We start from the raw sequence: 51,554 nt of genomic DNA, 5'->3' as shown, positions 1-51,554 counted from the left end.
CTGCCGTTCTTCTTGAGGTTTGCTGTAGCGCTTTATCCACGCATAGAGGCTATGCGTCGACACACCAAGACGGGCCGCTACGTCAGCGACGGGAAGCTTCTTTTCGGTCACTTGATTGACCGCTTGGATTTTGAATTCTTCGGGATAACGAGGGTTGCTCATGGCACCTCCTGATTGGCCTCAGTTTAAGGCATGGAGGTGTCTACGAAACCCGGGGCGATTCAGGGATCACTGCGCAGAGCTAAAGAGATAAAACTCCGATTGAGAAGTCATCGACGGTCTTCACCGCGAAGAAGCACCTACCTCATCTCGAATGCACTCATTGCACGATTCCAACTCACCACTACCAGATCGTGGGCGCTGTAGGTGTCGGTCATCAAGAACGCCATCACATCGGACAAAGGTTGAGTGCGCAGCCATGGCCTGCAAAACCAGAGATAGCCTCAACGGCCCAAAACGCGACCTGGCATTTTCAGTGGCGCATTTGATTGGCATGGCCAAGGCTGAGCTGGAGCGCTCGTTGGCCTGGGTGGAGGTGCGTCAGGGGCCTTTTCGCGAATGAGCGGAGCGCCGCCCGATTCGCTCCCACACAGTACGCGCAGGGGCGAATTCATTCGCGAAGCCCTCTGAAGGCCAGAAACGAAAAAGCCCTGAATAATCAGGGCTTTGACGTATCGAATATGGCGGAAGCATAGAGATTCGAACTCTAGGACCTGTTACAGTCGGCAGTTTTCAAGACTGCTGCCTTAAACCACTCGGCCATACTTCCACTTGCGTTGCGGGCGCCATAATACCGGAATGAAACAAGCTGTCAAACTCTCTGGGTGGCCAGTGGCAGCGCCTCTGTTATGATCTTTGCAACTCAACATTTCAACAGGAAGGAGTTTCGCAATGCGCGAACAGGATTACGCCCTTAAAACCGGCATGCAGGCCGACCAGCTAGAGGTTAGTCGTGTCCTGCGCAACACTTACGGTCTTCTCGCCCTGACCCTGGCGTTCAGCGGCGTCATGGCCTTTGTAGCCCAGCAGATGCGCGTCGGCTACCCGAACATTTTCGTGGTGCTGATCGGCTTCTATGGCCTGTTCTTCCTCACCAACAAGCTGCGTGATTCGGTGTGGGGCCTGGTTTCCACGTTCGCCCTGACCGGCTTCATGGGTTTCCTGCTGGGCCCGATCCTCAACCGCTACCTGGGCATGTCCGGTGGTGCTGAAGTCGTCAGCTCCGCATTCGCCATGACCGCGCTGGTATTCGGTGGCCTTTCGGCCTACGTGCTGATGACCCGTAAGGACATGAGTTTCCTGGGTGGTTTCATCACCGCCGGTTTCTTTGTCCTGCTGGGTGCGGTGCTGGCCAGCCTGTTCTTCGAGATCAGCGGGCTGCAACTGGCGATCAGCGCAGGTTTCGTGCTGTTCTCCTCGGTCTGCATCCTGTTCCAGACCAGTGCCATCATCCACGGTGGCGAGCGTAACTACATCATGGCGACGGTCAGCCTGTATGTATCGATCTACAACCTGTTCGTCAGCCTGTTGCAGATCTTCGGCATCATGAGCCGCGACGACTGATAGCTGTCCGGTTTCAACAAAAAGCCCGCCTTCGCGGGCTTTTTGCTGTCCAGCCTTCTTGAATTCTTTATTATTGCGCATGTTCCGCCGACAGAGCCGACAATGAAATTCGCCATATCCCTTTTTTCCGCGGCCCATGCGCCCTCTTCCCGACGCGCCCTGCTGTTTGCAGAGGCTGTATTGGCAGGCGGCCATGAGATTGTGCGTCTGTTCTTTTATCAGGAGGGCGTCCACAGTGCTTCGGCCAATGTCGTGTCACCACAGGATGAGCAGGACCTGTCACAGCAATGGCGCGACTTCATCGTAAAGCATCAGCTTGATGGCGTGGTCTGCATCGCAGCCGCCTTGCGTCGTGGTGTGCTGAATGCAGAAGAAGCCGAGCGCTATCAGCGCCCATCCGCCAATCTCCTTGAGCCTTGGGAATTGTCCGGGCTGGGCCAGTTGCACGACGCCGTGCAATCGGCGGATCGATTGATCTGTTTCGGAGGGCCTTGAAATGGCCAAGTCACTGTTGATCATCAGCCGCCAGCCCCCCTGGTCAGGCACGAGTGCCCGTGAAGCGCTGGATATCGTGCTGGCAGGCGGCGCCTATGACCTGCCGGTGGGGCTGCTGTTCATGGATGATGGCGTGTTTCAGTTGCTGCCACAGCAGAACGCCTCGGCGCTGCAACAAAAAGACCTCACCGCCAATCTGAAAGCGCTGGCGATGTTTGGCGTGGAAGAGGTCTATGCCTGCGGCCAAAGCCTGGCAGCACGCGGCATGCCGCATGCCGAACTGGATGCCGAAATCCATCATCTGCCCGCAAGAGCCGAGTTATCGGCCCTTATTGACCGCTACGACCAAGTGATAACGATCTGATGGCTACCTTGCACGTTCTTTCTCACTCGCCCTTCGCCGATACACGGCTGGATAGCTGCCTGAGCCTGCTGGGGCCAAATGACGGCCTGCTGCTGTGCGGCGATGCAACTTACGCCTTGATACCCTCCAGCGCCCCCTTGCAGGCACTGGAAAGACAGCTGCCCGCGCTCAAACTGTTCGCGCTGGATGAAGATATAAAAGCCCGTAACCTTAAGTTGCCTGAAGGTGCAAATGGCATCGATTATCCAGGCTTCGTCGAACTGACGATCCGCTTCGACAAGGTCAATACCTGGTTATGAAACAGTTGATCGTTGCCGAACGCAGCATTGCCCTGGATAAGGAGGGTTTCCTTCGGGACCTGAACGACTGGTCGCTGGAAGTGGCCCATGCGCTGGCGGCCGAGGAAGGTATTGCCCTGAGCACTGAGCATGTGGAAATCCTGGAGCTGCTACGCGATTTCCATGCAGAATTTCAGCTCTCGCCTGCCACTCGCCCATTGATCAAGTACACCGCACTCAAACTGGGGCCGGAAAAAGGCAACAGCATGCATCTCAACCGCCTGTTCAATGGCACTCCCGCCAAACTGGCCGCCAAGCTGGCGGGCCTGCCGAAGCCGACCAATTGCATATGAACGATTACGCTCCCCTCGTCACCGAAACACCTGCCGAGCATCCTTTTGCCCAGTTCGTCCGAGCCTTGGGCAAAGGCAAACGCGGCGCCCGCAACCTGACCCGCGAAGAGGCCAGGGAAGCCATGGGCATGCTGCTCGATGAAAAGGTCGAAGACACGCAACTCGGTGCCTTCCTGATGCTGTTGCGCCACAAGGAAGAAAGCCCGGAAGAGCTGGCCGGTTTCACCGAAGCGGTTCGCGAACGCCTCACGGCCCCGCCTATACAGGTCGATATCGACTGGCCGACTTACGCCGGCAAGAAGCGCCACCTGCCCTGGTATCTGCTGGCCGCCAAGTGCCTGGCGCAAAACGGCATCAAGGTGCTGCTGCATGGCGGCGGCGCGCATACCGCCGGGCGGCTTTATACGGAACAATTGCTCGGCCTGCTGGATATCCCGCTATGCCGCAATTGGCAAACGGTGGAAACCGCGCTGGAGCAACACAATCTGGCATTTATTCCGCTGGGCGACTGGGCGCCGCAGTTGCAACGCATGATTGATCTGCGCAACACACTGGGCCTGCGCTCACCGATTCACTCCCTGGCCAGGGTTCTCAACCCGCTGAATGCCCGTTGCGGCCTGCAGAGCATCTTTCACCCTGGCTATCAAAGCGTGCATCGCGAGGCCAGCACCTTGCTGGGCGACAATGCCATTGTCGTGAAGGGCGATGGCGGCGAAATCGAGATCAACCCCGACACCATCAGCCACCTGTACGGCACCAGCAACGGGCAAGCCTGGGATGAGGAATGGCCTGCGCTCTCGCCAAGACGCCACGTCAAACCCGCAACGTTGGAACCACAGCAACTGGTGGCCTTGTGGCGCGGCGAGATAGAAGACAGCTATCCGCAACTCGCCCTGATGTCCACCATTGCCTTGGCTTTGCGCGGGCTCGGTATCCCGCGCGAGGAAGCCTTTGAGCAAGCCCAAAGCTTCTGGGATCGCCGAGACAAGGCCCTGTAACCTATCGATTTACTCGATCATGGAAGGCCACTCTTTGCGCTTTTCTGTCGAACCAACTCGATTAGACTGACTCACAACCTATATTCATTTACAGATTGGAGTCAGACATGGGCCTTCTCATCGAAGGACGCTGGCATGACCAGTGGTACGAAAGCAGCAAGGATGGGGCATTCCAACGGGAAAACGCCCAGCGTCGTCACTGGGTCACGGCCAGCGGCAAACCCGGCCCTACTGGTGAAGGCGGCTTTGCAGCCCAAACGGGTCGCTACCATCTGTACGTATCGCTGGCCTGCCCATGGGCTCACCGCACCCTCATCCTGCGCAAACTCAAAGGCCTGGAAGATCTGATCGACGTTTCGGTAGTCAGCTGGCTGATGCTGGAAAACGGCTGGACCTTCGACCCACAGACAGGCTCGACGGGCGATAAGCTCGACAACCTGCAGTTTCTCCATCAACGCTACACCGCAGATGATGCGCGCTATACCGGCCGCGTCACCGTGCCGGTGCTGTGGGACAAACAGCAGCAGCGTATCGTCAGCAACGAATCGGCGGAAATCATCCGCATGTTCAACTCGGCATTCAATGGCCTGACAGGCAATCATCTGGACCTCTACCCGAGCGCCCTGCAATCAAGGATCGATCTGCTAAACGAGCAGATTTACCCCACCGTCAATAACGGTGTGTACCGGGCAGGTTTTGCCACCTCGCAAGGCGCGTACGAAGAAGCATTCGATGCATTGTTCACCGAGCTGGATGTGCTGGAAAAGCTGCTGGGAGAAAATCGCTATCTGGCGGGTGAATACCTGACCGAAGCCGATGTTCGGCTCTTCACCACCATCGTGCGTTTCGATGCGGTTTATTACAGCCACTTCAAGTGCAACCTGCGGCGCATCGCCGACTACCCCAACCTGAGCAACTGGCTGCGGGAGCTGTATCAGTGGCCAGGGATTGCAGAAACAGTAGACCTTGAGCATATCAAAGGCCATTACTACGCCAGCCATCGCACCATCAACCCGACAGGCATCGTCCCGAAAGGTCCGGCGTTGAATCTGGAAGCCAGCCATGATCGCGAGCGTTTGCCGGGCAAGGGAATCTGGAGCTGAAGCAAGGACGGATAGCCCGCAAGCGGGCTATCCCAAGGATCAGACGCTGGATTGCGCGCCTTCAAACCAGGCCAGTTTTTCGCGTAACACAACGACCTCCCCCACGATCACCAGTGTTGGAGCATGAACTTCATGCTCTGCCACCAGCTGAGGCAGCTTGGCCAGAGTGCCCGTAAAGACTCGCTGGCTGGAAGTCGTGCCCTGCTGAATCAATGCAGCTGGCGTGTCCGCCGATCGACCATGCTTGATCAGTTGCTCACAGATGATTGGCAGCCCGATCAAGCCCATGTAGAACACCAGGGTCTGTGCGGGCGAAACCAGATCATCCCAGGGCAGATTGCTGGTGCCATCTTTCAGGTGCCCGGTGATGAAACGCACCGATTGCGCATAATCGCGATGGGTCAGCGGAATCCCGGCATAAGCCGCGCAACCACTGGCCGCCGTGATGCCCGGTACGACCTGAAACGGGATGCCATGGGAAGCCAGCTCTTCGATCTCTTCGCCACCACGACCAAAGATGAACGGATCACCGCCCTTCAGACGTACAACACGCTTGCCTTCTTTGGCCAGGGCAACCAGTTGCTGGTTGATCTGGTCCTGAGGCAGTGCGTGCTCGGCGCGACGCTTGCCCACATAGACGCGCTCGGCGTCACGACGGCAGAGGTCGAGAATGGCTGGAGCCACCAGACGGTCATACAGCACGACATCGGCTTGCTGCATAAGGCGCAAGGCGCGGAAGGTCAGCAGGTCAGGATCACCGGGACCGGCACCCACCAGATAAACCTCACCCTGCGCCTTGGGCGCATCGCCTGCAATCTTGGCGATCAGCAACCGCTCGGCTTCGCTGCCCTGCCCGGCCAGTTGCCTGTCGGCGATAGGCCCCTGGAAAACATCTTCCCAGAACGCCCGACGCTGCTGGACATCCGGAAACAGCCCTTTGACCTGATTGCGAAAACGCGCCGCAAGCCCGGCCAACTGACCGTAGGTAGAAGGTATCCAGGTTTCCAGCTTGGCGCGGATCAAACGTGCCAGCACAGGTGCATCGCCGCCACTGGAGACCGCAATTACCAGGGGTGAACGGTCGACAATGGCCGGGAAAATGACCGTGCACAAGGCAGGCGCATCCACCACATTGACGGGAACACAACGCTGCCTGGAGTCCTGCGACACCTGGGCATTGAGCGGCTCATCGTCGGTGGCGGCAATGACCAATACACAGCCGTCCAGATCGCCTTCGCTGTAACCGCGAAGGATCAATTCGCCACCGCTGCGCTCGACCAGCTCGCGCAGTTGCTCTTCGATGTCGGGCGCGACCACCCGCAACAGCGCACCGGCTTCGGCCAGCAGGCGAGACTTGCGCAAGGCAATCTCGCCGCCACCGACGACCAGCACCCAACTGCCACGCAGATTGTGGAACAGCGGCAGGAATTCCATTTAACCGATGACCTCGATGCCGCCCATGTAAGGCTTGAGCACTTCAGGCACACGGATCGAACCGTCAGCCTGCTGGTAGTTTTCCAGCACCGCGACCAGGGTACGGCCAACAGCCAGACCCGAACCGTTCAGGGTATGAACCAGTTCCGGCTTGCCGGTTTCCGGGTTGCGCCAGCGGGCCTGCATGCGACGCGCCTGGAAGTCGCCGCAGTTGGAGCACGACGAGATTTCACGGAACTTGGCCTGGCTCGGAATCCAGACTTCAAGGTCGTAGGTCTTGACGGCGCTGAAGCCCATGTCGCCAGTACACAGAGCCAGTACGCGATAAGGCAGCTCCAGCAATTGCAGGACGCGCTCGGCGTTGGCGGTCAGGCCCTCCAGCGCTTCCATGGACTGGTCCGGAGCGACGATCTGTACCATCTCGACCTTGTCGAACTGGTGCTGGCGAATCATGCCGCGGGTATCGCGCCCCGAAGCACCGGCTTCGCTGCGGAAGCATGGCGTGTGGGCAACGAATTTCAGAGGCAGTTGTTTCGGGTCGAGGATTTCGCCGGAAACGATGTTGGTCAACGACACTTCTGCCGTCGGGATCAGGTACAGATCCGCTTCACCGTCGCGGGAGATCTTGAACAAGTCTTCCTCGAACTTCGGCAACTGACCGGTGCCCTGCAAGGCAGGCGCCTGGACCAGATAAGGCGTGTACGCCTCTTCGTAGCCGTGTTCGTTGATATGCAGGTTGATCATGAACTGCGCCAGGGCGCGGTGCAGACGGGCGATTGGCCCGCGCAGCAGAGCAAAGCGTGCGCCGGACAGCTTGGCGGCGGTTTCGAAGTCCAGCCAGCCGTACTTCTCACCCAGTGCAACGTGGTCCTGAACGGTGAAATCGAAGGAAGCAGGCGTGCCCCAGGTACGCACTTCGACGTTCTCGTCTTCGTCAGCGCCCACCGGCACGGACTCGTGAGGCAGGTTCGGCATGCTCAGCAGCATGGCGTCCAGCTCGGACTGAATGCTGTCCAGCTCTTTCTTGCCGCTGTTGAGCTCTTCGGCCATGCGATCGATATCTGCCATCAAAGGCGCGATGTCTTCGCCGCGCTGCTTGGCCTGACCAATGGATTTGGAACGGGCATTACGCTCGGCCTGCAACTGTTCGGTGCGGGTCTGTACCGTCTTGCGCTGGTTTTCCAGCGATTCGATGCGCGCTACGTCCAGCGTGAAACCACGGGAAGCCAGGCGATCCGCTACGTCCTGAAGTTGGGTACGTAACAGTTTGGAATCGAGCATATCGTTCTCTCGTCTATCAAAGTCTGGTCAGGGACAGGCCAACCCAGGTTGCGAGCAGCCCGCCGAACACGCTGATACCCGCATAGCCCAGCGCCATCGGTACTTGCCCGCTTTCCAGCAGGCGCAGCGTATCCAGTGAAAAGGATGAAAAGGTCGTCAGACCGCCTACAAAGCCGACAATCAAGCCGGCACGAACCTCGATGGGCACTTCCGGGCGAATCAGAAACAAGCCGTAAAGCACGCCGATTATCAGGCAACCGACGATATTCACCGCCAGAGTTGCCGTATAGAAATGCCGCGGCCAGTTGGCGCTTACCCAGGTTCCTGCAGCAAAGCGCAATAATGTACCAGCGATACCGGCTACGGACACCGCAAGAATCGTCTGAATCACTACTTTCTCCGCTGACGAGGGCTGACGGCGTCCAATGAAGCCAGATGTTTGAGCTTTTCGCCGATTTTAAGCTCCAGGCCACGGGGCACCGGCTTGTAATACTCGCGTGGTTCCAGCTCTTCGGGGAAGTAGTCTTCACCGGCCGCGTAGGCATCGGGCTCATCGTGGGCATAGCGGTATTCTTCGCCATAACCCAGTTGCTTCATGAGTTTGGTCGGCGCATTGCGCAAATGCAGCGGGACTTCAAGCGAACCGTGCTCGGTCGCCTCTCGCATCGCCGCCTTGAAGCCCATGTAAACCGCATTGCTTTTGGGCGCGCAGGCCAGATAAACGATGGCCTGGGCCACTGCCAGCTCGCCTTCCGGGCTGCCGAGACGCTCCTGCACATCCCAGGCGGACATGCACAGAGGCAAGGCACGCGGATCGGCATTGCCGATATCTTCGCTGGCCATGCGAACCACACGACGCGCCAGATACAGCGGATCGCAGCCACCATCGATCATCCGTGCAAACCAGTACAAGGCCGCATCGGGATTGGAGCCACGAATGGATTTGTGCAGAGCGGATATCTGGTCGTAGAACGCTTCACCACCCTTGTCGAAACGGCGACGACTGTCGCCAAGCAGGCTTTGCAGCAGATCGACACTGATCTGCGAACCATCTTCGGCAAGATCGGAGGCGTTTTCCAGCAGGTTGAGCATGCGTCGACCGTCACCATCAGCCGCCGACATCAGCATCTCGAAACCTTCATCACTCAGGCTCAGGTGATGCTTGCCCAAGCCACGCTCTTCGTTCAGCGCCCGATGCACCAGCTTGCGCAAGGCAGCTTCGTCCAGGCTCTTGAGGACATAGACCCGCGCTCGCGAAAGCAAGGCGTTGTTCAATTCGAACGAAGGGTTTTCAGTGGTCGCGCCAATGAAGATCAGGGTGCCGTCTTCAACGTACGGTAGAAAGGCGTCCTGCTGCGACTTGTTGAAGCGGTGGACTTCATCGACAAACAGGATGGTGCGACGCCCGTATTGGCCGGCCTGCTGCCTGGCCACTTCGACGGCCTGCCGGATTTCCTTGACCCCGGCGAGCACTGCCGAAACGGTTTCAAAATGCGCATCGGAAACCTTGGCCAGCAGCTTAGCCAGTGTGGTTTTACCCACACCCGGTGGCCCCCAGAAGATCATGGAATGCAGAGCACCCTGCTCCAGCGCCTCACGCAGAGGCTTGCCGTGAGCCAGCAGGTGTTCCTGACCGACATACTCGTCCAGATTGGTCGCACGCAAGCGTGCAGCCAGTGGCTGAGCTATCGGTTCACTACGAAACAGGTCCATGATCTGAGGTTAAGCCCCTTTATTCCTGGATGACATCGGCACCTTTGGGAATGTCGAACTTGAACTTGCTGGCCGCAATCGGCTCGTTGGCCTTGACGCCGGTGAACAGGATATTCGTGCGCTGGCCGACGCTGTCGATCAACTGCATGTCGTTGATGATGCCGTTACGGAAAGACAGACGCAGGTTGTCGAACAGGGTGTCCTTGGTCTTGGGCTTGAGCACGAAGTCGATCACGCCACCGGCTTCCTTGGCAGTGATATCGAAGCTTTCGCTGATCTTCGACACATCACCGGACAGCAGCAAGGCTGGCGTCTGGGTCAGGCGCTGATCCAGAGTCTTGATGGTGACCTGTTGCAGGTCAGGGTCCCAGAGGGAAACCTTCTTGCCATCGGAAACCATCAACTGCTCTTGCGGCGCATCGGTGTGCCAGTTGAACAGACCCGGGCGCTGCAAAGCCATTTCACCCGAGGTTTCCTGCAATTGCGTACCGCTGCCATCCAGCGTCAGCTGGGAAAAGCGCGCCGTGAGGGTCTGGGATTTTTCCAGCAACTGGGTCAGTCGCGCCACGTCCTTGCTGTCGGCATGGGCCGGGATCGCGGAGAAAGTCAGTGCAGTTGCCAATAGCATGCGGATAAGACGCATGGGATTCCTCATTGGATTCATGAAGCGCAGGTAGCGTACCGGGCACGCTACCTGCGCTATGGGATTAAATCAGTCGCGCATCGGGCCTGGCGCAATGACTTCACGCGAGCCATTGGTGTTCATGGACGTCACGACACCCGCCATTTCCATCGCCTCGATCATCCGCGCAGCACGGTTGTAACCAATCTTGAGTTTACGCTGCACAGCCGAGATCGATGCACGGCGGCTTTCGAGAACGAACTTCACTGCCTCGTCATACAAGGCATCGCTTTCGCTGTCTTCACCACCTTCGCCGCTACCGCCCTCGAAGCCGCTACCAGCCTCTTCGACGCCAGCCAGAATATCGTCGTTGTAGTTTGGCGTGCCACGCATTTTCCAGGCTTCCACGACACGGTGGACTTCCTCGTCGGAAACGAAGGCGCCATGCACACGAATCGGCAGACTTGTACCGGGCGGCATGTACAGCATGTCACCATGACCCAGCAGTTGCTCGGCGCCACCCTGATCGATGATGGTCCGCGAGTCGATCTTGCTCGACACCTGGAAGGCCATGCGCGTCGGGATGTTGGCCTTGATAAGACCGGTGATGACGTCCACGGACGGGCGCTGGGTTGCCAGGATCAGGTGAATACCGGCTGCCCGCGCCTTTTGCGCGATACGGGCAATGAGTTCTTCAACCTTCTTGCCGACAATCATCATCATGTCGGCGAACTCGTCGACCACCACCACGATGGTCGGCAAGGTGGTGAGCAACGGCGCTTCGTCATGAATGCTTTCACGACGATACATCGGGTCGGAAATCGGGTTGCCCTCTTCCTCGGCGTCCTTGATCTTGCGGTTGAAGCCGGCAAGGTTACGCACTCCCATGGCCGCCATCAGCTTGTAACGACGCTCCATCTCGGCAACGCTCCAACGCAAGGCGTTGGCCGCATCCTTCATGTCGGTCACGACCGGACACAGCAGGTGCGGAATGCCTTCGTAGATCGACAATTCAAGCATTTTCGGGTCGATCATGATCAGCTTGGCGTCTTCCGGGCCGGACTTGAACAGGATCGACAGGATCATGGCGTTCACACCCACGGACTTACCGGAACCGGTCGTACCGGCCACCAGAAGGTGAGGCATCTTGGCCAGATCGGTGATGACCGGACGGCCACCGATGTCATGACCCAGCGCCAGGGTAACCGGCGACTTGGCATTGTCATACTCGGGCGAGGACAGCACCTCGGAAAACCGCACGATCTGGCGGTCTTCATTGGGGATTTCGATACCGACGGTGGTCTTGCCGGGAATCACCTCGACCACACGGACGCTGGTCACGGCCAGTGAGCGTGCAAGGTCCTTGGCAAGGTTGGCAATACGGCTGACCTTGACCCCGGCGGCAGGCTGGATTTCGTAGCGCGTAATGACCGGCCCCGGATGGATGGAATCCACCGTGACCTCGACGCCGAACTCCTTGAGCTTGATTTCCAGCAGATGGCCTACGGCCGCCAATGACTCCGGCGAATAGTTGAGCTGTTTCTTTTCGGCCGGATCAAGAATCGAGATAGGCGGCAAGGTGCCTTCGATGGCGCTGTCGACAAACAACGGCACCTGCTTCTCTTTCTGGACACGCTTGCTCGGCTCGGGCGCCTTGGCAGGTGCCGGAGCAATGACTGCTGGCACGTGTTTCTCGCGCTCGGTCATGTGTTTGCTCAGGGACTCTTCACGCTCGATCAGACGCTCGCGGGCCTTGACCTGCTCACGACGATCGGGGACGACCGGCGCCACCACTTCGTCGACACGCATGTCGACTTCACGCAATTGCGCGACCATCTGCTTACGCTCGGTACGAGCGACCCACCAGCGGTTGGCGGCACTCTGGATGAGCTCGAAGAGGTCGAGGGTGATCTTGCCGGTCACATCCATGACCTTGAACCAGGACAGGTCGGTGAATACCGTCAGGCCGAACAGGAACAAGGCGATGAACAACAACGTGCTGCCCTGGATGTTGAGGGCTTTCTTGGCCAGATCGCCAAGCACTTCACCCAGCACACCGCCTGCCGAGCCCGGAAAGCCCGCTGCGAAATGAAAGTGGATGTGCGCCAGCGCTGCACCGGCCAGAATCAGGAATACCAGACCGATCAGGCGCCAGGAGAACAGCCAGCCGCTCCACTGCCACGGCTCGTGACGCTGACTGAAGACCTGCCAGGCCTTGATGGCCAGCAACAACGGGAAAATGTAGGCGAAATAGCCAACGACCATGAACAGGATATCGGCGCAGAAGGCACCCGCACGGCCTGCGGCGTTCTGGACTTGCGCGGAGCTGCTGGTATGGCTCCAGCCCGGATCGCTCTGATCGTAGGTCAACAGAGCCATCATCAGGTACAGGCACAAGGCACCAAAGGCAATCAGTGCACCTTCCTTGAGCCGATAATGCAGTTGCTGCCGCCAGAGCGGAACAGAGCTGGGTGCTGTGGTGGATTTTTTCAAAACGCTTTATTTCCTGCGCTCAAGCGCGAACATCTCGTTGATTGACTATGAACGGCTGCTGAACGGTATCGACCGGTTCCAGCCGAAAACGGGATCGCGAACCTCTGAAACACCCGCAGAACAGATGACCTGAATGATAACGCGCAAAGTCGGCATTGTACGGCTTTGTAGGTCCCGAGGTCTGTAGGAAAGCTCTTCACAGCGGCTTTTAACGCCCAATGATCGTCGTTTTCATACAGGGACTGACCGCAACGGGCCATAGCCTTCCTCATGACGTTCAATTTGAGCATGCATTCTCTTTTGTGACAAAGGCTTATGAGGTGATTCTATCAGTGAGACAGAAGATCGACGGCTATCGGGCTATCATCTTTTGCCTGCACTACCGAAACCTTGCGACACACACCATAATGGCGACCGGTTGTGACCGCATTTATTGTACAGAGTTGCAAATGACCACCCGTGCGCCCTCCCCTACCGCGAAGTCCTGATGCCATGCTGACCTGGTTGCAACGCAACAGCCTTGTTTTCCCACCCCTGGAAAAAGCCCTGCGCGAACCCAACGGCCTGCTGGCTGCGGGCGGCGACCTGTCCGCAGACCGGCTGATACAGGCTTACCGGCATGGCTGCTTTCCGTGGTTTCAGGACGGGCAGCCCATTCTCTGGTGGTCACCCGACCCACGCACCGTTCTGCCACCAGCCGAGATACATGTGTCACGCAGCCTGGGCAAACTCATTCGCCAGGAGCGCTATCGGGTGACGTTCGACCAGGACTTCCCAGCCGTCATACAGGCCTGCGCCGAACCTCGCAGCTACGCCAACGAAACCTGGATCACCCGCTCGATGCAGGAGGCCTATATGGAGCTGCATCGACGCGGACACGCACACAGCGTCGAGGTCTGGGACCAGGACACACTGGTGGGCGGGCTGTATGGCCTGGCCATGGGGCAGCTGTTTTTCGGCGAATCCATGTTCAGCCGCGCCGACAACGCCTCGAAAGTCGGCTTCGCCACATTGGTGGAACGCCTGAATGCCTGGGGGTTCGTATTGATCGATTGCCAGATGCCTACCCAGCACCTGCACAGCTTCGGTGCCCGCTCGATCCCGCGCCAGACATTTGCCGACTACCTGCACCGGCATCTGGATCAGCCCAATAACGCCGACTGGTTGCCTAGGCGAGTTTGAAAGGCTGGCATACACTCTTATTCATGGATTCTGATAACGGGGGCGATCATGACAGAGCTGGCGCGGCTTAAGTTTTATGCCACTCAACCCCACACCTGCAGTTACCTGCCCGAAGAGCAGGCGACCACGCTGTTTCTGGACCCCAGCCAACCCATGGACGTGCAAGTCTATGCCGACCTGTCGGACATGGGCTTTCGTCGCAGTGGCGACCATCTTTATCGCCCTCACTGCCAGAATTGCAGCGCCTGCGTGCCGGCGCGCATCCCGGTGAATCTCTTCGTCCCGGATCGGCAGCAAAAACGCATCCTCAAACGCAACACCGACCTTGAGGTGCGCAGCACCAAGCCAGCGTTCACCGAAGAGCACTTCGACCTTTATCAACGCTACATCGAACAACGCCATGCCGATGGCGACATGTTCCCACCCAGTCGCGACCAGTTCTCCACTTTTCTGGTACGTGACCTGCCCTTCTCGCGTTTTTACGAGTTCCGGCTGGATCAGCGCCTGCTGGCAGTCGCAGTGACCGATCTTTTGCCCAACGGCCTTTCTGCGGTCTATACCTTTTATGAACCCGATGAAGAACGGCGCAGTCTTGGGCGTTATGCCATCCTGTGGCAGATCGCCGAAGCAGCCCGGCTTCAGTTGCATGCCGTGTACCTGGGATACTGGATCAAGAACTGTAAAAAGATGAATTACAAGACCCAATATCGCCCCATCGAGCTGTTGACCAATCAAAGATGGGTCACTCTGTATTGAAGCCCTTGGCTTAAAGAGGTTTTTTCGGGCACAATGCACGCCGCTTTTGCCTGGCGCCACTTGCACCGGGCCACTCATTTGTATACCGAGGGCTTTACTGCATGTCGAAAGAAGACAGCTTCGAAATGGAAGGCACTGTCGTCGACACCCTGCCCAACACCATGTTTCGTGTGGAGTTGGAAAACGGGCACGTCGTAACCGCGCATATCTCCGGCAAGATGCGCAAGAACTACATCCGTATTCTTACCGGTGACAAGGTCCGCGTCGAACTGACGCCTTATGACCTGAGCAAAGGGCGTATCACCTACCGCGCCCGCTAAGCTAGTACTGACAAAAACGCCCGGCATATGCCGGGCGTTTTTGTTTGTCCGCTTGTCTGGCACTCATTACCGAGTGCCAGACAGGACTACCATCAGGCCATTTCTGCCGTTGTCTCGAAATCAAAGGTGATCTCGCCATCCTTGATATCGATATGCACAACGCCACCATGCTCCGACAACTCTCCGAACAGGATCTCCTCGGCCAGGGGACGCTTGATCTTGTCCTGGATAAGGCGAGCCATCGGACGAGCCCCCATTGCCGCATCGTAGCCACTCTGCGCCAGCCAGCTTCTGGCCGCGTCGGATACTTCGAGCAGTACACGCTTGTCTTCCAGTTGCGCCTGAAGTTCGGTAAGGAACTTGTCGACCACGCTCTTGATGACTTCGTGGCTGAGGCGACCAAACTGGATGATGGTGTCCAGACGGTTGCGGAACTCCGGCGTGAAGCTCTTCTTGATCACTTCCATTGCATCGGACGAGTGATCCTGATGAGTGAAACCGATCGAAGCCCGCGCTGCCGACTCGGCACCGGCGTTGGTGGTCATGATGACGATCACATTGCGGAAGTCCGCCTTGCGCCCGTTGTTGTCGGTGAGCGTACCGTGGTCCATGACCTGCAGAAGCAGGTTGAAGACTTCCGGATGCGCCTTCTCGATTTCATCGAGCAACAACACGCAATGCGGTTGACGGGTAATGGCTTCAGTCAGCAGACCGCCCTGATCGAAACCGACATAGCCCGGAGGCGCACCGATCAGACGCGAAACGGTATGCCGCTCCATGTATTCGGACATGTCGAAGCGAATCAGCTCGACGCCAAGTGCCTTGGCCAACTGACGCGCTGCTTCGGTCTTGCCGACGCCGGTAGGACCTGCAAACAGGAAAGAACCTACAGGCTTGTCAGGCGACTTCAAGCCGGCACGGGACAGCTTGATGGCAGTGGACAGCGAGTCGATGGCAGCATCCTGACCGAAGACCGTGAGCTTGAGATCGCGCTCCAGGTTACGCAGCAGCTCCTTGTCGGAACTGTTGACGTGTTTTGGAGGAATACGCGCGATTTTCGCGACGATATCTTCAACCTGCGGCACATCGATGCACTTGACCCGACGCTCGACCGGCTGCAGCCGCTGGAAGGCGCCAGCTTCGTCGATGACATCGATGGCCTTGTCAGGCATGTGCCGGTCATTGATGTAGCGCGACGCAAGCTCTGCAGCTGCACGCAACGCTTCATCGCTGTACTCGATGCTGTGATGCTGTTCGAAGCGGCCCTTGAGGCCCCGGAGAATGCCAATGGTGTCCTCGACCGATGGTTCGGAGACATCGACTTTCTGGAAACGACGCGCCAGGGCACGATCCTTCTCGAAGATCCCGCGGAACTCCTGGAATGTGGTCGAACCGATGCAACGGATATCCCCAGAAGACAGCAGCGGCTTGAGCAGGTTGGATGCATCCATTACCCCGCCTGAAGCTGCACCCGCACCGATGATGGTATGGATTTCATCAATGAACAGGATGGCATGAGGCCGCTTGCGCAGTTCATTGAGCAGCGCCTTGAAACGCTTCTCGAAATCGCCGCGGTATTTGGTACCAGCCAGCAATGCACCCAGATCCAGAGAGTAGACGACACTACTGGCCAGCAGATCCGGGACCTGATTGTCGACGATACGCTTGGCCAGCCCTTCGGCAATGGCCGTCTTGCCGACACCCGCCTCACCGACCAGCAAAGGGTTGTTCTTGCGACGACGGGCGAGAATCTGAGCAACGCGCTCGACTTCACTCTCACGCCCAACCAGAGGATCAATACGCCCCTGGCGCGCCAGTTCGTTCAGATTACTTGCATAGGCATCCAGAGGATTGCCTGAGGAAGAAGCCTCACCACCCTCGTCGTCCTGCATATCCTGCTCACCTTCAGAAGAGTGTTCGCCATGCCCAGGGACCTTGGAGATACCGTGGGCGATGTAGTTGACGACATCAATCCGGGCCACGCTCTGCTGCTTGAGCAGGAAGACGGCCTGACTTTCCTGCTCACTGAAAATTGCTACCAGTACGTTGGCGCCGGTCACTTCACGCTTGCCGGAACTCTGTACATGGAAGACTGCACGTTGCAACACGCGCTGGAACCCGAGCGTCGGCTGGGTTTCACGATCCTCGTCATGGACGGGGATCAGTGGGGTTGTGGAGTCGATGAACTCCTGCAGATCATGCTTGAGCTTATCGAGGTTTGCGCCGCAGGCACGCAAGACAGTGGCTGCAGCCTCATTATCCAATAGAGCCAGCAGGAGATGCTCGACCGTCATGAACTCATGACGCTTTGAACGAGCTTCCTTGAAGGCAAGATTGAGGGTGACTTCGAGCTCACGGTTTAACATAGCTTCACCTCATACCCAAGTGGCCGGCGTTTAACCGTCCTTCTCGATCTCACAGAGTAGTGGATGCTGACTTTCCCGGGCGTATTGATTGACCTGCATTGCCTTGGTTTCGGCTATGTCGCGGGTAAACAATCCGCATACTGCCCGCCCCTCTGTATGGACGGCCAGCATGACCTTGGTAGCCAGCTCACGATTCAGGTTGAAAAACACCTCAAGAACCTCAACGACGAAATCCATAGGGGTGTAATCATCGTTAAACAAAACCACCTTGTACATCGGTGGCGCCTGCAGGGTGGGCTTGGCGTCCTGCAACGCAATGCCAGCTGAGTCGTCCTCGTGTGACTGCGGACCGTCCTGATTGAATGTTAGTCGAATCTTGCTGATTGCATGCATGGTAAAGAAAGGTTCGTGTAAAGAGCGGATTGAATAATTTAGTCGCAGCCTGACCGGTTTTCACATAGACCGCTGCATGACCTTGACTATCAGCTAATCGGTGTTACAAACAATAGAGCCCACATTGGGTAAAAAGGGTCCGCGCAGTCAACCAAAATTTTTTTAGGCCAGGCGGATTGAGGTGGATGATACTCCAGACGGAGTCCTTTGCAGAGGGATATGGCTATGCTCAGTGGTAAAGTCAAGTGGTTCAATAATGCAAAAGGCTACGGATTTATTCTTGCCGATGGCAGAGATGAAGATCTGTTTGCTCATTATTCAGCCATACAAATGGATGGCTACAAAACGCTCAAGGCAGGCCAACCGGTCCAATTCGAGATCATTCAAGGCCCCAAGGGATTACATGCCGTGAATATCTCGTCTGCGTCCACAGCTACTGCTCCAACATCCGCAGATGCTTCAAGCGCAGCACAAAAGCCAGCTAATGTGTCGGCCTGAAGCAGACCACCACATACGCCAGCCATAAAGAAACAGCCAGTTCAGGATGACTGAACTGGCTGCTGCGTCGCAGCACCGGCTTCACATGTGCGCGATCAAGGCATCGCCGAATGCTGACGATGAGAGCAGAGTTGCGCCCTCCATCAATCGCTCGAAATCATAAGTAACAGTTTTTGCAGCAATCGCACCATTAGTGCCTTTGATAATCAGATCGGCCGCCTCAACCCATCCCATATGCCGCAACATCATTTCGGCAGACAGAATCAGAGAACCCGGATTGACCTGATCCTTGCCAGCATATTTAGGCGCTGTCCCGTGCGTCGCCTCGAACATGGCCACGGTGTCAGAAAGATTGGCTCCCGGCGCAATACCGATCCCTCCCACCTCGGCAGCCAGCGCGTCGGAAAGGTAGTCGCCGTTGAGATTCAGCGTTGCGATGACATCATAGTCAGCCGGGCGTAACAGGATCTGCTGAAGCATCGCATCGGCGATGGCATCCTTGACGGTCACATTCTTGCCGGTGCGGGCGTTCGTGAACTGCATCCACGGGCCACCCTCCAGCAACGTCGCCCCAAACTCTTCGGCGGCCACCTCATAGGCCCACTCCTTGAAGGCCCCTTCGGTAAATTTCATGATGTTGCCTTTATGCACAATGGTCAGCGAGTCGCTGTCATTGTCGACCACATACTGCAACGCCTTGCGTGCCAGACGCCGGGTGCCCTCCCGGGAAACCGGCTTGACCCCGATACCGCAATCCTCGTCAAAGCGGATTTTCGTGACACCCATCTCTTCCTTGAGAAATCGAATAACCTTGGTCGCCTCGGGAGATCCGGCCTTCCATTCGATCCCGGCATAAATGTCTTCGGAATTTTCACGAAAGATCGTCATGTTCACATCGCCAGGTTTCTTGACCGGGCTAGGCACGCCCTCGAACCAGCGAACCGGCCTCAGGCAGACATACAGATCCAGTTGCTGGCGCAAGGCAACGTTCAGAGAGCGAATGCCGCCTCCGACCGGCGTGGTCAGAGGGCCCTTGATGGAAACCACGTACTCCCGCACCGCATCCAGGGTTTCCTGAGGCAGCCAGGTATCAGGATCGTAAATCCGGGTCGCCTTCTCTCCGGCATAGACTTCCATCCAGGAAATCCTGCGCTTTTCGCCATAGGCCTTGCTGACGGCCGCATCGACCACCTTGATCATGACCGGCGTGATATCGATGCCAATCCCATCCCCTTCTATAAAGGGAATGATCGGGTTATCGGGGACATTCAAGGAGTGGTCTGCGTTGACAGTGATCTTCTCACCGACGGCGGGGATTCTTGTTTTTTGATATGCCATGCGGGACTCCGGTGCGTGCTGAGTGGACATCCTGACAGCCATTGAGCCTAGTCAGCCCCGCAGGCACAGGCAAAGCCCGCCAGTCCGAAGCCGCCGAAAAGGCCCGAAACCCTTGATCTTGAGCACATTCGTTCGACCAACGGCGAATAGTCGCCATTCGATAGCACGCATAGCATTAATGCTTGGCGCCAAGGGTTTGATATACTCGCGACGTGACCGCAGAGTCATAAAGGCCGAAGTGTCTGGAACCAGACTTTCAGCCTTATATATGCGTCGGGCAGTGACCATGGCCACGCCCGGCAGCTTGACGCTCGACTGATGCACCCAACATCACCGCGAATAAACCTCGACTTGGGCCCATGACCGAACTTTGGGCAAGAGTGCATACCCTGCGCATATCGAGATTTTGTGCATGCTCAGCAAAACAGAGAGTTAATACCAATGTCCAACCGCTCGAAGATCATCTACACCTTCACTGACGAAGCTCCGGCACTCGCCACCTACTCGCTTCTGCCAATCATCGAAGCATTTACAGCCTCTTCCGATATCGACGTCGAAACACGCGATATCTCCCTGGCGGGCCGTGTTCTTTCCAGCTTCCCCGAATCGCTTGGCGCCGATCAGCAGGTGCCGGATCATCTCGCCGAGTTGGGCAAACTGGCCACCACGCCAGAAGCCAACATCATCAAGCTGCCTAACATCAGCGCCTCGGTCCCTCAATTGAAGGCGACCATCAAAGAGCTGCAGGAACAAGGCTTCAAGATCCCGGACTACCCGGAAGCGCCGTCCACCGACGCGGAAAAAGAAACCCGCGCCCGTTACGACAAGGTCAAGGGCAGCGCCGTGAACCCGGTTCTGCGTGAAGGCAACTCCGACCGCCGCGCCCCGCTCTCGGTCAAGAACTACGCTCGCAAGCACCCGCACAAGATGGGCGCCTGGGCTGCCGACTCCAAGGCTCACGTTGCTCACATGAGCAGCGGCGACTTCTACGGCAGCGAAAAAGCCGCTCTGGTCGAGGCTGACAACAGCGTCAAGATCGAGCTGATTGCCAAAGACGGTACAACCACCGTCCTGAAAGAGAAAACCAGCGTCAAGGCTGGCGAAGTGATTGATTGCTCGGTCATGAGCAAGAAAGCCCTGCGCAGCTTCATTGCCGCCGAAATCGAAGACGCCAAGAAGCAAGGCGTTCTGTTCTCGGTGCACCTGAAAGCCACCATGATGAAAATCTCCGACCCGATCATGTTCGGTCAGATCGTCGACGAGTTCTACAAGGACGCGCTGACCAAGCACGCCGACATCCTGAAGGAAATCGGCTTCAGCCTGAACAACGGCATCGGCGATCTGTATGACCGCATCGGCGCCCTGCCCGCTGACAAACAGGCTGAAATCAAGGCTGACATCCAGGCGGTCTACGCCACTCGCCCACAACTGGCGATGGTCAACTCCGACAAAGGCATCACCAACCTGCACGTACCGAGCGACGTCATCGTCGACGCCTCGATGCCTGCAATGATCCGTGACTCCGGCAAGATGTGGGGCACCGACGGTCAACTGCACGACGCCAAGGCTGTTATCCCGGATCGCTGCTACGCGACCATCTACCAGGCTGTCATCGAAGACTGCAAGAAAAACGGCGCCTTCGACCCAACCACCATGGGCAGCGTTCCGAACGTCGGCCTGATGGCTCAGAAAGCCGAAGAGTACGGCTCTCACGACAAGACTTTCCACATCAAGACCGATGGCGTGGTTCGCGTAACCGACAGCCAGGGCAACCTGCTGATGGAACAGAACGTCGAAACCGGCGACATCTGGCGCATGTGCCAGGCCAAGGACGCGCCGATCCAGGACTGGGTCAAACTGGCCGTCAACCGCTCCCGCGCCAGCAACACCCCGGCGATTTTCTGGCTCGACCCGGCTCGCGCCCATGACAGCGTCATGATCGAGAAAGTCCAGAAGTACCTGGGCGACCACGACACTTCGGGCCTGGACATCCAGATCCTGTCGCCGGTCGAAGCCATGAAGCTGACCCTGGAACGCACCCGTGCCGGCAAGGACACCATTTCGGTGACCGGTAACGTACTGCGCGACTACCTGACCGACCTGTTCCCGATCATGGAACTGGGCACAAGCGCCAAGATGCTGTCGATCGTGCCGCTGATGAATGGCGGTGGCCTGTTCGAAACCGGCGCTGGCGGTTCGGCTCCGAAACACGTTCAGCAGTTCGTCGAAGAGAACTTCCTGCGCTGGGATTCCCTGGGCGAGTTCCTGGCTCTGGCCGCTTCGCTTGAGCACCTGGGCAATGCCTACAACAATCCTAAAGCTCTGGTCCTGTCCAAGACTCTGGATCAGGCTACCGGTGAGTTCCTGGATCGCAACAAGTCGCCTTCGCGCAAAGTCGGCAGCATCGACAACCGCGGCAGTCACTTCTACCTGACCCTGTTCTGGGCACATGCTCTGGCTGCTCAAAACGACGACGCCGCCCTCAAGGCGCAGTTCAGCCCGCTGGCCAAGACACTGACCGACAACGAAGAGAAAATCGTTGCCGAACTCAACGCTGTCCAGGGCAAACCAGTGGAAATCGGTGGTTACTACTTCACCAATGCTGAACTGACCAGCAAAGCCATGCGCCCTAGCGCAACCTTGAACGCAGCCATCGCCGCGTTGTAAGTGGCAAACCGGTCAGACACATGATCTGCAAAAGCCCCGGCCACGCACCGGGGCTTTTGTATTTCCGACCAGAGAAAAGCCGCCCTCCTACACGTTTTTTTGTGCCTGACTGATGGGTATTACACCTCCTCCCCCAATACACGAGTAGCAACATTATGGAATGGCAAGCCCACGTTACCGTCGCCACGATCGTCGAAGATCAGGGCCGCTTCCTGTTCGTCGAAGAAATCAAGGGCGGACAAAAGGTACTCAACCAACCTGCCGGGCATCTGGACCCAAACGAAAGCCTGCAACACGCAGCCGTGCGCGAAACCCTTGAAGAAACCGGCTGGGATGTCGAACTGACCAGCGTGATCGGTATCTACCTGTATACAGCGCCCAGCAATGGCGTGACCTACCAGCGCATCTGCTTTGCAGCCAAGGCCCTGCGCCATCATCCCGAATACGCTCTGGACGAGGGCATAGTCGGCCCGGTCTGGATGACTCGTGATGAACTCATGACCCAGCAGCATCGCTGGCGCAGCGAGCTGGTCATGCGGTGTGTGGACGATTATCTGAATGCCGAACACTTCAGTCTTGCCCTGCTGCGCGACAAGGCGTGAGACTCGACGCCCTCAGCCTGATAGAATCGCGTCCTTTTCAAGGCCACCCATTGAACTCCCATGCGTGATCCAGCCCACTGCAACCCAGAAAACAAGCGCGTCATAGTCGGCATGTCCGGCGGCGTGGACTCATCCGTTTCCGCTGTCCTGCTCATGGAGCAGGGTTATCAGGTGGAAGGCTTGTTCATGAAGAACTGGGAAGAAGACGACGGAACGGAATACTGCACTGCCCGAGAAGACCTGGCAGACGCCCAGGCCGTGTGCGACAAGATCGGCATAAAGCTGCACACCGCCAACTTCGCCGCCGAGTACTGGGACAACGTGTTCGAGCACTTCCTGGAAGAGTACAAGGCCGGTCGCACGCCTAACCCGGATATCCTTTGCAACCGGGAAATCAAGTTCAAGGCCTTCCTTGACTACGCCCTGATGCTGGGCGCAGACCTGATTGCCACCGGCCATTACGTACGCCGCCGCGACATCGACGGCCGCACCGAACTGCTCAAGGGCCTGGACCCGAACAAGGACCAGAGCTATTTCCTGCACGCCGTGGGCGGCGAACAGATCGCCCGCACCCTGTTCCCGGTCGGCGAGCTGGAGAAACCGGAAGTACGCGCCATTGCCGAGAAACACGGTCTGGCGACGGCCAAGAAGAAAGACTCCACCGGCATCTGCTTTATCGGTGAACGCCGCTTCACGGATTTCCTGCGCCAGTACCTCCCTGCCCAGCCCGGCGAGATCAAGACCACCGAAGGCGAAGTCATCGGTCGCCACAACGGCCTGATGTACCACACCATCGGTCAGCGCCAGGGCCTGGGTATCGGCGGACTGAAGGACGCAAGCGATGATCCCTGGTATGTACTGGTCAAGGACCTGGAACACAACGAACTGATCGTCGGCCAGGGTAACGATCATCCCTGGCTGTTTTCCCAGGCTCTGGTCACCTCGCAGATCTACTGGGTCAACCCCATCGACCTGAGCAGCCCGAAGAAACTGACCGCCAAGGTACGTTATCGCCAGGGCGACCAGCACTGCACGCTGGAAAAGACTGCCGATGGCTACCGCGCCCTATTCGATGAACCGCAGCGCGCCGTGACACCCGGTCAGTCCGTGGTGTTCTATGACGGCGAAATCTGCCTGGGGGGCGGCGTGATCGAAATAGCCGAACCCTGGAAAAGCAAGGACAAGCGTTGATGACCCCTATTCAGGAGCAACTGATCGCTCTGGGCGGCGTATTCCAGGCCGCCATACTGGTAGACCGGATCGCCAAGACCGGACAGGTCAGCGAAGCCGGGCTGAGCTGCATGATCGGCAGCCTGCTGGTGCTGGACCCCAAAGACACACTGGACGTGTATGGCGGCGACGACCTGAACCTGCGCGAGGGCTATCGCGCCATGGTCAGTGCTCTGGAGCGCGACCCCGCGACCCTGCAGCGCGAGCCGCTGCGCTATGCCCTGTCGATGCTCGGTCTTGAGCGGCAACTGGCCAAGCGCGATGACATGCTGGAAGTGATCGGCAAGCGCCTGCCGCAGATCCAGTCCCAGGCCGAACATTTTGGCATCGCCCATGAAAACGTGATCGCTGCCACCGGCGCGCTGTATCAGGACACCCTGAGCACCCTGCGCCAGCGCATTCAGGTTCATGGCGACATGCGCAACCTGCAGCAACCCAACAATGCCTCGAAGATCCGCGCACTGTTGCTGGCCGGCATTCGCTCGGCCCGTCTGTGGCGACAAGTTGGCGGTCATCGCTGGCAACTGGTCTTCAACCGACGCAAGTTATTGAAAGAACTCTATCCGCTGATGCACGGCTGACCTGCCACGCAGCTGCGACCCTTACCACCCAGGCACGACGCAATCTACGCTGGTCAGTCCGACCCAGTCGGACTGAAATTTCATGTATGATATGCGCCCCTTTTCGTTGCCCGACTGTTCGAGACCACCCCATGCAGCTTTCTTCGCTCACTGCGGTTTCCCCTGTTGATGGCCGCTACGCCGGCAAAACCCAGGCTCTGCGCCCTATTTTCAGCGAATACGGCCTGATCCGCTTTCGCGTGATGGTTGAAGTTCGCTGGCTCCAGCGCCTGGCAGCTCACCCGCAAATCAGCGAAGTACCACCGTTTTCCGCAGAGGCCAACGCCATTCTCAATGCGCTGGCTGAAGATTTCTCCGTGGAACACGCCGAGCGCGTGAAAGAAATCGAACGCACCACCAACCACGACGTCAAGGCCGTGGAATATCTGCTCAAGGAACAGGCTGCCAAGCTGCCTGAACTGGACAAGGTCAGCGAGTTCATCCACTTCGCCTGCACCAGCGAAGACATCAACAACCTGTCCCACGCCCTGATGCTGCGCGAAGGTCGCGATAACGTGATGCTGCCGCTGATGCGCCAGATCGCCGACTCCATCCGCGAGCTGGCCCAGCGCTTCGCCGACGTGCCGATGCTGTCGCGCACCCACGGCCAGCCGGCTTCACCGACGACTCTGGGCAAGGAACTGGCCAACGTCGTCTATCGACTGGAGCGCCAGATCACCCAGATCGCAGCAGTTCCTCTGCTGGGCAAGATCAACGGTGCGGTAGGCAACTACAACGCCCACCTGTCTGCCTATGCAGACATCGACTGGGAAGCCAACGCACGCGCCTTCATCGAAGACGAACTGGGCCTGGGCTTCAACCCCTACACCACCCAGATCGAACCGCATGACTACATCGCCGAGCTGTTCGATGCCATTGCGCGCTTCAACACCATCCTGATCGACTTCGATCGCGATATCTGGGGCTACATCTCCCTGGGCTACTTCAAGCAGCGCACCATCGCTGGCGAAATCGGTTCCTCGACCATGCCGCACAAGGTCAACCCGATCGACTTCGAAAACTCCGAAGGCAACCTGGGCATCGCCAACGCACTGTTCCAGCACCTGGCGAGCAAACTGCCGATCTCCCGCTGGCAACGCGACCTGACCGACTCCACCGTGCTGCGCAACCTGGGCGTGGGCTTTGCTCACAGCGTCATTGCCTACGAAGCCAGCCTCAAGGGCATCAGCAAGCTGGAACTGAACGAGCAGCGTATCGCTGCCGATCTGGACGCCTGCTGGGAAGTTCTGGCAGAGCCGATCCAGACCGTCATGCGTCGCTACAACATCGAAAACCCGTACGAAAAGCTGAAAGAACTGACACGCGGCAAGGGCATCAGCCCTGAAGCACTGCAAACTTTCATCGACGGTCTGGACATGCCAGCCGAGGCCAAGGCCGAGCTGAAGAAGCTGACCCCGGCCAATTACATCGGCAATGCCGTGGCACAAGCCAAGCGCATCTGACCCGCAGCAACTTTTGCACACGCCCGGCTGTGCCGGGCGTTTTCATTTCAAGGGCTTACAAATGAATCCTGATATTCCTCTTCAACTTCTGGGCGGCATGAGCGCGCGTGTTTTCCTGCGTGACTACTGGCAGAAAAAGCCCCTCCTGATCCGTCAGGCGATGCCGGATTTCCAAAGCCCGATCGATCCTGACGAACTGGCCGGCCTTGCCCTGGAAGAAGAAGTCGAATCCCGACTGATCATCGAAAACGGCGAGCGCCCATGGGAACTGCGTCGCGGCCCGTTTTCCGAAGACGACTTCAGCAAGATGCCCGAGCGCGAATGGACCCTTCTGGTCCAGGCCGTGGATCAGTTCGTACCTGAAGTCAGCGAATTGCTGGAGAACTTCCGCTTCCTGCCAAGCTGGCGCATCGACGATGTCATGATCAGCTACGCCGCACCGGGCGGCAGCGTCGGTCCGCACTTCGACAACTACGACGTTTTCCTGCTGCAAGGTCATGGCAAGCGCCATTGGCAGATCGGCCAGATGTGCGACTCCGAAAGCCCGCTGCTGCAGCACGCCGACCTGCGCATCCTCGCAGACTTCCAGGCCACCGACGAGTGGACCCTGGAACCCGGCGACATGCTGTATCTGCCACCACGCCTCGCCCACTGCGGCGTTGCCGTGGACGACTGCCTGACCTACTCGGTAGGTTTCCGCGCCCCGAGCGCCGCCGAAGTCCTGACCCACTTCACCGACTTCCTCAGCCAGTTCATCCCGGACGAAGAGCGCTACACGGACGCCGACGCACAGCCGGTCAGCGATCCACACCAGATCCAGCACGACGCCCTTGATCGCCTCAAGGCCCTGCTGGCCGAGCACATGAGCGACGAACGCCTGCTGCTGACCTGGTTTGGCCAATTCATGACCGAGCCTCGCTATCCGGAACTGGTCACAGGCCCGGAACTGGAAGAAGAAGACCTGCTCGACAGCCTGGAACAGGGCGCAGTTCTCATTCGCAACCCAAGCGCACGCCTGGCCTGGTCTGAAGTTGATGACGATCTGCTACTGTTTGCCAGCGGCCAGAGTCGTCTTTTGCTGGGCAGCCTGCGTGAACTGCTTAAATTGATTTGTGCGGCCGATTCGCTGCACAGCGAAAACCTCGGCCAATGGCTGGCCGATGAAGAGGGACGCAATCTGATTTGCGAACTCGTAAAACAAGGAAGCCTGGGATTTGCCGATGAATAAAATCACTGTATCCGTCGCGGACTGGCAGAAGAATAACGCCGATATCCGGCGTATTCGTGAAGCCGTGTTCATTGCCGAGCAATCGGTACCACCGGAACTGGAATGGGACTCGGAGGATAGCGACGCCATACATTTTCTGGCCCGTGAAGGCGATTATGCCGTCGGTACTGCCCGACTGCTGCCGGACGGCGAGATCGGTCGCCTGTCGGTCCTCAAGGACTGGCGCGGCCTGAAAGCCGGTGAAATGCTGCTGACCGCCATCCTCGACGAAGCACAGACCCGTGGCCTGAAGCAGCAAAAGCTCAGTGCGCAGGTTCAGGCCGTTGCGTTCTACCAGCGTTTTGGTTTCACCGTGGTCAGCGACGAGTTTCTCGAAGCCGGACTGCCGCACGTCGACATGGTGCGCGAGGCCTGATCCAGACCACTATGTAGGCGTTTTAAAAGGCACTACATAACGCAACGCCCCGTCATTTTCCTGCGGCATGACTATGCTCAGACAGGGAATGCCGGGGCGTTTTGCCATCTGCCCGTTCAACTTGTACCCACCCCTGGCCGACAAAGTGGCACACTCGGTTTTTACGCGCCCATCGCGGAGATTGGACATGTTGTTACGTACCCTGCTCACCTCATTGCTTGTCGCGTTCAGCACCTGCACGCTGGCAGCCACCGAAATCGTCCCGCTCAACTACCGCACCAGCGCAGACTTGCTACCCGTCGCCAAATCCTTTCTGGGAGCGGACGGTTCGGTCAGCGCCTACGGCAATCAGCTGATCGTCAATGCCGAATCGCGCAAGATCGAAGAACTCCGCGCCCTGATCTCGCAACTGGATACGGCCCCCAAGCGCCTGCTCATCAGCGTCGACACCAGCGACAATGCCACCAGCACCACCAACGGCGCCAATCCCTCACGAATCATCAGCTACGGCACCTCCAGCCGTGACGGCGGCGTCCAGCAAGTGCAAGCCACCGAAGGCACGCCGGCCCTGATTCAGACCGGCCAGAGCGTTCCCCTGACCACCACCCGCACAGACGGTTATGGCTACCCGCAGAGCAATACCGAATATCGCAATGTCACTCAGGGTTTCTATGTCACGGCCAGCGTAACCGGCGATATCGTTCACCTGAACATCAGCACCAATCGTGACCGCCTGAGCCAGGAGCGTCCGGACGCTATCAAGGTTCAGAGCACCGACAGTCAGGTGAGTGGTCGACTGGGTGAATGGATCACTCTGGCCGCCTCCAGCGATCAATCCGTGGCCGATCAGCGCGGCATCGCTCAACGCTATTCCACCCAGGGCCGCGACGACATGACTCTGCGAGTCAAGGTCGAAAGCCTTGAATAATCGACAATGGCCCAAAAGCCAGCACCGGCGGGGCTTTTCGTGACCCGGCGGTCGCACCCAGACAGATATGTAGTGAATATAAAAAAGCACTACAAAACGTTTGACGGGTAAAAAACAGCGAGGCATGATTGCCTCGCTCCCGCTAATCAGAGGCCTTCAAAAAGCCTCAGGATCGACGCTCTAAGCCTGAGCCGATTCCTGTCGAGACTGCCCACAAGGCAGTTTGACAAGGTTACGACTGGAACGAAGTTGTCCCAAGGGACGGAAGCGTTGACGGTTGATCGGACAGCTCCTGTGAGCGAAGCACAAAGGCATCCACGAGCCAAAGTGCCCACTCAGGCCATCCGGACTTTCTCCTTCCCCTCTCGAGCCCTTCGCTCATCCGTCGCCACCGCGCCCATTGCCGATCTCTGAGCAGCGAGCAGCCATCTACCGTGCCTTCGATAAACGAGGCGTTTTGGCGGAGCAGGATCTTCCAACCAAAACCTGACAATGAGGTTTATCTCCATGGCACTGACACGCGAACAACAAATAGCGGCTCTCGAGAAAGACTGGGCTGAAAATCCGCGCTGGAAAAACGTGACCCGTACCTATTCTGCTGCTGATGTCGTCCGCTTGCGTGGCTCGGTTCAACCTGAACACACCTTCGCAAAAATGGGCGCAGACAAGCTCTGGAATCTGGTCACGCAAGGTGCCAAGCCGTCTTTCCGCCCGGACAAGGACTTCGTCAACTGCATGGGCGCCCTGACCGGCGGCCAGGCGGTGCAACAGGTCAAGGCCGGCATACAGGCGATCTACCTCTCGGGCTGGCAGGTTGCTGCCGACAACAACTCCGCCGAATCCATGTACCCCGATCAGTCGCTGTACCCGGTGGACTCGGTCCCGACCGTGGTCAAGCGCATCAACAACTCGTTCCGCCGTGCCGACCAGATCCAGTGGAAAGCCGGCAAAAACCCGGGCGATGAAGGCTATATCGACTATTTCGCACCGATCGTGGCCGATGCCGAGGCAGGCTTTGGTGGCGTGCTGAATGCTTATGAGCTGATGAAAAGCATGATCGAAGCCGGTGCAGCAGGCGTGCATTTCGAGGACCAGTTGGCCTCCGTCAAGAAATGCGGCCACATGGGCGGCAAAGTGCTGGTGCCGACCCAGGAGGCCGTGCAGAAACTGGTAGCCGCTCGCCTGGCTGCCGACGTCGCTGGCGTACCGACCATCATCCTGGCCCGTACCGACGCCAACGCTGCCGACCTGCTGACCTCCGACTGCGACCCTTACGACAAGCCTTTCGTCACGGGCGCTCGCACCCATGAAGGTTTCTACAAGGTGCGTGCCGGACTGGATCAGGCCATCTCCCGCGGCCTGGCCTACGCGCCTTATGCGGATCTGATCTGGTGCGAAACGGCCAAGCCGGATCTGGACGAAGCACGCCGCTTCGCCGAAGCCATCAAGAAGGAATACCCCGACCAGTTGCTCTCCTACAACTGCTCGCCGTCCTTCAACTGGAAGAAGAATCTGGACGACGCCACCATCGCCAAATTCCAGCGCGAGCTATCGGCCATGGGCTACAAGCACCAGTTCATCACCCTGGCCGGCATTCACAATATGTGGCACAGCATGTTCAATCTGGCGCACGACTACGCCCGCAACGACATGACGGCCTACGTAAAGCTGCAGGAACAGGAGTTCGCCGACGCGGCCAAGGGCTACACCTTCGTGGCTCACCAGCAGGAAGTGGGCACCGGCTACTTTGACGACATGACCACCGTGATTCAGGGCGGCACCTCATCGGTCACCGCACTGACAGGCTCCACCGAGGAAGAACAGTTCCACTGATCTGCGGAGCAGCTGAAAACAAGAACAGGCCGCCCTCCTCTCGGGCGGCCTGTTCTTTTCTGTCAGGCACCCGGCATTGATCCGGGACAACCTTTAATCAGGCTGGCCGTGATACAACTGTAAGGACTTAATAAAATAGAGCAGGAGCACCCAACACCCCGACAAACTAAAAAGGCTCATTCAAATGATATTAATTATCATTCAAATTTCCTTTTATTGCTTTTCCCTATTAAGAAAAATAAATGGTTAAAACCTTGGCAATGCCCGGCCAGCAAGCCCTGCAGCCCTTCATGTCCCCGGATTCCGATTCATTCATTAAATAATTTTGATGTAGAAAATTTACTTGCCAAGTATTTGCACATAAAATCAATCCGATGCTCCCTCTGCGACATATCGTCACGGACTCACTCTTTATCAAGCACAGAGACCTTTGCTCTCTATTCCAAGGACTGCCAGCATGCCCGAAACGACAGGTTTGATTGCCCACAACTGGGGCTTCGCCATTTTCCTTCTCGGTGTTGTCGGTCTTTGTGCCTTCATGCTCGGTGTCTCAAGCCTGCTGGGAAGCAAGGCCTGGGGTCGCAGCAAGAACGAACCTTTTGAATCCGGCATGCTGCCTACCGGCAGTGCACGCCTGCGCCTCTCCGCAAAATTCTATCTGGTCGCGATGCTCTTCGTGATCTTCGACATTGAAGCCCTTTTTCTCTTTGCCTGGTCTGTGTCCGTCCGCGAAAGCGGCTGGACCGGATTCGTCGAAGCACTCGTTTTCATAGCAATTCTGTTGGCAGGTCTTGTCTACCTATGGCGGGTTGGAGCGCTGGATTGGGCTCCTGAAGGTCGCCGTAAACGGCAAGCGAAGCTAAAACAATGAGGCTTTGGCGATGCAATACAATCTCACCAGGATCGACCCGGATGCTCCTAATGAGCAGTATCCAATCGGCAAACGGGAAACCGTTTCCGATCCGTTAGAAGATCAAGTCCACAAAAACATCTACATGGGCAAACTTGAAGACGTGCTGAACGGCGCGGTCAATTGGGGGCGTAAAAACTCCCTGTGGCCGTACAACTTCGGCCTGTCGTGTTGCTATGTGGAAATGACCACCGCCTTCACGGCGCCCCACGACATCGCACGCTTCGGCGCCGAAGTCATCCGGGCATCGCCGCGTCAGGCGGATTTCATGGTTATTGCCGGGACCTGCTTCATCAAGATGGCACCGATCATCCAGCGTCTCTACGAGCAAATGCTTGAGCCCAAGTGGGTCATCTCCATGGGTTCGTGCGCCAACTCCGGTGGTATGTACGACATCTACTCTGTGGTGCAGGGCGTGGACAAGTTCCTTCCTGTCGATGTGTACGTGCCCGGCTGCCCACCCCGCCCAGAGGCATTTCTGCAAGGCTTGATGCTGCTGCAGGAATCCATTGGCCAGGAGCGTCGCCCTCTTTCCTGGGTCGTCGGCGATCAAGGCGTTTACCGCGCCGAAATGCCTTCGCAAAAGGAACAGCGCCGCGAACAGCGCATCCAGGTCACCAACCTGCGCAGCCCCGACGAAGTCTGATCCAGCCCGTTCTTCTTATAAAAAAGACAAGAACGGGTTGATTCTGTACGTTGACCGAAGTGATTGAGACCTATGACTGCAGACACCGCTCTGTACATCCCGCCTTACAAGGCTGACGACCAAGACGTCGTCGTAGAATTGAACACACGCTTTGGCGCCGAGGCCTTCACGGCACAGCCGACCCGTACCGGCATGCCGGTGCTGTGGGTTGCACGCGCCCACCTGGTCGAGGTGCTGAAGTTCCTGCGACAGGTGAACAAGCCCTACTACATGCTCTACGACCTGCACGGTGTCGATGAGCGCCTGCGCACCCATCGCCGCGGCCTGCCCGATGCAGACTTCACCGTCTTCTACCACCTGTTGTCGGTAGAACGTAACAGCGACGTGATGATCAAGGTGGCCCTGTCCGAAAGTGACCTGAGCCTGCCAACCGTCACCGGCATCTGGCCTAACGCCAACTGGTACGAGCGTGAAGTGTGGGACATGTTCGGGATCGACTTCCCGGGCCACCCGCACCTGAGCCGCATCATGATGCCGCCGACCTGGGAAGGTCACCCGCTGCGCAAGGACTTCCCGGCTCGCGCCACCGAGTTCGACCCGTACAGCCTGAGCCTGGCCAAACAGCAACTGGAAGAGGAAGCCGCACGCTTCCGTCCTGAAGACTGGGGCATGAAGCGTTCCGGTGAGAACGAGGACTACATGTTCCTCAACCTGGGCCCGAACCACCCTTCGGCTCACGGTGCGTTCCGCATCATTCTGCAACTGGACGGCGAAGAGATCGTCGACTGCGTTCCCGACATCGGTTACCACCACCGTGGTGCCGAGAAGATGGCAGAGCGTCAGTCCTGGCACAGCTTCATTCCGTACACCGACCGTATCGACTACCTGGGCGGGGTGATGAACAACCTGCCTTACGTGCTTTCGGTCGAGAAGCTGGCCGGCATCAAGGTGCCCGAGAAGGTCGACACCATCCGCATCATGATGGCCGAGTTCTTCCGGATCACCAGCCACCTGCTGTTCCTGGGTACCTACATCCAGGACGTTGGCGCCATGACCCCGGTATTCTTCACCTTTACTGACCGCCAGAAAGCCTACAAGGTCATCGAAGCCATCACCGGCTTCCGTCTGCACCCGGCCTGGTATCGCATCGGCGGTGTTGCTCACGACCTGCCACGCGGCTGGGAAAAACTGGTGAAGGAATTCGTCGACTGGCTGCCAAAACGCCTGGACGAATACACCAAGGCAGCGCTGCAGAACAGTATCCTCAAAGGCCGTACCATCGGCGTTGCAGCCTATAACACCAAAGAGGCCCTGGAATGGGGTGTCACCGGTGCAGGCCTGCGTTCCACCGGCTGTGATTTCGACCTGCGCAAGGCCCGTCCTTACTCCGGCTACGAAAACTTCGAATTCGAAGTCCCGCTTGCAGTCAACGGCGATGCCTATGACCGCTGCATGGTGCGTGTAGAAGAAATGCGCCAGAGCATCAGGATCATCGACCAGTGCATGCGCAACATGCCGGAAGGCCCGTACAAGGCGGATCACCCGCTGACCACGCCGCCGCCCAAAGAGCGCACCTTGCAGCACATCGAAACCTTGATCACGCACTTCCTGCAGGTTTCGTGGGGCCCGGTCATGCCGGCCAACGAATCCTTCCAGATGATCGAAGCGACCAAGGGCATCAACAGTTATTACCTGACGAGCGACGGCGGCACCATGAGCTACCGTACCCGGATTCGCACCCCAAGTTACCCGCACCTGCAGCAGATCCCTTCGGTGATCAAAGGCAGCATGGTCGCGGACTTGATCGCGTACCTGGGTAGCATCGATTTCGTTATGGCCGACGTGGACCGCTAAGCATGAACAGCACGCTTATCCAGACAGACCGTTTCGCCCTGAGCGAAACCGAACGCTCGGCCATCGAGCACGAGCTGCATCACTACGAAGACTCCCGCGCGGCGTCCATCGAAGCCCTCAAGATCGTCCAGAAGGAACGTGGCTGGGTGCCGGATGGTGCCATCTACGCGATCGGCGAGATTCTTGGCATTCCAGCCAGCGATGTCGAAGGTGTGGCAACGTTCTACAGCCAGATCTTCCGTCAGCCGGTCGGCCGTCACATCATTCGCGTCTGCGACAGTATGGTCTGCTACATCGGCGGCCATGAGTCTGTGGTTGGCGAAATCCAGAGCAAGCTGGGCATCGGCCTGGGCCAGACCACTCCCGACGGCCGCTTCACGCTGCTGCCGGTCTGCTGCCTGGGCAACTGCGACAAGGCTCCGGCACTGATGATCGACGACGACACTTTCGGTGACGTACAGCCTGCTGGCGTTGCCAAACTGCTGGAGGGCTACGTATGACCCTGACTTCCTTCGGCCCTGCCAACCGCATCGCGCGCAGTGCAGAAACCCATCCGCTGACCTGGCGTCTGCGTGACGACGCCGAGCCGGTCTGGCTCGACGAGTACCAGGCCAAGAACGGTTACGCGGCAGCACGCAAGGCATTCGCCGACATGTCTCAGGACGATATCGTCCAGACCGTCAAGGATGCCGGCCTCAAGGGACGCGGCGGTGCCGGCTTCCCTACGGGCGTGAAATGGGGCCTGATGCCCAAAGACGAATCCATGAACATCCGTTACCTGCTGTGCAATGCGGATGAAATGGAGCCCAACACCTGGAAAGACCGCATGCTGATGGAGCAACTGCCCCATCTGCTGATCGAAGGCATGCTGATCAGTGCCCGCGCACTGAAAACCTACCGTGGCTACATCTTCCTGCGCGGCGAGTACACCACTGCCGCAAAGCACCTGAACCGTGCAGTGGAAGAAGCCAAGGCAGCCGGCCTGCTGGGCAAGAACATCCTGGGCAGCGGCTTCGATTTCGAGCTGTTCGTCCACACCGGCGCCGGGCGTTACATCTGCGGTGAAGAAACCGCACTGATCAACTCCCTGGAAGGCCGTCGCGCCAACCCGCGCTCCAAGCCGCCCTTCCCCGCCGCCGTCGGCGTGTGGGGCAAGCCGACCTGCGTGAACAACGTCGAAACCCTCTGCAACGTACCAGCCATCATCGGCAACGGCGTCGACTGGTACAAATCCCTCGCTCGCGAAGGCAGTGAAGACCACGGCACCAAGCTGATGGGCTTCTCCGGCAAAGTGAAGAACCCTGGCCTGTGGGAGCTGCCATTCGGCGTAACCGCTCGTGAACTCTTTGAAGACTATGCCGGTGGCATGCGCGATGGCTACAAACTCAAGTGCTGGCAGCCAGGTGGCGCCGGTACCGGTTTCCTGTTGCCTGAACACCTGGATGCGCAAATGTACGCTGGCGGCATCGCCAAGGTCGGCACGCGTATGGGTACCGGTCTGGCCATGGCGGTAGATGACAGCATCAACATGGTGTCCCTGCTGCGCAACATGGAAGAATTCTTCGCCCGCGAATCCTGCGGTTTCTGCACCCCTTGCCGCGACGGTCTGCCATGGAGCGTCAAGCTCCTGCGTGCGCTGGAAAAAGGCGAAGGGCAAGCCGGAGATATCGAGACGCTGCTCGGTCTGGTCGGCTTCCTCGGCCCAGGCAAGACCTTCTGTGCTCACGCACCGGGAGCCGTGGAGCCATTGGGCAGCGCGATCAAATATTTCCGCCCGGAGTTCGAGGCAGGCATCGCGCCCACCAGCGCCGCCGTCCCGCCCCAGGCACGACCGATCATCGTCGGCGCATGACCCTTTAAAGGTGAAGGGCCCTGCCCTTCATCCATCGTGCGACAGCGCCCCCACAGGCTGTTTCGAGTCGCACGAATAACAAGATTCCATTAGCCACGCCCGCTGACACCGGGCCAACGAAGAACTTTGAACCATGGCCACTATCCACGTAGACGGCAAAGCGCTCGAAGTCGACGGGGCAGACAACCTGTTACAGGCATGTCTGTCGCTGGGCCTCGACATTCCTTATTTCTGCTGGCATCCCGCCCTTGGCAGCGTTGGCGCCTGTCGCCAGTGCGCGGTCAAGCAGTACAACGACGAGAACGACACCCGTGGTCGCATCGTCATGTCCTGCATGACTCCGGCCACCGACAACACCTGGATTTCCATCGACGATGACGAATCCAAGGCCTTCCGGGCCAGTGTCGTCGAATGGCTGATGACCAACCACCCGCATGACTGCCCGGTCTGCGAGGAAGGCGGTCACTGCCACCTGCAAGACATGACCGTCATGACCGGTCACAACGAGCGTCGTTACCGCTTCACCAAACGCACCCACCAGAACCAGGAACTCGGCCCGTTCATCGCTCACGAGATGAACCGCTGCATCGCCTGCTACCGTTGCGTACGCTTCTATAACGACTATGCAGGCGGCACTGACCTGGGCGTTTTCGGCGCTCACGACAACGTGTACTTCGGCCGTGTCGAAGATGGCGTGCTGGAAAGCGAGTTCTCCGGCAACCTGACCGAGGTCTGCCCGACCGGTGTGTTCACCGACAAGACTCACTCCGAGCGCTACAACCGCAAGTGGGACATGCAGTTCTCGCCGAGCATCTGCCATGGCTGCTCCAGCGGTTGCAATATAAGCCCCGGTGAGCGTTACGGCGAACTGCGTCGCATCGAAAACCGCTTCAACGGTTCGGTGAACCAGTACTTCCTGTGCGACCGTGGCCGCTTCGGCTATGGCTACGTCAACCGCGAAGACAGGCCACGTCAGCCATTGCTGGCAGACGGCAGCAAGCTGAGCCTGGATGCAGCGCTGGATACGGCTGCCGACCTGCTGCGCGGCCGTAACATCGTCGGTATCGGCTCGCCACGCGCCAGCCTGGAAAGCAACTACGCGCTGCGCGAACTGGTCGGTGCCGAGCACTTCTACTCGGGTATCGAAGCCAGTGAACTGGAGCGTATCCGTCTGGTGGCGCAGGTGCTCAAAGACAGCCCGCTGCCGATCCCGACCCTACGCGACATCGAAGACCACGATGCAGTTTTCGTCCTCGGTGAAGACCTGACCCAGACCGCAGCACGTGTGGCCCTGGCCCTGCGCCAATCGGTCAAGGGCAAGGCGGAAGATATGGCCGAGGCCATGCGCGTACAGCCATGGCTCAATGCTGCAGTGAAAAACATCGGCCAGCACGCGCTGAACCCGCTGTTTATCGCCAGCCTGGCTGAAACAAAACTCGACGATGTGGCCGAAGAGTGTGTACACGCCGCTCCAGACGATCTGGCCCGTATCGGCTTTGCCGTAGCTCACGCCCTGGACGCCAGCGCACCTGCCGTCGAAGGCCTGGACGCCGAAGCCCTGGAACTGGCCAAACGCATTGCCGATTCTCTGCTGGCTGCCAAACGCCCGCTGATCATTGCCGGTACTTCCCTGGGTTCCAAAGCCCTGATCGAAGCCGCAGCGAACATCGCCAAGGCTCTGAAACTGCGGGAGAAAGAAGGCTCCATCAGCCTGATCGTGCCGGAAGCCAACAGCCTGGGCCTGGCCCTGCTGGGTGGCGAGTCGGTCGATGCCGCCTTGCAGGCCGTGATCGACGGCAAGGCTGACGCCATCGTCGTGCTGGAAAACGATCTGTACACCCGTACCGATGCCGCCAAGGTCGATGCCGCCCTGAGCGCTGCCAAAGTGGTGATCGTGGCCGACCATCAGAAGACTGCCACGGGCGACCGTGCCCATCTGGTGTTGCCAGCAGCCAGCTTCGCTGAAGGCGACGGTACGCTGGTCAGTCTGGAAGGCCGCGCCCAGCGCTTCTTCCAGGTGTTCGATCCAACTTATCTGGACGCCAGCATTCTGGTCCACGAAGGCTGGCGCTGGTTGCATGCCCTGCGCGCGACCCTGCTGAACAAGCCGGTGGACTGGACGCAGCTGGACCACGTCACTGCTGCCTGCGCACAAAGCAGCTCGCAACTGGCTGGCATCATCGATGCCGCGCCTTCTGCAGCGTTCCGTATCAAGGGCATGAAGCTGGCCCGCGAACCGCTGCGTTACAGCGGCCGTACCGCCATGCGCGCCAACATCAGCGTGCATGAGCCTCGTACTCCGCAAGACCAGGACACCGCGTTCTCCTTCTCCATGGAAGGTTACTCGGGCTCCGCCGAACCACGTCAGCAAGTACCTTTCGCCTGGTCTCCGGGCTGGAACTCGCCTCAGGCCTGGAACAAGTTCCAGGACGAAGTCGGTGGTCACTTGCGCGCCGGTGATCCGGGTGTTCGCCTGATCGAAAGCCAGGGCGACAACCTGAACTGGTTCGCCAGCGTCCCACGCGCCTTCTCGCCTGCCCAGGGCACATGGCAAGTGGTGCCGTTCTATCACCTGTTCGGCAGCGAAGAGAACTCTTCAAAAGCCGCTCCGGTTCAGGAACGCATCCCCGCGGCCTATGTTGCACTGGCCAAGTCCGAAGCCGACCGCCTGGGTGTCAACGAAGGTGCCCTGCTCTCCCTGAACGTTGCCGGCAAGACCTTGCGTCTGCCACTGCGCATCAATGAAGAACTGGGTGCAGGTCTGGTGGCATTGCCGGTAGGTCTGGCAGGTATTCCTGCCGCGGTCTTCGGCAAGACGGTTGACGGTCTTCAGGAGGCAGCACAATGAGCTGGCTCACTCCTGATGTGATCGACACCCTCTTCGCGGTCCTCAAAGCCATCGTCGTGCTGCTGGCCGTTGTGGTCTGCGGCGCACTGTTGAGCTTCGTCGAACGTCGCCTGCTGGGCTGGTGGCAGGACCGTTACGGTCCGAACCGTGTTGGCCCGTTCGGCATGTTCCAGATCGCTGCCGACATGCTGAAAATGTTCTTCAAGGAAGACTGGACACCGCCGTTTGCCGACAAGGTGATTTTCACCCTGGCACCGATCGTGGCCATGAGCGCCTTGCTGATTGCCTTCGCAATCATCCCGATCACCCCGACCTGGGGCGTGGCGGACCTGAACATCGGCTTGCTGTTCTTCTTTGCCATGGCCGGTCTTTCGGTCTATGCCGTGCTGTTCGCCGGCTGGTCGAGTAACAACAAGTACGCCCTGCTGGGCAGTCTGCGTGCTTCGGCGCAAACCGTATCCTATGAAGTGTTCATGGGTCTGGCGCTGATGGGCATCGTGGTTCAGGTCGGCTCGTTCAACATGCGCGACATCGTTGAATATCAGGCACAGAACCTGTGGTTCATCATTCCGCAGTTCTTCGGCTTCTGTACGTTCTTCATCGCAGGCGTTGCAGTGACTCACCGTCACCCCTTCGACCAGCCGGAAGCGGAGCAGGAACTGGCCGACGGTTACCACATTGAATATGCCGGCATGAAATGGGGCATGTTCTTCGTGGGCGAGTACATCGGGATCATCCTGATCTCGGCGCTGCTGGTGACCCTGTTCTTCGGCGGCTGGCATGGCCCGTTCGGCATTCTGCCGCAACTGTCCTTCGTCTGGTTCGCCCTGAAGACTGCGTTCTTCATCATGCTGTTCATCCTGCTGCGCGCCTCTATCCCGCGCCCACGCTATGACCAGGTAATGGACTTCAGCTGGAAATTCTGTCTGCCGCTGACCCTGATCAATTTGCTGGTGACTGCTGCGATTGTGTTGTTGAACACACCGGCAGGCTCGGTTCAGTGAGGATTTGACCCATGTTCAAATATATTGGCGACATCGTTAAGGGTACTGGTACCCAGTTGCGCAGCCTGATAATGGTTTTCGGTCACGGCTTCCGCAAACGCGACACCCTGCAATACCCGGAAGAGCCGGTCTATCTGCCACCACGCTATCGTGGCCGTATCGTTCTGACTCGCGACCCAGACGGCGAAGAGCGCTGCGTGGCCTGCAACCTGTGCGCCGTGGCTTGCCCGGTTGGTTGCATTTCATTGCAGAAAGCCGAAACCGAAGACGGCCGCTGGTACCCGGACTTTTTCCGCATCAACTTCTCGCGTTGCATTTTCTGCGGCCTGTGCGAAGAAGCCTGCCCGACCACCGCAATCCAGCTGACACCGGATTTCGAGATGGCCGAGTTCAAACGTCAGGATCTGGTGTACGAGAAAGAAGATCTGCTGATCTCCGGCCCCGGCAAAAACCCTGACTATAACTTCTATCGCGTCGCCGGTATGGCCATCGCTGGCAAGCCCAAGGGCTCTGCACAGAACGAAGCCGAGCCGATCAACGTCAAGAGCTTGCTGCCTTAAGGAAGTAAAGATGGAATTCGCTTTCTATTTCGCATCCGGCATCGCCGTCGTGTCCACCCTGCGGGTGATCACGAACACGAACCCGGTGCACGCCCTGCTCTACCTGATCATTTCGCTGATCGCGGTGGCAATGACCTTTTTCAGCCTCGGCGCTCCTTTCGCCGGCGTTCTGGAAGTCATCGCCTACGCGGGCGCAATCATGGTCCTGTTCGTGTTTGTGGTGATGATGCTGAACCTGGGCCCGGCCTCGGTTCAGCAGGAACGTGCGTGGCTCAAGCCCGGTATCTGGGTGGGACCGGTGATTCTTGGCACTCTGCTGCTGGCTGAACTGCTGTACGTCTTGTTCGCCAACCCGACCGGCGCTGGCGTCGGTCACACCACAGTCGACGCCAAGGCAGTCGGTATCAGCCTGTTCGGGCCTTATCTGCTGGTGGTGGAACTTGCCTCGATGCTGCTGCTTGCAGCAGCCGTGACGGCTTTCCATCTGGGCCGCACCGACACCAAGGAGCCAAGCCAATGAATGCTATCCCTCTGGAACATGGCCTGGCGGTCGCCGGGGTGCTGTTCTGTCTTGGCCTGGTCGGCCTGATAGTGCGCCGCAACATTCTTTTTGTGTTGATGAGCCTGGAGATCATGATGAACGCATCTGCTCTGGCGTTCGTCGTTGCCGGTAGCCGCTGGGCACAGCCGGATGGACAGGTCATGTTCATTCTGGTGATCACCCTCGCTGCTGCCGAGGCCAGTATTGGCCTGGCGATCCTGATGCAGCTGTATCGCCGCTTCCACACTCTCGATATCGATGCTGCCAGCGAGATGCGCGGATGAACCTACTCTTTCTCACTTTCGTATTTCCCCTGATCGGCTTTCTGCTGCTGTCGTTCTCCCGTGGACGCATCTCGGAAAACCTCGCAGCCCTGATCGGTGTCGGCTCCATCGGCCTTTCAGCTCTGGTCACGGCCTGGGTCATCTGGCAATTCAACGTTGCACCGCCGCCGGGTGGTCATTACACCCAGGTGCTGTGGCAATGGATGAACGTGGATGGCTTCACCCCCAACTTCGCGCTGTACCTGGATGGCCTGTCGGTCACCATGCTCGGCGTAGTAGTTGGCGTGGGCTTCCTGATCCACCTGTTCGCGTCCTGGTACATGCGCGGTGAAGCCGGCTACTCGCGCTTCTTCTCCTACACCAACCTGTTCATTGCCAGCATGTTGTTCCTGATCCTGGGCGACAACCTGCTGTTCATCTACTTCGGTTGGGAAGGCGTGGGCCTGTGCAGCTATCTGTTGATCGGTTTCTACTACAGCAACCGCAACAACGGTAACGCAGCACTGAAAGCCTTCATCGTGACCCGCATCGGCGACGTGTTCATGGCCATCGGCCTGTTCATCCTGTTCCAGCAACTGGGTACGCTGAACATTCAGGAACTGCTGGTTCGTGCTCCCGAGCACTTCAAGGTCGGCGACTTCTGGATCGTGCTGGCAACCCTGATGCTGCTGGGCGGCGCTGTCGGTAAATCCGCACAACTGCCGCTGCAAACCTGGCTGGCAGATGCGATGGCCGGTCCTACTCCGGTTTCGGCACTGATCCACGCGGCAACCATGGTAACCGCGGGCGTCTATCTGATTGCCCGTACCCACGGCCTGTTCGCCCTGGCTCCGGACATTCTGCATCTGGTCGGCGTTGTTGGCGGTGTGACGCTGGTTCTGGCAGGTTTCGCAGCACTGGTTCAAACCGACATCAAACGTATCCTCGCCTACTCGACCATGAGCCAGATCGGCTACATGTTCCTGGCCCTGGGCGTTGGTGCCTGGGAAGGCGCGATCTTCCACCTGATGACTCACGCCTTCTTCAAGGCGCTGCTGTTCCTTGCTTCCGGTGCGGTCATCGTTGCCTGCCACCACGAGCAGAACATCTTCAAGATGGGTGGCCTGTGGAAGAAACTGCCTCTGGCCTACGCCAGCTTCATCGTCGGTGGTGCCGCCCTGGCTGCCCTGCCGCTGCTGACCGCCGGTTTCTACTCCAAGGACGAAATCCTCTGGGAAGCGTTCGCCAGCGGTAACAACGGTCTGCTGTATGCAGGTCTGGTTGGCGCGTTCATGACCTCGATCTACACCTTCCGCCTGATCTTCATCGCGTTCCATGGTGAAGCCAAGACCGAAGCCCATGCAGGTCATGGCATCGCTCACTGGCTGCCTCTGTCGGTGCTGATCGTGCTGTCGACCTTCATCGGCGCCATGATCACCCCGCCACTGGCCGGTGTCCTGCCACAGAGCGTTGGTCATGCGGGCGGCGAAGCCAAGCACAGTCTGGAAATCGCCTCGGGCGCCATCGCCCTGGCCGGTATCCTGCTGGCGGCCTTGCTGTTCCTGGGCAAGCGTCGTCTGGTAACCGCTATCGCCAACAGCGGCCCGGGCCGTCTCCTGTCAGCCTGGTGGTTCGCTGCATGGGGCTTCGACTGGATCTACGACAAGCTGTTCGTCAAACCTTATCTGGCGATCAGCCATGTGCTGCGTAGCGATCCGTTCGACCGCACCATCGGTTTGATCCCGCGTCTGGTCAAGGGAGGCCATGTGACCATGAGCCGTACCGAGACCGGCCAGTTGCGTTGGTATGCTGCCTCGATAGCCGTGGGTGCCGTTCTGGTACTTGGTGCCGTCGTTCTGGTTGCGGTCTGACATGAACCTTGCGAATTTGCGAAAGGAATTGAGCCCGTCATGATTCTGCCTTGGCTAATCCTGATCCCCTTTATCGGCGGCCTGCTGTGCTGGCTGTGTGAGCGCGTCAGCGCCACACTGCCACGCTGGATCGCGCTGCTGACCATGTCTCTGTTGCTCGGTATCGGCCTGTGGCTGTGGGGCGTCGGTGACTACACCCTGTCTCCGGCCCCTGGCGCTGACCCGACCTGGACCCTGGAATTCCACCAACAGTGGATTTCACGCTTCGGCATCAGCCTGCATCTGGCGCTGGATGGCCTGTCGCTGCTGATGATCATGCTGACCGGTCTGCTCGGCGTGTTGTCCGTGCTGTGTTCCTGGAAGGAAATCCAGCGCAACGTCGGCTTCTTCCACCTCAACCTGATGTGGATTCTCGGCGGTGTGGTTGGCGTGTTCCTGGCCATCGACCTGTTCCTGTTCTTCTTCTTCTGGGAAATGATGCTGGTGCCGATGTATTTCCTCATCGCGCTCTGGGGTCATAGTTCGTCGGACGGCAAGAAGACACGAATCTACGCAGCAACCAAGTTCTTCATCTTCACCCAGGCCAGCGGCCTGATCATGCTGGTGGCGATTCTGGGTCTGGTGCTGGTTCACTTCAACCAGACCGGTGTGATCACCTTCGCTTACGCCGACCTGCTGAAGACCCGACTGACTCCGGGCACCGAGTACATCCTGATGCTGGGCTTCTTCATCGCGTTCGCGGTGAAGCTGCCGGTGGTGCCGCTGCACTCCTGGCTGCCGGATGCTCACGCACAGGCCCCGACTGCCGGTTCCGTCGACCTGGCCGGTATCCTGCTGAAAACCGCTGCCTACGGTCTGCTGCGCTTCGCCCTGCCGCTGTTCCCCAACGCTTCGGCAGAGTTCGCACCGATTGCAATGACCCTCGGCTTGGTCGGTATCTTCTACGGTGCCTTCCTGGCGTTCGCCCAGACCGATATCAAGCGTCTGATCGCGTTCTCGAGCGTCTCGCACATGGGCTTCGTCCTGATCGGTATCTACTCCGGCAGCCAGCACGCCCTGCAGGGCGTGGTGATCCAGATGATCGCCCACGGTCTGTCGGCCGCTGCGCTGTTTATCCTCAGCGGTCAGTTGTACGAGCGTCTGCATACCCGCGACATGCGTGAGATGGGTGGCCTGTGGTCACGCATCGCTTACCTGCCGGCCATCAGCCTGTTCTTCGCGGCCGCTTCCCTGGGTCTGCCGGGCACAGGCAACTTCGTCGGTGAGTTCCTGATCCTGCTGGGTGCTTTCGTTCACTCCCCATGGATCACGGCCATCGCCACTTCCGGTCTGGTGTTCGGTTCTGTCTACTCGCTGATCATGATCCACCGCGCCTACTTTGGCCCTTCCAAGTCCGAGGAAATCCTCAAGGGCATGGATGGACGGGAATTGATCATGGTGCTGGGCCTTGCCGTATTGCTGATCGTGCTGGGGGTTTACCCGCAGCCGTTCCTCGATACTTCGGCAGCGACCATGCACGGCGTGCAGCAATGGCTAGGCACTGCCTTCACTCAACTCGCTTCGGCCCGGTAAGAGCGCTATGGACCTGACGATTCAACACTTTATTGCGCTTGCCCCACTGCTGATTACCAGCCTCACCATCGTGGTGGTGATGCTGGCAATCGCATGGTGCCGCAATCACTCGCAAACATTCCTGCTATCCGTAGCAGGGCTCAACCTGGCATTGCTGTCGATTTACCCAGCCCTGAAAGTCGCGCCACTGGCCGTGACGCCATTGCTGCAGATCGACAGCTTCGCCTGCCTGTACATGGCAATCATCCTTGCCTCGACCCTGGCATGCGTGACAATGGCGCACGCCTATCTGGGCGACGACAAGAAAGGCTATCCAGGCAACCGTGAAGAGCTTTACCTGCTGATCCTGCTGGCCGCTCTCGGAGGTCTGGTTCTGGTCAGTGCCCAGCATCTGGCTGGCCTGTTCATCGGTCTGGAACTGTTGTCGGTGCCGGTCTACGGTCTGGTCGCTTACGCCTTCTTCAACAAGCGCTCCCTGGAAGGCGGCATCAAGTACATGGTGCTCTCGGCAGCCGGTTCGGCGTTCCTGCTGTTCGGTATGGCGCTGCTGTACGCAGACGCAGGCAGCCTGAGCTTCACGGGTATCGGCAAGGCGATTGCCGCCACCGGAATGCCTAGCGGGCTGGCAAGCCTGGGGCTGGCCATGATGGTCGTGGGCCTGGCGTTCAAACTGTCGCTGGTTCCGTTCCACCTGTGGACGCCGGACGTCTACGAGGGTGCCCCTGCCCCGGTTGCCGCTTTCCTGGCAACAGCCAGCAAGGTTGCGGTGTTCGCTGTACTGGTGCGTCTGTTCCAGATTTCCCCGGCAGCCAGCAGCGGCGTGTTGCATGACGTCCTGGCTGTCATCGCCGTGGCATCGATCGTAGTCGGTAACCTGCTGGCACTGGCTCAGAACAACCTCAAGCGTCTGCTGGGTTATTCGTCCATCGCCCACTTCGGCTACCTGATGATTGCGCTGGTTGCGAGCAAAGGCATGGCTGTCGAGGCAATCGGTGTTTATCTGGCGACTTATGTACTGACGTCCCTGGGCAGCTTCGGTGTAATCACCATGATGTCCTCGCCGTACAGTGGTCGCGATGCAGATGCGATGTTCGAGTACCGCGGCCTGTTCTGGCGCCGTCCGTACCTGACTGCGGTCATGACCCTGATGATGCTGTCCCTGGCGGGTATCCCGCTGACTGCCGGCTTCATCGGCAAGTTCTACATCATCGCCACTGGCGTCGAATCGCACCTGTGGTGGCTGATCGGTGCGCTGGTTCTGGGTAGCGCCATCGGCGTGTTCTACTACCTGCGTGTGATGGTCACGATGTATCTGGTCGATAACAAGCTGCCTCGCCATGATGCGGCCTTCAACTGGGCACAGCGTACAGGCGGCGTGATGCTGCTGGCTGTCGCCATCCTGACCTTCGTACTGGGTGTGTACCCACAACCGTTGCTGGATCTGGTGCTGAATGCAGCCTTGGCAGGCTGATCGGTAATAAACAAAAAACCCTGCTTCGGCAGGGTTTTTTTTGGCTTACAGGAGCGAACTCATTCGCGAAAAGTCAGTGCATCCAATACATATTCATCGTTTGGAATTGCCGTCTCGCGAATAAATTGGCTCCTACGTTTTGGTCAGACGCGGAACTGGGCGACCAGGCCGCCGAGACGTTTGCCAAGGTCAAACAGGCTGCGAGAAGTCTGAGCGCCCTGACGGGTTTCGTCGGCAACGGTTTCGACTGCAACGGCGATCTGGTGGACACTGCGGTTGATTTCCTCGGCTACGGCTGTCTGCTCTTCAGCGGCACTGGCGATCTGGGCGTTCATCGAGTTGATGGTCGCTATCAGTTCACCGATGGTCACCAGCGACTGCCCTGCCTCGTTGGCCTGTGTCGAAGTACCGTCGCCCGCCTCGCTGGAGCGGCGCATGGCACCTACCGCTTCCTCCGTACCCTTTTGCAGACGATCGATCATGCCCTGGATTTCCTGGGTGCTTTGCTGAGTCCTGCTGGCCAGTGCCCGGACTTCATCGGCTACGACCGCAAACCCTCGACCGGCCTCCCCTGCCCTCGCAGCTTCAATTGCTGCGTTGAGGGCCAGCAGGTTGGTCTGTTCTGCAATGGAGCGAATGACGCCCAGCACACTGACAATCGATGATACGTCCTGCTGCAGACTGTCCAGCGATGAGCCGCTTTTGCGGATGTCATCTACCAGCGCATGGATCTGCTTGATGCTGCCATCGACCACCTGCTTGGCAGCCTTGCCTTGCTCATCGGTCTTCTGGGCAGCAACAGAAGCACCCTGAGCGCTTGTTGCGACTTCCTGGGCAGCGGCAGACATTTCGTTGATGGCGGTAGCCACCTGATCGGTTTCGTGGCGCTGGCGGTCCATGGCCTTTTCCGAACGCTGCGCCTGATCGGAGACTTCGCTGACCAGACCGGTGAGTTGCGTGGTCATCTCGGTGATCTGGCGAACGATGCCATGAATCTTGTCGACGAAACGGTTGAACGAGCCTGCCAGCTCGCCGAGTTCATCCTGGCTGGTAATGGCCAGACGGCGCGTCAGATCACCTTCACCTGCGACGATATCGTCCAGGTTGTCTTTCATCGAACGCAGGGGGCGCAACAGGGTTCCGGTCATGACAATGCCGATCACGCTGATGATCACCAGTACCAGCACTGTGATGCCGACAATGCTGTACAGCATGTCGTACAGGCGTGCCTCGACGTTCTGCTTGACCACAGCCACCTGGGCTTCGACATTCTCGAGGTTGACTGAGCTGCCGACGACCAGATCCCATTTCGGTAGATATTCGGTGTAAGCGACTTTCGGAACCGGTTCGGTCTTGCCTGGCAATGGAGAAGCGTAATAGGTGTAGTGGTCGCCCGTCTTGGCTGACGCTACCAGTTCCCTGTTGAGATACACGCCACTGGGGTCACGAACCTCCTTAAAGCTTTTGCCCAGACCATCGGGACTGTTGCTACGGAAGATACGTATGATTTCGGAGTCGTATCCGAACAGATAACCGTCCTTGCCATAACTGACCGCAGAAAGCAGTTTGACCGCACTGGCTCTGGCTGCATTGTCGCCTTGTGCTGAAGCTTCATAGATAGGCTTGATACCGCTCAGGGCAATATCGACATAACTTTTAAGAGTCGCCCGGGCCTCTGTCAGCAAACGCTCCCTTGTCTCGCTGACCTCTCTGTCGGCTTGTTGATGAAGGATAAACACTGTGGTCACGCTGATTACCACAGCGAACAGCAACACTGGCAATACAGCCAATGACAGAACCTTGGTTTTCAGACTCAGACGCATAGGATTCGCCTATTCAGTTGTTTTTATAGGGAGGACTTTCAAGGTGTATCGGCAAAAAAAACCGGGAGTTAATATCATCCCGGTTTTTTTGTAGGAAAAAACTGACACAAAGCAAGATCAGGGAGAAGTACGCTCAGGCAGATCAATACGCACGCGCAGCCCACCTTGCGGACTGGTGAGCAATTTCAGATCACCGCCCCATGCTTCGACAATATCGCGCACGATCCCAAGACCCAGGCCGTGGCCGGTGATCTGTTCATCAAGGCGGGTGCCGCGACTGAACACCTCTGCACGCTGAGACTCGGGAATACCAGGTCCATCGTCGTCGACCAGCAGCGTGAATCCCTGCCCTTGCGGCTCGATATTCAGGCGTACTTCACTGTCAGCCCATTTGCAGGCGTTATCCAGCAGGTTACCCAGCAATTCGAGAATGTCCTCACGATCCCAGGGCAAATGCAAACCGCTCTGGACATCATTGATCAGGTCCAGATGTTCGCCATGGATCATGCGCAGTGTCGAAAACAGGCTGGACAATTCTGCATCGCAATCGAAACGCGCTCCTGGCAGCGCATCACCGGACAGTCGGGCACGATTCAACTCACGCTCCAGGCGCAGGCGGATGTTCTCCAGTTGCTCATGGAGGGTTTTGCGCAGCGCAGGATTGGCATCCAGTTGTTCGCTCGACGCCATGCTGAGCAGAACAGCCAAGGGCGTCTTGAGAGCATGGCCCAGGTTACCCAAGGCATTGCGTGAACGCTTGAGGCTGTCTTCGGTATGAGCGAGCAAGTGGTTGATCTGGGCAACCAGCGGCTCAAGTTCGAGGGGGACCTGGTTATCCAGTTGCGAGCGTTGGCCTTGTTGCAACTGGGATATCTGCTCGCGCACGGTTTCCAGAGGACGCAAGGCCCGGCGCACGGTGACGCGCTGCAGAACCAGCACCAGAATCAGTGCCGCCAGGCCGAATCCCAGGCCTATTTGCTGCATGCGCTGAAAGCTTGCCCTGACGGGGGTGTAATCCTGGGCAACCGTCACTGTGATCTGCTGCCCGAACTTTCGATAGTCCGCGCTCCATACCAGCAGCGATTGCCCGGTGTGTCCCAGTTCCAGATCGGAATGAAGACCTGCACCCAGGGGTTTCGGCAATTCAAAATCCCATAATGAGCGCGAGCGCCAGTAGCCTTCGGTAAAGTCCAGGCGGAAGTAGTGTCCGGAGAGCGGTCGCTGATAAGCCGCAGACAAGCGCTGCTCATCCAGTTGAATACCCACCGGGCCACGAACCAGAGCTACCAGCAGGCTTTCGCTTTCCTTGCGCAACCCGGCTTCAAGATAGCGTTGCAGACCCAGCTCAAACAGGTACAGGCTGGTCTGGGCCATCACCAGACCCACAGCGACCAGCACTGCAACGAGACCGAGGCTCAAGCGCCTCTGTATGGACTTCAAGCGTTATTACCACCGAACAGATAACCCTGGCCACGACGGGTCGTGACCACCGAACGCCCGAGCTTTCGCCTCAGGTGATTGACATGGACTTCTATCACATTGGAGTCGCGTTCGTTTTCGCCATCGTACAAATGCTCGGAAAGATGGCTTTTGGAAAGGATCTGCTCAGGGTGGTGCATGAAGTAACGAAGCAGACGGAATTCGGCAGACGTCAGCTGAATATCCACGCCGTCGCGAACAACACACTGCCTGCTTTCATCCAGATTGAGCCCTGCTGACTCGAGGGTCGGCTGGTTGGCCAGCCCATGCGAGCGGCGCAGCAAAGCCTGGATGCGCAACTGCAATTCTTCGGGATGAAAGGGTTTGGTCAGGTAATCGTCGGCACCTGCCTTCAAGCCTTCTATGCGCTCTGACCATGAGCCCCGCGCCGTAAGAATGAGCACAGGCGCAGCCAGACCTTTGGCGCGCCATTGTTGAAGCACCTCAAGACCGGGAAGACCTGGCAGCCCAAGATCCAGAACGATCAGGTCATAGGGCTCGCTCACACCTTGATAGACCGCATCACGGCCGTCAGCCAGCCAATCCACGGCATAACCTTGTCGCCCAAGGGCAGAGATCAGTTCATCCGCCAAAGGCACATGATCCTCAACCAGTAGTAGCCGCATCAATCATCTTCCTCGTCTTGCAGGAGTCGCCCGTCACGTGCGTTGAACTTGAGCTCGCGGACAACGCCTTGCGTGGTCAGCAACTCGAATTCATAGACGTACAGGTCATTTTTTTCTTCCAGCTCAGCCTCAAGCAGCTTGGCACCAGGATGATGACTCAACGCTTGCTCGATGAATTGCTCAAGAGGCAGGATCACCCCACGCTGTCGCAAACTGAGTGCCTCGTCCTGATTCAGGTCCTTGGCCTGAGCCGCAGTGCAGAGCAGCCCCAAACCAAGGAGTGTGCAGAGACGCTTTTCGACCTTCATTACTTATCCTGATAGTTCTTGTATATCTGCCCGGTGACAGCGTCTATTTTCAGGTCCCACTGAATGCCTGCGGTATCACGTAATTCGATTTGATAAACGTATTTACCGTATTCGTTTTCGAGCTCCGTCTCGGTGATCGTTGCACCAGGGTGCTTGGACAATGCGTATCCGTTGAGCTTTTCAAAAGACTGGATGGTTCCTGCATCCCTGAGGCGCAGGGCTTCATCTGGCCCGATATCACGTGCCAGGGCAAACCCGGCAGAAGCAGTGAGCATTACGGCAGTCAGCAAAGTGGTCAGTCTTTTCATTATGGGCTCCGTCGAGTGGTGCTTTCTACGGATACCAAGATAAGGGTATCAACTTAACTCAAGCTGAATCCTTCTGGCTACATGCCATCACTACTTGTCCGACCACCTTACCTGAGCATGGTGTTTGAAAGCATTGCTGTTAAACTCGTCCCCTGCATTTATCGCTTGCGCGATCGCCATCTATCCAGGGCTTATACACAGTGGAAATTTTCAAAGAGTTTACTTTCGAGTCTGCACACCGGCTCCCCCATGTGCCTGAGGGCCATAAATGTGGACGCCTGCACGGGCATTCGTTCCGGGTAGGGATTCATCTGTCCGGCAAGGTCGATCCTCATATTGGCTGGATACGCGACTTCTCCGAGATCAAGGCTATCTTCAAGCCACTGTATGAACGCCTGGATCATAACTACCTCAACGACATCCCTGGCCTGGAAAACCCGACCAGCGAAAATCTGGCGAAATGGATCTGGGATGAACTGAAGCCATTGCTGCCTGAACTCTCGGCGGTTCGCATTCACGAAACCTGTACCAGCGGATGTGAATATCGCGGCGAGTGATGCCAGCTCATATATAAAACCACCTTTACGGTGGTTTTTTATTGCCCTGAATCAAGACACGGACGGCGCTCCCCCAATGAGCAGGAGCGAATTCATTCGCGAGACGGGCGGCCTCTTCCCGGATAAATCCGGTCCTGTGAGGTGCGATGTTTTCATCACCAGAAAGACAAAACCCCCACCTGCTTTCGCAGATGGGGGTTCTGAATTTGAATCTTGACGATGACCTACTCTCACATGGGGAAACCCCACACTACCATCGGCGATGCATCGTTTCACTGCTGAGTTCGGGATGGGATCAGGTGGTTCCAATGCTCTATGGTCGTCAAGAAATTCGGTAGCCGGTGCGTACTTGGGTACGTACCCGCGAATGGGTGTGTAATAGAGGTGTTTCGGTAATCTGTGTGTGGCGCAAACTTTCGGTTCGTCATCTTCACTACACCGCAATCCGCTCTTCGCAAATTGCTTGGGTGTTATATGGTCAAGCCTCACGGGCAATTAGTATGGGTTAGCTCAATGCCTCACAGC

General features: G+C 58.1%; 50 protein-coding genes, 1 tRNA gene, 1 rRNA gene and 1 pseudogene. 35 read left to right on the top strand and 18 right to left on the bottom strand.

Annotated features, from left to right (window positions below; all coding sequences use genetic code 11):
* Positions 1-162 (bottom strand): transposase (locus CKW23_RS25445; protein WP_143499011.1); only part of this gene is annotated, 162 nt, incomplete at its 3' end.
* Positions 163-418: 256 nt separating this feature from the next.
* Between CKW23_RS25445 and CKW23_RS26750 the strand changes: the two genes are divergently transcribed.
* The gene (locus CKW23_RS26750) at positions 419-562 is read left to right on the top strand and encodes a hypothetical protein (protein WP_162883720.1); all 144 of its coding nucleotides are present in this window, start codon (positions 419-421) and stop codon (positions 560-562) included.
* A gap of 119 nt (positions 563-681) precedes the next feature.
* On the opposite strand, the gene CKW23_RS25435 is transcribed toward CKW23_RS26750, so the two are convergent.
* Positions 682-769 (bottom strand) — tRNA-Ser (locus tag CKW23_RS25435).
* Positions 770-891: 122 nt separating this feature from the next.
* On the opposite strand from CKW23_RS25435, the gene CKW23_RS25430 reads away from it, so the two are divergent.
* From CKW23_RS25430 to CKW23_RS25400, 7 genes are all read left to right on the top strand, one after another.
* Positions 892-1,563 carry a Bax inhibitor-1/YccA family protein gene (locus CKW23_RS25430; protein ID WP_095068644.1) on the top strand — a complete coding sequence of 224 codons (672 nt, stop codon included), beginning with the start codon at positions 892-894 and terminating at the stop codon, positions 1,561-1,563.
* A gap of 102 nt (positions 1,564-1,665) precedes the next feature.
* The gene (tusD, locus tag CKW23_RS25425; RefSeq protein ID WP_095068643.1) at positions 1,666-2,058 is read left to right on the top strand and encodes a sulfurtransferase complex subunit TusD; all 393 of its coding nucleotides are present in this window, start codon (positions 1,666-1,668) and stop codon (positions 2,056-2,058) included.
* Position 2,059: 1 nt separating this feature from the next.
* Positions 2,060-2,422: a sulfurtransferase complex subunit TusC gene (tusC, locus tag CKW23_RS25420; protein ID WP_025259507.1), complete on the top strand. Its 363-nt coding sequence runs from the start codon at positions 2,060-2,062 to the stop codon at positions 2,420-2,422.
* On the top strand, positions 2,422-2,721 hold the full coding sequence (gene tusB, locus CKW23_RS25415; RefSeq protein ID WP_025259506.1) for a sulfurtransferase complex subunit TusB: 300 nt from the start codon (positions 2,422-2,424) through the stop codon (positions 2,719-2,721). Before tusC ends, tusB begins: the two co-directional genes overlap by 1 nt.
* Positions 2,718-3,053 carry a TusE/DsrC/DsvC family sulfur relay protein gene (locus CKW23_RS25410; RefSeq protein ID WP_025259505.1) on the top strand — a complete coding sequence of 112 codons (336 nt, stop codon included), beginning with the start codon at positions 2,718-2,720 and terminating at the stop codon, positions 3,051-3,053. The genes tusB and CKW23_RS25410 overlap by 4 nt, the downstream gene beginning before the upstream one ends.
* The gene (locus CKW23_RS25405; RefSeq protein ID WP_025259504.1) at positions 3,050-4,051 is read left to right on the top strand and encodes a glycosyl transferase family protein; all 1,002 of its coding nucleotides are present in this window, start codon (positions 3,050-3,052) and stop codon (positions 4,049-4,051) included. Before CKW23_RS25410 ends, CKW23_RS25405 begins: the two co-directional genes overlap by 4 nt.
* A gap of 107 nt (positions 4,052-4,158) precedes the next feature.
* A complete protein-coding gene (locus CKW23_RS25400) occupies positions 4,159-5,154 on the top strand; it encodes a glutathione S-transferase family protein (RefSeq protein WP_095068642.1) in 996 nt (331 codons plus the stop codon).
* Positions 5,155-5,193: 39 nt separating this feature from the next.
* Here CKW23_RS25400 and cysG read toward each other — a convergent pair whose 3' ends face one another.
* The 6 genes from cysG to ftsK form a co-directional block, all read right to left on the bottom strand.
* Positions 5,194-6,588: a siroheme synthase CysG gene (gene cysG / locus CKW23_RS25395; protein ID WP_095068641.1), complete on the bottom strand. Its 1,395-nt coding sequence runs from the start codon at positions 6,586-6,588 to the stop codon at positions 5,194-5,196.
* The gene (gene serS / locus CKW23_RS25390; protein ID WP_025259501.1) at positions 6,589-7,869 is read right to left on the bottom strand and encodes a serine--tRNA ligase; all 1,281 of its coding nucleotides are present in this window, start codon (positions 7,867-7,869) and stop codon (positions 6,589-6,591) included.
* A gap of 16 nt (positions 7,870-7,885) precedes the next feature.
* A complete protein-coding gene (gene crcB, locus CKW23_RS25385; protein ID WP_025259500.1) occupies positions 7,886-8,260 on the bottom strand; it encodes a fluoride efflux transporter CrcB in 375 nt (124 codons plus the stop codon).
* Positions 8,260-9,582, bottom strand: a complete 1,323-nt coding sequence (locus CKW23_RS25380) for a replication-associated recombination protein A (RefSeq protein WP_025259499.1) — start codon at positions 9,580-9,582, stop codon at positions 8,260-8,262. Before CKW23_RS25380 ends, crcB begins: the two co-directional genes overlap by 1 nt.
* A 19-nt stretch (positions 9,583-9,601) precedes the next feature.
* Positions 9,602-10,225: an outer membrane lipoprotein chaperone LolA gene (gene lolA, locus CKW23_RS25375; RefSeq protein ID WP_025259498.1), complete on the bottom strand. Its 624-nt coding sequence runs from the start codon at positions 10,223-10,225 to the stop codon at positions 9,602-9,604.
* Between the two features lie 69 nt (positions 10,226-10,294).
* On the bottom strand, positions 10,295-12,697 hold the full coding sequence (gene ftsK, locus CKW23_RS25370; protein ID WP_025259497.1) for a DNA translocase FtsK: 2,403 nt from the start codon (positions 12,695-12,697) through the stop codon (positions 10,295-10,297).
* A 492-nt stretch (positions 12,698-13,189) separates the two neighbouring features.
* Here ftsK and aat point away from each other — a divergent pair, with 492 nt between their 5' ends.
* The 3 genes from aat to infA all read left to right on the top strand — a co-directional run bounded on the left by aat (position 13,190) and on the right by infA (position 14,955).
* Positions 13,190-13,879, top strand: coding sequence for a leucyl/phenylalanyl-tRNA--protein transferase (gene aat, locus CKW23_RS25360; protein ID WP_025259495.1), 690 nt, complete (start codon positions 13,190-13,192; stop codon positions 13,877-13,879).
* A gap of 48 nt (positions 13,880-13,927) precedes the next feature.
* Entirely contained in the window at positions 13,928-14,635 is a 708-nt protein-coding gene (locus CKW23_RS25355) for an arginyltransferase (protein ID WP_025259494.1), read from the top strand.
* Positions 14,636-14,736: 101 nt separating this feature from the next.
* Positions 14,737-14,955, top strand: coding sequence for a translation initiation factor IF-1 (gene infA, locus CKW23_RS25350; protein ID WP_002553999.1), 219 nt, complete (start codon positions 14,737-14,739; stop codon positions 14,953-14,955).
* 92 nt (positions 14,956-15,047) lie between these two features.
* Here the strand turns inward: infA and clpA are convergent, their stop codons facing one another.
* Together clpA and clpS are read right to left on the bottom strand one after the other, a co-directional pair.
* Positions 15,048-17,321, bottom strand: a complete 2,274-nt coding sequence (gene clpA / locus CKW23_RS25345; RefSeq protein ID WP_025259493.1) for an ATP-dependent Clp protease ATP-binding subunit ClpA — start codon at positions 17,319-17,321, stop codon at positions 15,048-15,050.
* A 30-nt stretch (positions 17,322-17,351) separates the two neighbouring features.
* The gene (gene clpS, locus CKW23_RS25340) at positions 17,352-17,714 is read right to left on the bottom strand and encodes an ATP-dependent Clp protease adapter ClpS (protein ID WP_025259492.1); all 363 of its coding nucleotides are present in this window, start codon (positions 17,712-17,714) and stop codon (positions 17,352-17,354) included.
* A 225-nt stretch (positions 17,715-17,939) separates the two neighbouring features.
* Here clpS and cspD point away from each other — a divergent pair, with 225 nt between their 5' ends.
* Complete coding sequence (cspD, locus tag CKW23_RS25335; RefSeq protein WP_025259491.1) at positions 17,940-18,212, top strand: cold shock domain-containing protein CspD; 273 nt, start codon at positions 17,940-17,942, stop codon at positions 18,210-18,212.
* 81 nt (positions 18,213-18,293) lie between these two features.
* On the opposite strand, the gene icd is transcribed toward cspD, so the two are convergent.
* Positions 18,294-19,550, bottom strand: a complete 1,257-nt coding sequence (icd, locus tag CKW23_RS25330; RefSeq protein WP_025259490.1) for an NADP-dependent isocitrate dehydrogenase — start codon at positions 19,548-19,550, stop codon at positions 18,294-18,296.
* Between the two features lie 441 nt (positions 19,551-19,991).
* Between icd and CKW23_RS25325 the strand changes: the two genes are divergently transcribed.
* The 22 genes from CKW23_RS25325 (at position 19,992) to nuoN (ending at position 45,928) form a co-directional block, all read left to right on the top strand.
* The gene (locus tag CKW23_RS25325; protein WP_095068640.1) at positions 19,992-22,217 is read left to right on the top strand and encodes an NADP-dependent isocitrate dehydrogenase; all 2,226 of its coding nucleotides are present in this window, start codon (positions 19,992-19,994) and stop codon (positions 22,215-22,217) included.
* A gap of 155 nt (positions 22,218-22,372) precedes the next feature.
* Positions 22,373-22,819, top strand: coding sequence for an NUDIX hydrolase (locus tag CKW23_RS25320; RefSeq protein WP_025259488.1), 447 nt, complete (start codon positions 22,373-22,375; stop codon positions 22,817-22,819).
* A gap of 60 nt (positions 22,820-22,879) precedes the next feature.
* Positions 22,880-24,010, top strand: a complete 1,131-nt coding sequence (gene mnmA / locus CKW23_RS25315) for a tRNA 2-thiouridine(34) synthase MnmA (RefSeq protein WP_025259487.1) — start codon at positions 22,880-22,882, stop codon at positions 24,008-24,010.
* Positions 24,010-24,630 (top strand): high frequency lysogenization protein HflD, encoded by a 621-nt coding sequence (gene hflD / locus CKW23_RS25310; RefSeq protein WP_025259486.1) that lies wholly within the window; start codon positions 24,010-24,012, stop codon positions 24,628-24,630. The genes mnmA and hflD overlap by 1 nt, the downstream gene beginning before the upstream one ends.
* 131 nt (positions 24,631-24,761) lie before the next feature.
* Positions 24,762-26,132 (top strand): adenylosuccinate lyase, encoded by a 1,371-nt coding sequence (purB, locus tag CKW23_RS25305; protein ID WP_025259485.1) that lies wholly within the window; start codon positions 24,762-24,764, stop codon positions 26,130-26,132.
* A 61-nt stretch (positions 26,133-26,193) separates the two neighbouring features.
* Positions 26,194-27,360, top strand: a complete 1,167-nt coding sequence (locus CKW23_RS25300; protein ID WP_095068639.1) for a cupin domain-containing protein — start codon at positions 26,194-26,196, stop codon at positions 27,358-27,360.
* A complete protein-coding gene (locus CKW23_RS25295; RefSeq protein ID WP_025259483.1) occupies positions 27,353-27,775 on the top strand; it encodes a GNAT family N-acetyltransferase in 423 nt (140 codons plus the stop codon). The genes CKW23_RS25300 and CKW23_RS25295 overlap by 8 nt, the downstream gene beginning before the upstream one ends.
* A gap of 187 nt (positions 27,776-27,962) precedes the next feature.
* Positions 27,963-28,703, top strand: a complete 741-nt coding sequence (locus CKW23_RS25290) for a secretin N-terminal domain-containing protein (protein WP_038399782.1) — start codon at positions 27,963-27,965, stop codon at positions 28,701-28,703.
* A 507-nt stretch (positions 28,704-29,210) separates the two neighbouring features.
* Positions 29,211-30,536 (top strand): isocitrate lyase, encoded by a 1,326-nt coding sequence (gene aceA / locus CKW23_RS25285; RefSeq protein ID WP_025259481.1) that lies wholly within the window; start codon positions 29,211-29,213, stop codon positions 30,534-30,536.
* A gap of 457 nt (positions 30,537-30,993) precedes the next feature.
* Positions 30,994-31,407 carry an NADH-quinone oxidoreductase subunit A gene (locus CKW23_RS25280; RefSeq protein WP_025259480.1) on the top strand — a complete coding sequence of 138 codons (414 nt, stop codon included), beginning with the start codon at positions 30,994-30,996 and terminating at the stop codon, positions 31,405-31,407.
* Positions 31,408-31,417: 10 nt separating this feature from the next.
* Positions 31,418-32,092 (top strand): NADH-quinone oxidoreductase subunit B family protein, encoded by a 675-nt coding sequence (locus CKW23_RS25275; protein ID WP_025259479.1) that lies wholly within the window; start codon positions 31,418-31,420, stop codon positions 32,090-32,092.
* A 72-nt stretch (positions 32,093-32,164) separates the two neighbouring features.
* Positions 32,165-33,946 (top strand): NADH-quinone oxidoreductase subunit C/D, encoded by a 1,782-nt coding sequence (nuoC, locus tag CKW23_RS25270; protein ID WP_095068638.1) that lies wholly within the window; start codon positions 32,165-32,167, stop codon positions 33,944-33,946.
* A gap of 2 nt (positions 33,947-33,948) precedes the next feature.
* Positions 33,949-34,446, top strand: coding sequence for an NADH-quinone oxidoreductase subunit NuoE (nuoE, locus tag CKW23_RS25265; RefSeq protein WP_025259477.1), 498 nt, complete (start codon positions 33,949-33,951; stop codon positions 34,444-34,446).
* Positions 34,443-35,798, top strand: coding sequence for an NADH-quinone oxidoreductase subunit NuoF (gene nuoF, locus CKW23_RS25260; protein ID WP_025259476.1), 1,356 nt, complete (start codon positions 34,443-34,445; stop codon positions 35,796-35,798). The genes nuoE and nuoF overlap by 4 nt, the downstream gene beginning before the upstream one ends.
* Positions 35,799-35,931: 133 nt before the next feature.
* Entirely contained in the window at positions 35,932-38,646 is a 2,715-nt protein-coding gene (nuoG, locus tag CKW23_RS25255) for an NADH-quinone oxidoreductase subunit NuoG (RefSeq protein WP_025259475.1), read from the top strand.
* Positions 38,643-39,650 (top strand): NADH-quinone oxidoreductase subunit NuoH, encoded by a 1,008-nt coding sequence (gene nuoH / locus CKW23_RS25250; protein ID WP_025259474.1) that lies wholly within the window; start codon positions 38,643-38,645, stop codon positions 39,648-39,650. Before nuoG ends, nuoH begins: the two co-directional genes overlap by 4 nt.
* An 11-nt stretch (positions 39,651-39,661) precedes the next feature.
* Positions 39,662-40,210 (top strand): NADH-quinone oxidoreductase subunit NuoI, encoded by a 549-nt coding sequence (nuoI, locus tag CKW23_RS25245; RefSeq protein WP_025259473.1) that lies wholly within the window; start codon positions 39,662-39,664, stop codon positions 40,208-40,210.
* A 10-nt stretch (positions 40,211-40,220) separates the two neighbouring features.
* Complete coding sequence (gene nuoJ, locus CKW23_RS25240) at positions 40,221-40,730, top strand: NADH-quinone oxidoreductase subunit J (RefSeq protein WP_025259472.1); 510 nt, start codon at positions 40,221-40,223, stop codon at positions 40,728-40,730.
* Entirely contained in the window at positions 40,727-41,035 is a 309-nt protein-coding gene (nuoK, locus tag CKW23_RS25235; RefSeq protein ID WP_025259471.1) for an NADH-quinone oxidoreductase subunit NuoK, read from the top strand. Before nuoJ ends, nuoK begins: the two co-directional genes overlap by 4 nt.
* Positions 41,032-42,885 (top strand): NADH-quinone oxidoreductase subunit L, encoded by a 1,854-nt coding sequence (nuoL, locus tag CKW23_RS25230; RefSeq protein WP_095068637.1) that lies wholly within the window; start codon positions 41,032-41,034, stop codon positions 42,883-42,885. The genes nuoK and nuoL overlap by 4 nt, the downstream gene beginning before the upstream one ends.
* A 39-nt stretch (positions 42,886-42,924) precedes the next feature.
* Positions 42,925-44,457, top strand: a complete 1,533-nt coding sequence (gene nuoM / locus CKW23_RS25225) for an NADH-quinone oxidoreductase subunit M (RefSeq protein WP_095068636.1) — start codon at positions 42,925-42,927, stop codon at positions 44,455-44,457.
* Positions 44,458-44,464: 7 nt separating this feature from the next.
* Positions 44,465-45,928 (top strand): NADH-quinone oxidoreductase subunit NuoN, encoded by a 1,464-nt coding sequence (nuoN, locus tag CKW23_RS25220; RefSeq protein WP_095068635.1) that lies wholly within the window; start codon positions 44,465-44,467, stop codon positions 45,926-45,928.
* Between the two features lie 143 nt (positions 45,929-46,071).
* Here nuoN and CKW23_RS27365 read toward each other — a convergent pair whose 3' ends face one another.
* The 6 genes and pseudogenes from CKW23_RS27365 to CKW23_RS25195 all read right to left on the bottom strand — a co-directional run bounded on the left by CKW23_RS27365 (position 46,072) and on the right by CKW23_RS25195 (position 50,472).
* Positions 46,072-46,827 carry a methyl-accepting chemotaxis protein gene (locus CKW23_RS27365; protein WP_371856599.1) on the bottom strand — a complete coding sequence of 252 codons (756 nt, stop codon included), beginning with the start codon at positions 46,825-46,827 and terminating at the stop codon, positions 46,072-46,074.
* Positions 46,828-46,929: 102 nt separating this feature from the next.
* A pseudogene (locus CKW23_RS27360) lies at positions 46,930-47,751 on the bottom strand (cache domain-containing protein); the annotation flags it as partial.
* Between the two features lie 117 nt (positions 47,752-47,868).
* Positions 47,869-49,191 (bottom strand): sensor histidine kinase, encoded by a 1,323-nt coding sequence (locus tag CKW23_RS25210; protein WP_025259466.1) that lies wholly within the window; start codon positions 49,189-49,191, stop codon positions 47,869-47,871.
* A complete protein-coding gene (locus CKW23_RS25205; protein ID WP_025259465.1) occupies positions 49,188-49,856 on the bottom strand; it encodes a response regulator transcription factor in 669 nt (222 codons plus the stop codon). Before CKW23_RS25205 ends, CKW23_RS25210 begins: the two co-directional genes overlap by 4 nt.
* A complete protein-coding gene (locus tag CKW23_RS25200) occupies positions 49,856-50,164 on the bottom strand; it encodes a PepSY domain-containing protein (RefSeq protein WP_095068634.1) in 309 nt (102 codons plus the stop codon). Before CKW23_RS25200 ends, CKW23_RS25205 begins: the two co-directional genes overlap by 1 nt.
* Complete coding sequence (locus tag CKW23_RS25195) at positions 50,164-50,472, bottom strand: PepSY domain-containing protein (RefSeq protein WP_095068633.1); 309 nt, start codon at positions 50,470-50,472, stop codon at positions 50,164-50,166. The genes CKW23_RS25200 and CKW23_RS25195 overlap by 1 nt, the downstream gene beginning before the upstream one ends.
* Positions 50,473-50,672: 200 nt before the next feature.
* On the opposite strand from CKW23_RS25195, the gene queD reads away from it, so the two are divergent.
* On the top strand, positions 50,673-51,029 hold the full coding sequence (gene queD / locus CKW23_RS25190) for a 6-carboxytetrahydropterin synthase QueD (protein WP_025259462.1): 357 nt from the start codon (positions 50,673-50,675) through the stop codon (positions 51,027-51,029).
* A gap of 211 nt (positions 51,030-51,240) precedes the next feature.
* Here queD and rrf read toward each other — a convergent pair.
* Positions 51,241-51,356, bottom strand: a 5S ribosomal RNA gene (gene rrf / locus CKW23_RS25185).
* Positions 51,357-51,554 lie beyond the last annotated feature (198 nt).

Origin of the sequence: Pseudomonas sp. Irchel 3A18, assembly GCF_900187465.1 — a bacterium.
In the GTDB taxonomy this organism is placed as follows: domain Bacteria; phylum Pseudomonadota; class Gammaproteobacteria; order Pseudomonadales; family Pseudomonadaceae; genus Aquipseudomonas; species Aquipseudomonas cichorii.
Note: the sequence above shows the minus strand (reverse complement) of the source record. Positions and strands in the feature narration are given on the sequence as shown.

Coding starts and splice junctions, on each gene's coding strand:
- CKW23_RS26750 (WP_162883720.1), top strand. CDS start 419: ATGGCCTGCAAAACCAGAGATAGCCTCAACGGCCCAAAACGCGACCTG.
- CKW23_RS25430 (WP_095068644.1), top strand. CDS start 892: ATGCGCGAACAGGATTACGCCCTTAAAACCGGCATGCAGGCCGACCAG.
- tusD (WP_095068643.1), top strand. CDS start 1,666: ATGAAATTCGCCATATCCCTTTTTTCCGCGGCCCATGCGCCCTCTTCC.
- tusC (WP_025259507.1), top strand. CDS start 2,060: ATGGCCAAGTCACTGTTGATCATCAGCCGCCAGCCCCCCTGGTCAGGC.
- tusB (WP_025259506.1), top strand. CDS start 2,422: ATGGCTACCTTGCACGTTCTTTCTCACTCGCCCTTCGCCGATACACGG.
- CKW23_RS25410 (WP_025259505.1), top strand. CDS start 2,718: ATGAAACAGTTGATCGTTGCCGAACGCAGCATTGCCCTGGATAAGGAG.
- CKW23_RS25405 (WP_025259504.1), top strand. CDS start 3,050: ATGAACGATTACGCTCCCCTCGTCACCGAAACACCTGCCGAGCATCCT.
- CKW23_RS25400 (WP_095068642.1), top strand. CDS start 4,159: ATGGGCCTTCTCATCGAAGGACGCTGGCATGACCAGTGGTACGAAAGC.
- cysG (WP_095068641.1), bottom strand. CDS start 6,588: ATGGAATTCCTGCCGCTGTTCCACAATCTGCGTGGCAGTTGGGTGCTG.
- serS (WP_025259501.1), bottom strand. CDS start 7,869: ATGCTCGATTCCAAACTGTTACGTACCCAACTTCAGGACGTAGCGGAT.
- CKW23_RS25380 (WP_025259499.1), bottom strand. CDS start 9,582: ATGGACCTGTTTCGTAGTGAACCGATAGCTCAGCCACTGGCTGCACGC.
- lolA (WP_025259498.1), bottom strand. CDS start 10,225: ATGCGTCTTATCCGCATGCTATTGGCAACTGCACTGACTTTCTCCGCG.
- aat (WP_025259495.1), top strand. CDS start 13,190: ATGCTGACCTGGTTGCAACGCAACAGCCTTGTTTTCCCACCCCTGGAA.
- CKW23_RS25355 (WP_025259494.1), top strand. CDS start 13,928: ATGACAGAGCTGGCGCGGCTTAAGTTTTATGCCACTCAACCCCACACC.
- infA (WP_002553999.1), top strand. CDS start 14,737: ATGTCGAAAGAAGACAGCTTCGAAATGGAAGGCACTGTCGTCGACACC.
- clpA (WP_025259493.1), bottom strand. CDS start 17,321: ATGTTAAACCGTGAGCTCGAAGTCACCCTCAATCTTGCCTTCAAGGAA.
- clpS (WP_025259492.1), bottom strand. CDS start 17,714: ATGCATGCAATCAGCAAGATTCGACTAACATTCAATCAGGACGGTCCG.
- cspD (WP_025259491.1), top strand. CDS start 17,940: ATGCTCAGTGGTAAAGTCAAGTGGTTCAATAATGCAAAAGGCTACGGA.
- icd (WP_025259490.1), bottom strand. CDS start 19,550: ATGGCATATCAAAAAACAAGAATCCCCGCCGTCGGTGAGAAGATCACT.
- CKW23_RS25325 (WP_095068640.1), top strand. CDS start 19,992: ATGTCCAACCGCTCGAAGATCATCTACACCTTCACTGACGAAGCTCCG.
- CKW23_RS25320 (WP_025259488.1), top strand. CDS start 22,373: ATGGAATGGCAAGCCCACGTTACCGTCGCCACGATCGTCGAAGATCAG.
- mnmA (WP_025259487.1), top strand. CDS start 22,880: ATGCGTGATCCAGCCCACTGCAACCCAGAAAACAAGCGCGTCATAGTC.
- hflD (WP_025259486.1), top strand. CDS start 24,010: ATGACCCCTATTCAGGAGCAACTGATCGCTCTGGGCGGCGTATTCCAG.
- purB (WP_025259485.1), top strand. CDS start 24,762: ATGCAGCTTTCTTCGCTCACTGCGGTTTCCCCTGTTGATGGCCGCTAC.
- CKW23_RS25300 (WP_095068639.1), top strand. CDS start 26,194: ATGAATCCTGATATTCCTCTTCAACTTCTGGGCGGCATGAGCGCGCGT.
- CKW23_RS25295 (WP_025259483.1), top strand. CDS start 27,353: ATGAATAAAATCACTGTATCCGTCGCGGACTGGCAGAAGAATAACGCC.
- CKW23_RS25290 (WP_038399782.1), top strand. CDS start 27,963: ATGTTGTTACGTACCCTGCTCACCTCATTGCTTGTCGCGTTCAGCACC.
- aceA (WP_025259481.1), top strand. CDS start 29,211: ATGGCACTGACACGCGAACAACAAATAGCGGCTCTCGAGAAAGACTGG.
- CKW23_RS25280 (WP_025259480.1), top strand. CDS start 30,994: ATGCCCGAAACGACAGGTTTGATTGCCCACAACTGGGGCTTCGCCATT.
- CKW23_RS25275 (WP_025259479.1), top strand. CDS start 31,418: ATGCAATACAATCTCACCAGGATCGACCCGGATGCTCCTAATGAGCAG.
- nuoC (WP_095068638.1), top strand. CDS start 32,165: ATGACTGCAGACACCGCTCTGTACATCCCGCCTTACAAGGCTGACGAC.
- nuoE (WP_025259477.1), top strand. CDS start 33,949: ATGAACAGCACGCTTATCCAGACAGACCGTTTCGCCCTGAGCGAAACC.
- nuoF (WP_025259476.1), top strand. CDS start 34,443: ATGACCCTGACTTCCTTCGGCCCTGCCAACCGCATCGCGCGCAGTGCA.
- nuoG (WP_025259475.1), top strand. CDS start 35,932: ATGGCCACTATCCACGTAGACGGCAAAGCGCTCGAAGTCGACGGGGCA.
- nuoH (WP_025259474.1), top strand. CDS start 38,643: ATGAGCTGGCTCACTCCTGATGTGATCGACACCCTCTTCGCGGTCCTC.
- nuoI (WP_025259473.1), top strand. CDS start 39,662: ATGTTCAAATATATTGGCGACATCGTTAAGGGTACTGGTACCCAGTTG.
- nuoJ (WP_025259472.1), top strand. CDS start 40,221: ATGGAATTCGCTTTCTATTTCGCATCCGGCATCGCCGTCGTGTCCACC.
- nuoK (WP_025259471.1), top strand. CDS start 40,727: ATGAATGCTATCCCTCTGGAACATGGCCTGGCGGTCGCCGGGGTGCTG.
- nuoL (WP_095068637.1), top strand. CDS start 41,032: ATGAACCTACTCTTTCTCACTTTCGTATTTCCCCTGATCGGCTTTCTG.
- nuoM (WP_095068636.1), top strand. CDS start 42,925: ATGATTCTGCCTTGGCTAATCCTGATCCCCTTTATCGGCGGCCTGCTG.
- nuoN (WP_095068635.1), top strand. CDS start 44,465: ATGGACCTGACGATTCAACACTTTATTGCGCTTGCCCCACTGCTGATT.
- CKW23_RS27365 (WP_371856599.1), bottom strand. CDS start 46,827: ATGGACCGCCAGCGCCACGAAACCGATCAGGTGGCTACCGCCATCAAC.
- CKW23_RS25205 (WP_025259465.1), bottom strand. CDS start 49,856: ATGCGGCTACTACTGGTTGAGGATCATGTGCCTTTGGCGGATGAACTG.
- CKW23_RS25200 (WP_095068634.1), bottom strand. CDS start 50,164: ATGAAGGTCGAAAAGCGTCTCTGCACACTCCTTGGTTTGGGGCTGCTC.
- CKW23_RS25195 (WP_095068633.1), bottom strand. CDS start 50,472: ATGAAAAGACTGACCACTTTGCTGACTGCCGTAATGCTCACTGCTTCT.